The sequence below is a fragment of the Streptomyces sp. CC208A genome, assembly GCF_030010625.1.
Lineage (GTDB): Bacteria > Actinomycetota > Actinomycetes > Streptomycetales > Streptomycetaceae > Streptomyces.
In genome coordinates this window covers 1-57671 of sequence record NZ_JASCXN010000016.1, presented here as the reverse complement: position 1 = coordinate 57671, position 57671 = coordinate 1, and the positions used below count along the sequence as shown (strand labels likewise).

48 protein-coding genes and 3 tRNA genes (1 of these 51 running past the window's edge) are annotated in these 57671 nt (G+C 72.8%); 8 read left to right on the top strand and 43 right to left on the bottom strand.

All coding sequences use genetic code 11. The annotated features are described in order from the left end of the window. The 7 genes from QK442_RS18800 to hrcA all read right to left on the bottom strand — a co-directional run. On the bottom strand, positions 1–797 hold the 5' portion of the coding sequence (locus QK442_RS18800) for an adenosine deaminase (protein ID WP_282695119.1). It extends 208 nt beyond the left edge of the window; 797 of the gene's 1005 nt are visible here — the first part of the coding sequence; the start codon lies at positions 795–797; its stop codon lies beyond the left edge, outside the window. A 2-nt stretch (positions 798–799) separates the two neighbouring features. Further along, positions 800–1705: a ribonuclease Z gene (locus tag QK442_RS18795; protein WP_282695118.1), complete on the bottom strand. Its 906-nt coding sequence runs from the start codon at positions 1703–1705 to the stop codon at positions 800–802. A 3-nt stretch (positions 1706–1708) separates the two neighbouring features. After that, the gene (locus QK442_RS18790; RefSeq protein WP_282695117.1) at positions 1709–2068 is read right to left on the bottom strand and encodes a histidine triad nucleotide-binding protein; all 360 of its coding nucleotides are present in this window, start codon (positions 2066–2068) and stop codon (positions 1709–1711) included. Positions 2069–2283: 215 nt separating this feature from the next. After that, positions 2284–3027: a 16S rRNA (uracil(1498)-N(3))-methyltransferase gene (locus QK442_RS18785; protein ID WP_282695116.1), complete on the bottom strand. Its 744-nt coding sequence runs from the start codon at positions 3025–3027 to the stop codon at positions 2284–2286. Beyond that, positions 3024–4103: a nitronate monooxygenase gene (locus QK442_RS18780; protein ID WP_282695115.1), complete on the bottom strand. Its 1080-nt coding sequence runs from the start codon at positions 4101–4103 to the stop codon at positions 3024–3026. Before QK442_RS18780 ends, QK442_RS18785 begins: the two co-directional genes overlap by 4 nt. A 218-nt stretch (positions 4104–4321) precedes the next feature. Then, entirely contained in the window at positions 4322–5461 is a 1140-nt protein-coding gene (dnaJ, locus tag QK442_RS18775) for a molecular chaperone DnaJ (RefSeq protein WP_282695114.1), read from the bottom strand. Next, on the bottom strand, positions 5462–6481 hold the full coding sequence (hrcA, locus tag QK442_RS18770; protein WP_282695113.1) for a heat-inducible transcriptional repressor HrcA: 1020 nt from the start codon (positions 6479–6481) through the stop codon (positions 5462–5464). Between the two features lie 138 nt (positions 6482–6619). On the opposite strand from hrcA, the gene QK442_RS18765 reads away from it, so the two are divergent. Next, complete coding sequence (locus QK442_RS18765; RefSeq protein ID WP_282695112.1) at positions 6620–7357, top strand: MBL fold metallo-hydrolase; 738 nt, start codon at positions 6620–6622, stop codon at positions 7355–7357. A gap of 10 nt (positions 7358–7367) precedes the next feature. Further along, positions 7368–8174, top strand: coding sequence for a DUF3097 domain-containing protein (locus tag QK442_RS18760; RefSeq protein ID WP_282695111.1), 807 nt, complete (start codon positions 7368–7370; stop codon positions 8172–8174). 186 nt (positions 8175–8360) lie between these two features. On the opposite strand, the gene hemW is transcribed toward QK442_RS18760, so the two are convergent. The 3 genes from hemW to lepA form a co-directional block, all read right to left on the bottom strand. Continuing rightward, complete coding sequence (hemW, locus tag QK442_RS18755) at positions 8361–9602, bottom strand: radical SAM family heme chaperone HemW (protein WP_282695110.1); 1242 nt, start codon at positions 9600–9602, stop codon at positions 8361–8363. A 67-nt stretch (positions 9603–9669) separates the two neighbouring features. After that, positions 9670–11547 carry a long-chain fatty acid--CoA ligase gene (locus tag QK442_RS18750; RefSeq protein ID WP_282695109.1) on the bottom strand — a complete coding sequence of 626 codons (1878 nt, stop codon included), beginning with the start codon at positions 11545–11547 and terminating at the stop codon, positions 9670–9672. A 288-nt stretch (positions 11548–11835) separates the two neighbouring features. Then, complete coding sequence (lepA, locus tag QK442_RS18745; RefSeq protein ID WP_282695108.1) at positions 11836–13704, bottom strand: translation elongation factor 4; 1869 nt, start codon at positions 13702–13704, stop codon at positions 11836–11838. Between the two features lie 208 nt (positions 13705–13912). Between lepA and rpsT the strand changes: the two genes are divergently transcribed. Next, a complete protein-coding gene (rpsT, locus tag QK442_RS18740; protein WP_123452213.1) occupies positions 13913–14179 on the top strand; it encodes a 30S ribosomal protein S20 in 267 nt (88 codons plus the stop codon). Between the two features lie 409 nt (positions 14180–14588). Here the strand turns inward: rpsT and holA are convergent, their stop codons facing one another. After that, positions 14589–15584: a DNA polymerase III subunit delta gene (gene holA, locus QK442_RS18735; RefSeq protein ID WP_282695107.1), complete on the bottom strand. Its 996-nt coding sequence runs from the start codon at positions 15582–15584 to the stop codon at positions 14589–14591. Positions 15585–15644: 60 nt separating this feature from the next. Between holA and QK442_RS18730 the strand changes: the two genes are divergently transcribed. Next, positions 15645–15887 carry a hypothetical protein gene (locus QK442_RS18730; protein ID WP_282695106.1) on the top strand — a complete coding sequence of 81 codons (243 nt, stop codon included), beginning with the start codon at positions 15645–15647 and terminating at the stop codon, positions 15885–15887. Between the two features lie 16 nt (positions 15888–15903). Here QK442_RS18730 and QK442_RS18725 read toward each other — a convergent pair whose 3' ends face one another. The 9 genes from QK442_RS18725 to QK442_RS18685 all read right to left on the bottom strand — a co-directional run bounded on the left by QK442_RS18725 (position 15904) and on the right by QK442_RS18685 (position 26720). Then, positions 15904–17169, bottom strand: a complete 1266-nt coding sequence (locus tag QK442_RS18725) for an MFS transporter (protein ID WP_282695105.1) — start codon at positions 17167–17169, stop codon at positions 15904–15906. A 4-nt stretch (positions 17170–17173) separates the two neighbouring features. Then, entirely contained in the window at positions 17174–17791 is a 618-nt protein-coding gene (locus tag QK442_RS18720; protein WP_282695104.1) for a helix-turn-helix domain-containing protein, read from the bottom strand. Positions 17792–17911: 120 nt separating this feature from the next. Next, the gene (locus tag QK442_RS18715; RefSeq protein ID WP_282695103.1) at positions 17912–20407 is read right to left on the bottom strand and encodes a ComEC/Rec2 family competence protein; all 2496 of its coding nucleotides are present in this window, start codon (positions 20405–20407) and stop codon (positions 17912–17914) included. Then, positions 20404–21393, bottom strand: a complete 990-nt coding sequence (locus QK442_RS18710) for a ComEA family DNA-binding protein (RefSeq protein ID WP_282695102.1) — start codon at positions 21391–21393, stop codon at positions 20404–20406. The genes QK442_RS18715 and QK442_RS18710 overlap by 4 nt, the downstream gene beginning before the upstream one ends. A gap of 121 nt (positions 21394–21514) precedes the next feature. Further along, complete coding sequence (locus QK442_RS18705; protein WP_282695101.1) at positions 21515–22360, bottom strand: DegV family protein; 846 nt, start codon at positions 22358–22360, stop codon at positions 21515–21517. Between the two features lie 78 nt (positions 22361–22438). Continuing rightward, positions 22439–23185 (bottom strand): hypothetical protein, encoded by a 747-nt coding sequence (locus QK442_RS18700; protein ID WP_282695100.1) that lies wholly within the window; start codon positions 23183–23185, stop codon positions 22439–22441. A 134-nt stretch (positions 23186–23319) separates the two neighbouring features. Further along, the gene (leuS, locus tag QK442_RS18695) at positions 23320–26187 is read right to left on the bottom strand and encodes a leucine--tRNA ligase (protein WP_282695099.1); all 2868 of its coding nucleotides are present in this window, start codon (positions 26185–26187) and stop codon (positions 23320–23322) included. 318 nt (positions 26188–26505) lie between these two features. Then, a tRNA-Ala gene (locus QK442_RS18690) sits at positions 26506–26578 on the bottom strand. Positions 26579–26647: 69 nt separating this feature from the next. Further along, positions 26648–26720 (bottom strand) — tRNA-Ala (locus QK442_RS18685). Positions 26721–26850: 130 nt separating this feature from the next. Between QK442_RS18685 and QK442_RS18680 the strand changes: the two genes are divergently transcribed. Further along, entirely contained in the window at positions 26851–28158 is a 1308-nt protein-coding gene (locus tag QK442_RS18680; RefSeq protein ID WP_282695098.1) for a glycosyltransferase 87 family protein, read from the top strand. On the opposite strand, the gene QK442_RS18675 is transcribed toward QK442_RS18680, so the two are convergent. The 8 genes from QK442_RS18675 to QK442_RS18640 all read right to left on the bottom strand — a co-directional run bounded on the left by QK442_RS18675 (position 28137) and on the right by QK442_RS18640 (position 32703). After that, the gene (locus QK442_RS18675; RefSeq protein WP_030494108.1) at positions 28137–28370 is read right to left on the bottom strand and encodes a hypothetical protein; all 234 of its coding nucleotides are present in this window, start codon (positions 28368–28370) and stop codon (positions 28137–28139) included. The two genes, QK442_RS18680 and QK442_RS18675, sit on opposite strands and share 22 nt — an antisense overlap. A gap of 128 nt (positions 28371–28498) precedes the next feature. After that, positions 28499–28571 (bottom strand) — tRNA-Ala (locus QK442_RS18670). Between the two features lie 96 nt (positions 28572–28667). After that, entirely contained in the window at positions 28668–29321 is a 654-nt protein-coding gene (locus tag QK442_RS18665) for a histidine phosphatase family protein (RefSeq protein WP_282695192.1), read from the bottom strand. Beyond that, positions 29318–29755 (bottom strand): ribosome silencing factor, encoded by a 438-nt coding sequence (gene rsfS / locus QK442_RS18660; protein ID WP_282695097.1) that lies wholly within the window; start codon positions 29753–29755, stop codon positions 29318–29320. Before rsfS ends, QK442_RS18665 begins: the two co-directional genes overlap by 4 nt. Before the next feature lie 68 nt (positions 29756–29823). Beyond that, positions 29824–31518: an LCP family protein gene (locus tag QK442_RS18655; protein WP_282695096.1), complete on the bottom strand. Its 1695-nt coding sequence runs from the start codon at positions 31516–31518 to the stop codon at positions 29824–29826. Positions 31519–31537: 19 nt separating this feature from the next. Then, positions 31538–32158 (bottom strand): nicotinate-nucleotide adenylyltransferase, encoded by a 621-nt coding sequence (gene nadD, locus QK442_RS18650; RefSeq protein WP_282695095.1) that lies wholly within the window; start codon positions 32156–32158, stop codon positions 31538–31540. A gap of 64 nt (positions 32159–32222) precedes the next feature. Next, positions 32223–32387, bottom strand: coding sequence for a hypothetical protein (locus QK442_RS18645; RefSeq protein WP_282695094.1), 165 nt, complete (start codon positions 32385–32387; stop codon positions 32223–32225). Between the two features lie 85 nt (positions 32388–32472). Then, a complete protein-coding gene (locus QK442_RS18640; protein ID WP_282695196.1) occupies positions 32473–32703 on the bottom strand; it encodes a hypothetical protein in 231 nt (76 codons plus the stop codon). A 130-nt stretch (positions 32704–32833) separates the two neighbouring features. On the opposite strand from QK442_RS18640, the gene QK442_RS18635 reads away from it, so the two are divergent. Further along, positions 32834–33952, top strand: coding sequence for a M48 family metallopeptidase (locus QK442_RS18635; protein WP_282695093.1), 1119 nt, complete (start codon positions 32834–32836; stop codon positions 33950–33952). A gap of 42 nt (positions 33953–33994) precedes the next feature. Here the strand turns inward: QK442_RS18635 and QK442_RS18630 are convergent, their stop codons facing one another. From QK442_RS18630 to galE, 7 genes are all read right to left on the bottom strand, one after another. Beyond that, positions 33995–35074, bottom strand: coding sequence for a hypothetical protein (locus QK442_RS18630; protein WP_282695092.1), 1080 nt, complete (start codon positions 35072–35074; stop codon positions 33995–33997). Positions 35075–35189: 115 nt separating this feature from the next. Next, complete coding sequence (locus tag QK442_RS18625; protein WP_282695091.1) at positions 35190–35786, bottom strand: hypothetical protein; 597 nt, start codon at positions 35784–35786, stop codon at positions 35190–35192. 98 nt (positions 35787–35884) lie between these two features. Next, positions 35885–37168, bottom strand: coding sequence for a glutamate-5-semialdehyde dehydrogenase (locus QK442_RS18620; RefSeq protein WP_282695090.1), 1284 nt, complete (start codon positions 37166–37168; stop codon positions 35885–35887). A gap of 139 nt (positions 37169–37307) precedes the next feature. Then, complete coding sequence (locus QK442_RS18615) at positions 37308–37814, bottom strand: hypothetical protein (protein WP_282695089.1); 507 nt, start codon at positions 37812–37814, stop codon at positions 37308–37310. A 196-nt stretch (positions 37815–38010) separates the two neighbouring features. Next, positions 38011–39267 (bottom strand): glutamate 5-kinase, encoded by a 1257-nt coding sequence (gene proB, locus QK442_RS18610; RefSeq protein ID WP_282695088.1) that lies wholly within the window; start codon positions 39265–39267, stop codon positions 38011–38013. A 62-nt stretch (positions 39268–39329) separates the two neighbouring features. Then, positions 39330–39788: a GtrA family protein gene (locus QK442_RS18605; protein ID WP_282695087.1), complete on the bottom strand. Its 459-nt coding sequence runs from the start codon at positions 39786–39788 to the stop codon at positions 39330–39332. Between the two features lie 116 nt (positions 39789–39904). Beyond that, positions 39905–40891, bottom strand: coding sequence for a UDP-glucose 4-epimerase GalE (galE, locus tag QK442_RS18600; protein ID WP_282695086.1), 987 nt, complete (start codon positions 40889–40891; stop codon positions 39905–39907). Positions 40892–41101: 210 nt separating this feature from the next. Here galE and QK442_RS18595 point away from each other — a divergent pair, with 210 nt between their 5' ends. Continuing rightward, positions 41102–42931: a stealth family protein gene (locus QK442_RS18595; RefSeq protein WP_282695085.1), complete on the top strand. Its 1830-nt coding sequence runs from the start codon at positions 41102–41104 to the stop codon at positions 42929–42931. A gap of 100 nt (positions 42932–43031) precedes the next feature. Here the strand turns inward: QK442_RS18595 and QK442_RS18590 are convergent, their stop codons facing one another. The 8 genes from QK442_RS18590 to QK442_RS18555 all read right to left on the bottom strand — a co-directional run bounded on the left by QK442_RS18590 (position 43032) and on the right by QK442_RS18555 (position 55316). Continuing rightward, the gene (locus tag QK442_RS18590; protein ID WP_282695084.1) at positions 43032–45851 is read right to left on the bottom strand and encodes a stealth conserved region 3 domain-containing protein; all 2820 of its coding nucleotides are present in this window, start codon (positions 45849–45851) and stop codon (positions 43032–43034) included. Beyond that, complete coding sequence (locus QK442_RS18585) at positions 45848–46876, bottom strand: hypothetical protein (RefSeq protein WP_282695083.1); 1029 nt, start codon at positions 46874–46876, stop codon at positions 45848–45850. The genes QK442_RS18590 and QK442_RS18585 overlap by 4 nt, the downstream gene beginning before the upstream one ends. 516 nt (positions 46877–47392) lie before the next feature. Then, positions 47393–48832 (bottom strand): GTPase ObgE, encoded by a 1440-nt coding sequence (gene obgE, locus QK442_RS18580; RefSeq protein ID WP_282695082.1) that lies wholly within the window; start codon positions 48830–48832, stop codon positions 47393–47395. Between the two features lie 111 nt (positions 48833–48943). Beyond that, on the bottom strand, positions 48944–49198 hold the full coding sequence (gene rpmA / locus QK442_RS18575; protein WP_030494090.1) for a 50S ribosomal protein L27: 255 nt from the start codon (positions 49196–49198) through the stop codon (positions 48944–48946). 14 nt (positions 49199–49212) lie between these two features. After that, positions 49213–49533, bottom strand: coding sequence for a 50S ribosomal protein L21 (gene rplU / locus QK442_RS18570; RefSeq protein WP_128979761.1), 321 nt, complete (start codon positions 49531–49533; stop codon positions 49213–49215). A gap of 262 nt (positions 49534–49795) precedes the next feature. Then, positions 49796–53461: an Rne/Rng family ribonuclease gene (locus QK442_RS18565; RefSeq protein WP_282695081.1), complete on the bottom strand. Its 3666-nt coding sequence runs from the start codon at positions 53459–53461 to the stop codon at positions 49796–49798. 229 nt (positions 53462–53690) lie between these two features. Beyond that, positions 53691–54506 carry a TIGR03936 family radical SAM-associated protein gene (locus QK442_RS18560; RefSeq protein ID WP_282695080.1) on the bottom strand — a complete coding sequence of 272 codons (816 nt, stop codon included), beginning with the start codon at positions 54504–54506 and terminating at the stop codon, positions 53691–53693. Between the two features lie 255 nt (positions 54507–54761). Then, positions 54762–55316, bottom strand: coding sequence for a hypothetical protein (locus QK442_RS18555; protein ID WP_282695079.1), 555 nt, complete (start codon positions 55314–55316; stop codon positions 54762–54764). A gap of 277 nt (positions 55317–55593) precedes the next feature. Here QK442_RS18555 and QK442_RS18550 point away from each other — a divergent pair, with 277 nt between their 5' ends. Next, positions 55594–57630 carry a glycosyltransferase family 4 protein gene (locus tag QK442_RS18550; RefSeq protein WP_282695078.1) on the top strand — a complete coding sequence of 679 codons (2037 nt, stop codon included), beginning with the start codon at positions 55594–55596 and terminating at the stop codon, positions 57628–57630. Positions 57631–57671: the final 41 nt, after the last annotated feature.

Below are 57671 nucleotides of genomic sequence, written 5' to 3'. Positions count from 1 at the left end.
GCGTCCAGCATGGCGCGCAGGGGATGGTCGGCGAGGGTGTCGACCACCCGGAGCCGGACGTTGGACAGCGGGCAGAGCGTGAGCGGGATCCGCTCGCGGGCGAGGCGCTCGACGAGTTCCGGGTCCTCCATGCAGCGCAGGCCGTGGTCGACCCGCTCCACGCCGAGGACGTCGAGGGCCTCGCGGACGTAGGCGGCGGGTCCTTCCTCGCCCGCGTGCGCGACCCGGCGCAGGCCGAGCCTGGCGGCCTCCGCGTACACGGCGCGGAACTTCGCCGGCGGGTTCCCCGCCTCGGCCGAGTCGAGGCCGACGCCGGTGATCCGGTCGAGGTACGGCTCCGCGGCCTCCAGGGTGGCGAGCGCCGACTCGGCGGACTCGTCGCGCAGGAAGCACATGATGAGCCGGGTGGAGATCCCGTACCGCTCCTCGGCCCGGTCGAGGGAGGCGGTGAGGCCCTCCATGACGGTGCCGAACGGGATGCCGCGGCCGGTGTGGGCCTGCGGGTCGAAGAAGATCTCGGCGTGCCGGACGCCCTGGGCGGCGGCCCGTTCCAGGTAGGCGTCGGCGAGCGCGGTGAAGTCCTCCGGGGTCCGCAGGACCTTCATCAGGGAGTAGTAGAGGTCCAGGAAGGACTGGAGGTCGTCGAAGTCGTAGGCGCGGCGCAGTTCTTCGGTGTCCGCGTAGGGCAGGGTGACGCCGTTGCGGGCGGCGAGGGCGAAGGCCAACTCGGGTTCGAGGGTGCCTTCGATGTGGAGGTGGAGTTCGGCCTTGGGCACGGGCGCCTTGGGTGCGGGCATGTTCACGTTCGTTTCGGTACGGGGATCCTCATGAGGTCCTGCGCGATGCTCAGTTCGCCCTCGAAACCGGCGGCCCTGGCCTGCCGTTCAAACTCCTCCGGGTCGGAGTAGCGCTGGGAGAAGTGGGTGAGGACGAGGTGGCGGACGCCGGCGTCGCGGGCGACGGCGGCGGCCTGACCGGCGGTCAGATGGCCGTGGTCCTCGGCGAGCCGGACGTCCGCGTCGAGGAAGGTCGACTCGATGACCAGCAGGTCGACGCCCTCGGCGAGGGCGTGCACCCCGTCGCAGAGCCGGGTGTCCATGACGAAGGCGAAGCGCTGGCCGCGCCGCACCTCGCTGACCTGCTCCAGGGTGACTCCGCCGAGGCTGCCCTCGCGCTGGAGGCGGCCCACGTCGGGGCCCTTGATGCCGTGCGCGGCGAGCCGTTCGGGCAGCAGCCGGCGCCCGTCGGGCTCGGTCAGCCGGTAGCCGAAGGACTCGACGGGGTGGGAGAGCCGGCGGGCCTCCAGGGTGAAGGCGTCGGTGACGGCGAGGACGCCGTCCCGCGCCACCGGCACCTCGGCCAGCTTCACGGACTCGCGGTAGGCGGTGGCGTACCGCAGCCGCTCGAAGTAGTGCCGGCCGCTCTCCGGGTAGTGGGCGGTGACGGGGTGCGGGACCTGGTCGAGGTTGATCCGCTGGATCACCCCGGCCAGGCCGAGCGAGTGGTCGCCGTGGAAGTGCGTGACGCAGATCCGGTTCAGGTCGTGGGCGGCGACGCCGGCCCGCAGCATCTGCCGCTGGGTGCCCTCTCCGGGGTCGAAGAGGATGCCGTGGCCGTCCCAGCGCAGCAGGTAGCCGTTGTGGTTGCGGTGGCGGGTCGGGACCTGGCTCGCGGTGCCGAGGACGACCAGTTCGCGGACGGACACGGGTTATCCCGGGGGCCAGTTGAGGCCGCGGCCGCCCAGCACGTGCGCGTGCGCGTGGAAGACGGTCTGGCCGGCGCCGGTGCCGGTGTTGAGGACGATCCGGTAGCCGCTGCCGTCGACCTTCTCCTGTGCGGCGATCTCGCCGGCCTCGCGCAGCACGTCGGCGGCGACGGTCGGCGCGGCGGCGGCGAGCGAGGCCGCGTCCGGGTAGTGGAGGCGCGGGATGACGAGGACGTGGGTGGGCGCCTGCGGGTTGATGTCGCGGAAGGCCAGCGTGGTCTCGGTCTCGCGGACGATCGTCGCCGGCACCTCCCCCGCCACGATCTTGCAGAACAGGCAGTCGCTCTGCGGCTCTCCGGCCATGGCCTGGGGCCTCCTCGCCCTCGGGTGGTCAGTACCTCCGCATGCTATCCGGCGGTGCCGTCGGTCCCTGGGCATCCGCCGGTCGAGGGCGGAGCGGTCCACCCGGTACGCGATGACGACGGCCCGGAGGAGCGGTGTCCCGGGGGGACTCGTCAGCCATGGGGCCGGCCCGGGAAAGACCGGTCCGGGTAGGACAGCGGGTTCCCCGGCGGGATTCAGCTCCAGCGGCCGGTGCGGCCGAGGACGAGGGCGGTGGCCGCCGTGCCCGCCGTGGAGGTGCGCAGGACGCTGCGGCCGAGCCGGTACGGCTTCGCTCCGGCCGCCTCGAAGGCGGCCAGCTCGTCCGGGGAGACCCCGCCCTCGGGGCCGACGACCAGCACGACCGAGCCCTTCTCGGGGAGTTCGGCGGTGGCGAGGGCGCCGCTGGGGTGGTCGCGGTCCTCGTGCAGCACGGCCGCGAAGTCGGCGGTGGCGAGGAGCTGGGCGACCTGCTTGGTGGTCCTGAGGTCGTCGACCTCGGGGAAGCGGGTGCGGCGGGACTGCTTGCCGGCCTCGCGGGCGGTGGAGCGCCACTTGGCGAGCGCCTTGAGGCCGCGGTCGCCGCGCCACTGGGTGATGCAGCGGGAGGCCGCCCACGGCACGATCGCGTCGACGCCGGTCTCGGTCATGGTCTCGACGGCGAGTTCGCCGCGGTCGCCCTTGGGCAGGGCCTGGACGACGGTGATCCGGGGCTCCTCCGCCGGGTCCTCGTGGTCCGCCGTCACCTCGACGGTCAGCCGGTCCTTGCCCTCGGTGTCCCGGACCACGCACTCGGCCCAGCGGCCCCGGCCGTCGGTGAGGACGAGCTCCTCGCCGGCCTGGAGCCGCTTCACGGAGACGGCGTGCCGCCCCTCGGGGCCCTCCAGGACGAAGGTGCCGGCGCCGGGGACGGTGTCGACGACGAAGACGGGTGCGGTCATGAGGCGTTCCTGAGGTCGAGTGCGGTGAGAGCGGTGTCGAGTTCGGCGGCGAGCACCCCGACGAGCTCCCCGGCGGGCAGTTCGCGGGCGAGCCGGTGGCCCTGGCCCGCCCACAGGGCCATGCCCTGGGCGTCGCCCGCGGTGGCGGCGGCCTTCCGCAGCGGGGCGGTGAGGTGGTGGATCTCGGGGTAGGCGGCGGGGGCGTACGGGCCGTGCTCGCGCATGAAGCGGTTGACGAGCCCGCGGGCCGGGCGTCCGGAGAAGGCCCGGGTGAGGGCGGTGCGGGTGAAGAGCGGGTCGGTCAGGGCCCGCTTGTGCAGCGGGTGGGCGCCGGACTCGGGGCAGCCGAGGAAGGCGGTGCCGAGCTGGGCGGCGGCGGCCCCGGCGGCGAGGACGGCGGCGATCTGCGCGCCGCGCATGAGGCCGCCGGCGGCGACCAGCGGCAGCGCGGTGGTCTCCCGGACCTGGGCGAGGAGGGCGAGGAGCCCGGTGCCGGGCTGTTCGTCGGCCGGGTCGTCGCGGTACGAGCCCTGGTGGCCGCCCGCCTCGACGCCCTGGACGCACAGCGCGTCGGCCCCGGCCGCCTCGGCCGTACGGGCCTCCTCGGCGGAGGTGACGGTGACGATCGTGTACGTACCGGCGCGGGCGAAGGCCTCGAAGGTCTCGGGCCCCGGGCAGCCGAAGGTGAAGGAGACGACGGGGACGGGGTCCTCCAGGAGGATCGCCAGTTTGGACTCGTACCCGTCGTCGCGGCCCACGTCGGTCTCGCCGAGCGCGGTGTCGTACCAGCCGGCCTCCCCGGCGAGCTGGTGGCGGTAGACCTCGATGGCGGCCGGGTCGGCGCCGGGGCCGGTCCGGGGCATGAAGACGTTGACGCCGAAGGGCCGTCCGGTCAGCCCGCGCACCTGCTTGATCTCCTGGTAGAGGCTGCCGGCCGTCTTGTACCCGGCGGCGAGGAAGCCGAGCGCACCGGCCTCGGCGACGGCGCCGACGAGCGCGGGACAGGAGGCGCCACCCGCCATGGGGGCCTGCACGATCGGGTACCGGAGGAGACCGTTCAGAGCGGTGGTGGACATATGGGCATCGTGTCATGTCCGTTGCCGGGCACGGGAAAGGGGCGGCACTCAGAGTGCCGCCCCTCTCACGCAGGGGTCACCGCGGGATCACTCCGGGATCATGCCTCAGCGCCCGTTGAACGCGTCCTTCAGCCGCGAGAACAGCCCCTGCTGCCCCGGCTGACTGTGCTGACCCGGGGGGCGACCCCCGGACCCCCGGCGGTACGGGCCCCGCGGGCTCAGCGCCCGTTGAACGCGTCCTTCAGCCGCGAGAACAGCCCCTGCTGCCCCGGCTGGAACTGGCCCGTGGGCCGTTCCTCGCCGCGCAGCTTGGCCAGTTCGCGCAGGAGGCGCTCCTGCTCGGGGTCGAGCTTCGTCGGGGTCTGGACCTCGACGTGGACGATCAGGTCGCCGCGCCCGTTGCCCCGCAGGTGCGTGACGCCTCGGCCGTGCAGCGGGATCGACTGGCCGGACTGGGTGCCGGGCCGGATGTCGACCTCCTCCATGCCGTCGAGGGTCTGCAGCGGCACCTTCGTGCCGAGCGCGCCCGCCGTCATCGGGATGGTGACCGTGCAGTGCAGGTCGTCGCCGCGCCGCTGGAAGACCTCGTGCGGGGTCTCCTGGATCTCGACGTACAGGTCGCCGGCGGGGCCGCCGCCGGGGCCGACCTCGCCCTCGCCCGCGAGCTGGATCCGGGTGCCGTTGTCGACACCGGCCGGGATCTTCACCGTCAGCGTGCGGCGGGAGCGGACCCGGCCGTCGCCCGCGCACTCGGGGCACGGGGTCGGGACGACGGTGCCGAAGCCCTGGCACTGGGGGCAGGGCCGGGAGGTCATGACCTGGCCGAGGAACGACCGGGTGACCTGCGACACCTCACCGCGGCCGCGGCACATGTCGCAGGTCTGCGCGGAGGTGCCGGGGGCGGCACCCTCACCCGAACAGGTGGTGCAGACGACGGCCGTGTCGACCTGGATGTCCTTGGTGGTGCCGAAGGCCGCCTCGTTGAGGTCGATCTCCAGGCGGATCATGGCGTCCTGGCCGCGGCGGGTCCGCGAGCGCGGTCCGCGCTGCGAGGCCGTGCCGAAGAAGGCGTCCATGATGTCCGAGAAGTTGCCGAAGCCACCGGCCCCGAAGCCGCCGCCCGCGCCCGCGCCGCCCGCGGCGGAGAGGGGGTCGCCGCCGAGGTCGTAGACCTGCTTCTTCTGCGGGTCCGACAGGACCTCGTAGGCGGCGTTGATCTCCTTGAACCGCTCCTGCGTCTTCGGGTCCGGGTTGACGTCCGGGTGAAGCTCGCGGGCGAGGCGGCGGAAGGCCTTCTTGATCTCGTCCTGGGAAGCGTCGCGGCGCACGCCGAGGACGGCGTAGTAGTCCGTGGCCACTTACGACTCCGCCAGGATCTGTCCGACGTAACGTGCCACTGCGCGTACCGCTCCCATCGTTCCGGGGTAGTCCATGCGGGTCGGTCCGACCACGCCGAGTTTGGCGACTGCCTCGCCGCCCGAACCGTAACCGACCGAGACGACGGACGTGGAGTTCAGCCCTTCGTAGGCGTTCTCGTGCCCGATGCGTACGGTCATGCCCGATTCCTTGACCTCGCCGAGGAGTTTGAGGAGCACGACCTGCTCCTCAAGGGCCTCCAGGACGGGTCTGATCGTCAGGGGGAAGTCGTGTCCGAAGCGGGTGAGATTGGCGGTGCCGCCGATCATCAGCCGCTCCTCGTGCTCCTCGACGAGCGTCTCCAGGAGGGTCGCGAGCACGGTCGAGACCGTGGCGCGCTCCTCGGCCTCCTCGAAGGACTCGGGGAGGTCCTGCACCAGCTGCGGCACGTCGGCGAAGCGACGGCCGCCGACCCGGCTGTTGAGCCGGGCCCGCAGGTCGGCGAGGGAGGTGTCGCCGAAGGGCGCGGGGCAGTCGATCACCCGCTGCTCGACCCGCCCGGTGTCCGTGATGAGGACGAGCATCAGCCGGGCCGGGGCCAGCGACAGCAGCTCGACGTGACGGATGGAGGAGCGGGTCAGCGACGGGTACTGGACGACGGCGACCTGCCGGGTCAGCTGCGCGAGCAGCCGTACCGTACGGCCCACGACGTCGTCGAGGTCCACGGCGCCGTCGAGGAAGTTGTGGATGGCGCGCCGCTCGGGGGTCGACAGCGGCTTGACGCCGGCCAGCCGGTCCACGAAGAGGCGGTAGCCCTTGTCGGTGGGGATCCGGCCGGCGCTGGTGTGGGGCTGGGCGATGTACCCCTCCTCCTCCAGGACCGCCATGTCGTTGCGGACCGTGGCGGGTGAGACGCCGAGCTTGTGGCGCTCGGTGAGCGCCTTGGAGCCGACCGGCTCCTCCGTCCCGACGTAGTCCTGGACGATGGCGCGCAGCACCTCGAGTCTGCGTTCGCTCAGCACGCGCACACCTCCCGTTTCCACCGTTCCGGTTGCTCCGCTTTTGGCACTCGCCCTGTCCGAGTGCCAGGAAACCCCCGGCCAGTGTACGGCGGGGCCCGTCGCTCCTGGCAAGGAGGCGGACCCGCTAGCGTCGGACCCATGAACATCGACGAGGCGGTCTGGGCGGCGCAGGGGTGGGAACGGCTCGCGGACGGAGTGGGCAGGCGGCGGCTCCCCGGCTGGGACGCCACCACCGGCCTTGTCGTGGGAGAACGGGCCGTTCTGCTGTACGACACGGGCGCCTCGCTCGCCGAGGGAGCCGGGATCCGGGCCCAGGTGGAGGCGATCACCGGCGGCCGGCGCGTGACGCACATCGCACTCGGCCATCCCCATTTCGACCACGTCCTCGGCACGGCGGCCTTCGCCGGCGCGGAGGTCTTCGGCGCGGTCGGCACCGAGGAGCTGCTGGCCTCCGCCAGGACCCGCGAGGAGCTGTACACGGACGCGGTACGCCAGGGGCTCGAGGAGCGGGTCGCGGCGGAGGCGGCGGAGGCGCTGGTGGCGCCCCGCCACACCGTCACCGGCGAGCGGACCCTCGACCTGGGCGGCCGGCAGGTCCTCCTCGCCAACGTGGGCCCGGCCCACACCGGCCACGACCTGGTCCTCCTGGTGCCGGGCGACCGGGAGGTCGTCTTCTGCGGCGACCTGGTCGAGGAGTCCGGCGAACCCCAGGCGGGACCGGACGCGATCGGCTCCCGCTGGCCCGACGCCCTCGACCGTCTGCTCGCCCTCGGCGGCGAGGACGCCCTGTACGTGCCCGGCCACGGCGCGGTCGTCGACGCGGCGTTCGTCCGACGCCAGCGCGAGGAACTGGCACGCCGCTTCCAGGTGTCGTAGCGTCCCCGGAATGCGCAGTTACGACCCCGATCTGACGCCCCCCTGGAAGCGCCCGGCCGCCGTCCCCGAGGTCCCGGCCGAGGCCGACCTGGTCGTGGAGGAGGTCGCGACGGGCTTCTGCGGGGCGGTGATCCGCTGCGAGGCGGGCACGGTGACCCTTGAGGACCGCTTCGGGAAGCACCGGGTCTTCCCGCTGGAGCCGCGCGGCTTCCTCCTGGAGGGCAGGGTCGTCACCCTGGTGCGCCCCGCCTCCGGCGGCCCGGCGCGCCCCACCCGTACGGCCTCCGGCTCGATCGCCGTACCCGGCGCACGCGCGCGCGTGGCGCGGGCGGGCCGCATCTACGTGGAGGGCCGCCACGACGCCGAGCTCGTCGAACGGGTCTGGGGCGACGACCTGCGCATCGAGGGCGTGGTGGTGGAGTACCTGGAGGGCGTCGACGACCTCCCCGCGATCGTCGCGGAGTTCGCCCCGGCCCCGGACGCCCGCCTGGGCGTCCTGGTCGACCACCTGGTCCCCGGTTCGAAAGAGTCCCGCATCGCCGCCCAGGTCACCTCCCCCGATGTCCTGGTGGTCGGCCACCCCTACATCGACATCTGGCAAGCGGTGAAGCCCGCCACCCTGGGCATCCGAGCCTGGCCGGAGGTCCCCCGGGGTCAGGACTGGAAGACAGGTGTCTGCCAGGCCTTGGGCTGGCCCTCCGACAACACGGGCGCCGTCTGGCAGGCCATCCTGAAACGCGTCACGTCCTACAAGGACCTGGAACCGGAGCTGCTGGGCGCGGTGGAGCACCTCATCGACCACGTGACGGTCGGGTAGTTCCGTTGTGGGCATACGTTCCTCCCCCAAGGACTTCGTCCAGGGGGTCGGACGAAGTCCTTGGGGGAGGGTGGGCACAACGGAACGGCGCCCTCTGGCGCGCCCGGGCTTCCGCGCCTGAACCCGCACCCCGAGGCCGCGCCCAGGCTCCCGCGCCTGAACCCGCACCCGACGCACGGCGCCCGCTCAGTCCACCAGGTCCCGCACCACCGCATCGGCCAGCAGCCGCCCCCGCAGCGTCAGCACGGCCCGCCCCGCGGCGTACGCCCCTTCCTCAAGCAGCCCCTCGTCACGCGCCCGCCGCGACGCCGCAAGCCCCTCCGGCCGGAGCAGCTCCAGCGGGCACCCCTCCCGCAGCCGCAGCTCCAGCAGGATCCGCTCGACCCGCCGGTCCTCGTCCGCCAGCACCTCGCGCCCGGCCCCCGGCGACCTCCCCGCACCCAGCGCCGCCGCGTACGCCCCCGGGTGCTTGACGTTCCACCACCGCACCCCGCCCACGTGCGAGTGGGCTCCGGGGCCGGCGCCCCACCAGTCGGCGCCGCGCCAGTACAGCTCGTTGTGGAGGCACCGCCCGGCCTCGGAGGTGGCCCAGTTGGACACCTCGTACCAGGAGAAGCCGGCCTCCTCGAAGGCCGCGTCGGCGATCAGGTACCGGTCCGCGTGCACGTCGTCGTCGGTCATCGGCACCTCGCCGCGCCGGATGCGCCGCGCCAGCTGCGTACCCTCCTCGACGATCAGGGCGTACGCGCTGACGTGGTCGGGCCCGGCGCCGATGGCCGCCTCCAGGGAGGCCCGCCAGTCGTCGTCGGACTCGCCGGGCGTGCCGTAGATCAGGTCGAGGTTGACGTGCTCGAACCCGGCGGCCCGCGCCTCCGCGACGCACTCCTCCGGCCGCCCGGGGGTGTGGGTGCGGTCGAGGATCTTCAGGACGTGCGGCCGGGCGCTCTGCATGCCGAAGGAGATCCGGTTGAAGCCGCCGGCCCGCAGCTCCTCCAGATAGGCGGGGCCGACGGACTCCGGATTGGCCTCCGTCGTCACCTCGGCGTCGTCCGCGAGCCCGAACTCGTCCCGGATCGCGGCCAGCATCCGTACGAGATCGCCGGCGGCGAGGAGCGTCGGCGTGCCGCCGCCCACGAACACGGTCCGCACCGGCCGGGGGTCGTCCCCGAGCACCTTCCGGGCGAGCCGGATCTCCTCGACGACCTGCCCCGCGTAGTTGTCCCGCGAGGCGAGGACTCCCCCGGCCCCCCGCAGCTCGCTCGCGGTGTACGTGTTGAAGTCGCAGTAGCCGCACCGCGTGGCGCAGTACGGCACGTGCAGATAGAACCCGAGCGGCCGCTCCCCGGCCCCTTCCAGGGCGTGCGCGGGCAGCGCCCCGTCCTCGGGCATGGGCTCACCATCGGGCAGTACGGAAGGCATGGGGTCCATTGTCCCGTACTGCCCGGGTGTCCCGTACTGCCCGGGTGGGCGTCCGCCTCTCGATCAGGCGTCGCGATCAGGCCTCGCGGGAGCCCTCGTACATCTCCTCGATGAGCTCCTTGTAGGTGCGCTCGACGACCGGGCGCTTCAGCTTCAGGGAGGGGGTGAGCTCGCCGTGCTCGATGTCGAGGTCGCGGGGCAGGAGGCGGAACTTCTTGATGGTCTGCCAGCGCTGGAGGCCCTCGTTGAGGCGGTCCACGTAGCCCTGGACCATCCTCTCGGTCTGCGGGGCGGCGACGACCTCGGCGTAGGACCTGCCCGCGAGGTCGTGCTCGGCGGCCCAGCCCAGGATGGCGGCCTCGTCGAGGGCGATGAGGGCGGTGCAGTAGTTCCGGTCCGCGCCGTGGACGAGGATGTTGGAGACGAACGGGCAGACGGCCTTGAACTGGCCCTCGACCTCGGCGGGGGCGATGTACTTGCCGCCGGAGGTCTTGATGAGGTCCTTCTTGCGGTCGGTGATCCGCAGGTAGCCGTCGGCGGAGAGCTCGCCGATGTCGCCGGTGTGGAACCAGCCGTCGGCCTCCAGGACCTCGGCGGTCTTGTCGGGCAGGCCGTGGTATCCCTCCATGATGCCGGGGCCGCGGAGCAGGACCTCGCCGTCGTCGGCGATGCGGACCTCGGTGCCGGGGAGCGGCTTGCCGACGGTGCCGGTGCGGTAGGCCTCGCCGGGGTTGACGAAGGAGGCGGCGGAGGACTCGGTGAGGCCGTACCCCTCCAGGATGTGGATGCCCGCGCCGGAGAAGAAGTAGCCGATCTCGGGGGCGAGGGCGGCGGAGCCGGAGACGCAGGCGCGCAGCCGGCCGCCGAAGGCCTCGCGGATCTTGGCGTAGACGAGGGCGTCGGCGACCTTGTGCTTCGCCGTGAGGCCGAAGGGCGCGGAGGCGGTGCCGGTGCGCCGGAAGTTGTCCTGGGTGACCTTGGCGTACTCGCGGGCGACGCCGGCGGCCCACTGGAAGATCTTGTACTTGGCGGCGCCGCCGGCCCGGGCCTTGCTCGCGACCCCGTTGTAGACCTTCTCGAAGATGCGGGGGACGGCTGCCATGTAGGTCGGCCGGACCACCGGCAGGTTCTCGACGATCTTGTCGACGCGGCCGTCGACGGCGGTGACGTGGCCGACCTCGATCTGGCCGGAGGTGAGGACCTTGCCGAAGACGTGGGCGAGCGGCAGCCACAGGTAGGCCACGTCGTCCTGGACGAGCAGGCCGGTGGCGGCGATGGCCTTGGCCATGTACGACCAGTTGTCGTGGGGGAGGCGGACGCCCTTGGGGCGGCCGGTGGTACCGGAGGTGTAGATGAGGGTGGCGAGCTGGTCGGCGGTGATCGCGGCGACCCGCTCCCTGACCGCCTCGGGGTGCTTCTCCAGGTACGAGGCTCCGCGCTTCTCCAGGTCGGCGAGGGTGACCACCCACTCGTCGGAGGTGTCGGCGCCCTCGGGGTCGATGATCACGACGTGGCGGAGGTCCGGCAGCTCGGCGCGGCGCTCGACGGCCTTGGCGAGCTGGGCGGCGTTCTCGGCGATGAGCACCGTCGACCCGGAGTCCGAGAGGATGAAGGCGGACTCCTCGGCGTTGGTCTGCGGATAGACGGTGGTGGTGGCGGCGCCGGCGCACATGACGCCGAGGTCGGCGAGGATCCACTCGACGCGGGTGGCGGAGGCGAGGGCGACGCACTCCTCCGGCTGGACGCCGAGGTCGATCAGGCCGGCGGCGATGGCGTAGACCCGCTGTGCGGCCTGGGCCCAGCTGAGCGACTTCCAGTCGTCCGGCCCCGTGCCGGAGGCGGCGGGCACCGGATGACGGTACGCCTCGGCGTCCGGGGTGCGCTCGACTCGTTCGAGGAAGAGCGCCGCGACGGAGGGCGGCCGGTTCTCGATCTGGGTCTGGGTGTCGCTCACGTCGTCCTCCGGGCGGCGGCGGTGCCTGTTGGGATGCGGGGGTCGGTGCAACTACGGATGCGTTCTGCGTACGCGTCTTGACGGATGTCTCTTGCGTCCTGACGGATGTCTCTTGATGTCTCTTACGGACGCGTCTTACGGATGCTCTTGCGTATGCGTGACTAACTCGCGAGTAACCTTCGGGGGGCTTCAGGTTAGAGCTCCGGCGTCCGGTGCGTAAGGCCCTGTGGATAACGAACGGGTCCGCGCGCCGATGGCACGCGGACCCGTTCACGTCGGCCGATCCGGTTACTTCTTGGTCTTGCCGCCGGACTCGTCGCTGGAGAGGACGGCGATGAAGGCCTCCTGCGGGACCTCCACCGAGCCGACCATCTTCATGCGCTTCTTGCCTTCCTTCTGCTTCTCGAGCAGCTTCCGCTTACGGGAGATGTCACCGCCGTAGCACTTGGCGAGGACGTCCTTGCGGATGGCGCGGATGGTCTCGCGGGCGATGACCCGGGAGCCGATGGCGGCCTGGACGGGCACCTCGAAGGCCTGCCGCGGGATGAGCTCGCGCAGCTTGGCGACGAGCCGCACGCCGTAGGCGTACGCGGCGTCCTTGTGGGTGATCGCCGAGAAGGCGTCGACCTTGTCGCCGTGGAGCAGGATGTCCACCTTGACGAGTGAGCTGCTCTGCTCGCCGGTGGGCTCGTAGTCGAGCGAGGCGTAGCCGCGGGTCTTGGACTTCAGCTGGTCGAAGAAGTCGAAGACGATCTCGGCGAGCGGCAGGGTGTAGCGGATCTCGACGCGGTCCTCGGAGAGGTAGTCCATGCCGAGGAGGGTGCCGCGCCGGTTCTGGCACAGCTCCATGATCGAGCCGATGAACTCGGTGGGGGCGAGGATCGTGGCGCGCACGACCGGCTCGTACACCTCGCTGATCTTGCCCTCGGGGAACTCGCTCGGGTTGGTGACCGTGTGCTCGCTGCCGTCCTCCATGACCACGCGGTAGACCACGTTGGGGGCGGTGGCGATGAGGTCGAGGCCGAACTCGCGCTCCAGGCGCTCGCGGATCACGTCGAGGTGGAGCAGGCCGAGGAAGCCGACGCGGAAGCCGAAGCCGAGGGCGGCGGAGGTCTCGGGCTCGTAGACGAGGGCGGCGTCGTTGAGCTGGAGCTTGTCGAGGGCGTCGCGCAGCTCCGGGTAGTCGGAGCCGTCGAGCGGGTACAGACCGGAGAAGACCATCGGCTTCGGGTCCTTGTAGCCGCCGAGCGGTTCGGTGGCGCCCTTGGACTGGCTGGTGATCGTGTCACCGACCTTGGACTGGCGGACGTCCTTCACGCCGGTGATGAGGTAGCCCACCTCGCCGACGCCGAGGCCGTCGGCCGGCAGCATCTCGGGCGAGTTGGTGCCGATCTCCAGGAGCTCGTGGGTGGCGCCGGTCGACATCATCCTGATGCGCTCGCGCTTGTTGAGCTGGCCGTCGACCACACGGACGTAGGTGACGACGCCGCGGTACGAGTCGTAGACGGAGTCGAAGATCATCGCGCGGGCGGGAGCGTCGGCGTTGCCGACGGGGGCCGGGATGTCCCGGACGACCCGGTCGAGCAGCGCCTCGACGCCCAGGCCGGTCTTGGCGGAGACCTTGAGGACGTCCTCCGGCTGGCAGCCGATGAGGTTCGCGAGCTCCTCGGCGAACTTCTCCGGCTGGGCGGCCGGCAGGTCGATCTTGTTGAGGACCGGGACGATGGTGAGGTCGTTCTCCATCGCCAGGTAGAGGTTGGCGAGGGTCTGCGCCTCGATGCCCTGCGCGGCGTCGACCAGCAGGATCGTGCCCTCGCAGGCGGCCAGCGACCGCGAGACCTCGTAGGTGAAGTCGACGTGCCCAGGCGTGTCGATCATGTTCAGGATGTGCGTACGGCCCTGGTCCGGCCCCTCCGTGGGGGCCCAGGGCAGCCGGACCGCCTGGGACTTGATCGTGATGCCGCGCTCACGCTCGATGTCCATCCGGTCGAGGTACTGGGCGCGCATCTGCCGCTGGTCGACCACACCGGTCAGCTGGAGCATCCGGTCGGCGAGCGTGGACTTGCCGTGGTCGATGTGCGCGATGATGCAGAAGTTGCGGATCAGAGCCGGGTCGGTACGGCTCGGCTCGGGCACGTGGGTAGGAGTCGCGGGCACGCAGGGTTCTCGTCTCGGGCGGTGTTTCGGAACGGATACGTAGACCCCATCGTCCCATGCCCGGCGCCGGACGTCCGGTTCGGGCGGCTCCGGTCCCCGTTTGGGCGGCCGCGCGGGCGCCTGATACCGTGGACAGCTGTGTCTCGTGTGCCCTCTCAGCTGCGCGGCACAGACCTGAAGAAACATCGAACCTGTAAAGGCTCTTTCAGTGGCGAACATCAAGTCCCAGATCAAGCGGAACAAGACCAACGAGAAGGCGCGCCTGCGCAACAAGGCCGTCAAGTCGTCGCTCAAGACCGCGATCCGCAAGGCCCGTGAGGCTGTCGCCGCCGGCGACCTCGAGAAGGCCACCGTGGCCGCTCGCGCCGCCTCGCGTCAGCTCGACAAGGCCGTCTCGAAGGGTGTCATCCACAAGAACGCCGCCGCCAACAAGAAGTCGGCGCTGGCGCTCAAGGTCGCCTCCCTCCAGGGCTGAGTCCGGATCTCCTGATCTCAGGCTGTACCCCGGCCGTACGGGACCCAGCGGACCCTCTCTACCGCTCCCGCCCGGCCCCCCGGCCCGTACGCGAGACGCGTTCGCCACGCGTGTACGGGACCACAGAGCAGTGACCAGAAGGCCCCGGCCGCTCCTTCCCCAGGAGCGCCCGGGGCCTTCTGCGCGCCCTCGCCTTGGGCTTCAGGGGTCTGGGGCTTCAGGGCCTGGGGTGTGTGGCCCCGGGAAGGGGTGGGGCGGGGCCTTCAAGACGGCAACCGGCGACAAACCGCACCGACCCACGAACCGCACGCGCGAACCGCACGCGCGAACCGCACTCGTGACCGGCACCGAAGCAGGCGGCGGACGGCGGGCGGACGCCGAGGCAGACGGCGGACGGGCGCGGGACGGCTCAGTACTCGTTCCGCCGGGACCGCGCCGCGCGCGCCACCGCGACGACCGCCTTCTCCAGGGCGTACTCGGGATCGTCCCCGCCGCCCTTCACCCCCGCGTCCGCCTCCGCGACGGCCCGCAGCGCCACGGCCACCCCGTCCGGGGTCCAGCTCCGCATCTGCTGCCGGACGCGGTCGATCTTCCACGGTGGCATGCCGAGTTCGCGCGCCAGGTCGGCGGGGCGGCCGCCGCGCGCGGTGAGCAGCTTGCCGATGGCCCGTACGCCCTGGGCGAGGGCGCTGGTGACGAGGACGGGCGCGACGCCGGTGGACAGCGACCAGCGCAGCGCCTCCAGCGCCTCCGCCGTCCGCCCCTCGACGGCCCGGTCGGCCACGTTGAAGGAGGAGGCCTCGGCGCGGCCGGTGTAGTACCGGCCGACGACCGCCTCGTCGATCGTCCCGTCGACGTCCGCCGTCAGCTGGGTCACCGCGGAGGCCAGCTCCCGCAGGTCGCTGCCGATGGCGTCGACGAGGGCCTGGCACGCCTCGGGCGTGGCGGACCGGCCGAGGGCCCGGAACTCCTGCCTGACGAAGGTCAGCCGCTCCGCGGGCTTGGTGGTCTTGGGGCAGGCCACCTCCCGCGCCCCCGCCTTCCGCGCCGCGTCGAGGAGCGCCTTGCCCTTGGCCCCTCCGGCGTGGAGGAGGACGAGCGTGATGTCCTCCACGGGCGCGGCGAGGTAACCCTTGACGTCCTTGACGCTCTCCGCCGAGAGGTCCTGCGCGTTGCGCACGATCAGCACCTTGCGCTCGGCGAAGAGCGAGGGGCTGGTGAGCTCGGCGAGGGCGCCGGGCTGGAGCTGGTCGGAGGTGAGGTCCCGTACGTCCGTGTCGGCGTCGGCGGCCCGCGCGGCCGCCACCACCTCACGGACGGCTCGGTCGAGGAGGAGGTCCTCCTGGCCCACGGCGAGCGTGACGGGGCCGAGGAGGTCGTCGCTGGAAGTCTTTCTGGTGGCCATCGCGCTCCAGCATCCCACGCCCCACCGACAGCACCTCCCGGCCCGGGCGAGAATGGCGGGGTGAGTGAACGACACGTACTGGTGCTCCCCGACCGCGACGCCGCCGAGGAGGTGGCCGAGGAGCTGACCGGCCGCTTCGGGGTGGCCGAGGAGCCGCAGCTGGTCCGGGACGCGCTGGCCGGCGAGGACGACGCCGAGGACGCGCAGTGGCTGGTGGTGGTCGAGGACCCGGAGGGCCTGCTCGACCCGGCGGCCCTTGACGGCTTCGCCGCCGAGTACGAGGGCTGGCTGGAGGCGCCTTAGCCGCTCGGCGGCTCGTTCACCCCACGGGGACGGTCGGTTCCCTTTCCTGGGTGGGCAGTTCACGCATGCGCGGGAGGGGCGAGGGCAGGAGCCACAGGACCGCGAAGACGGCGCCCACGGTCGCGACCCACAGGGTGGGCCGGAGGCCGATCACCGTGCCCAGCACGCCGCCGGCGAGGGCGCCGAGGGGGCGGAAGCCGTGGTTGAGGGTGCGGTACGCCCCCATGACCCGGGCCCGCAGGGCGTCGGGTATGAGCGCCAGCTGGAAGGACCCCGCGGCCACGTCGACGATCATCACACCGACGCAGGACAGGAACTCGGCGGCGAACAGGACGACCACCACGAGCGGCAGCGGCCCGTGCGCGGCGGGTATGAGAACCAGCGGCAGGGTGAAGCCGAGGAAGCCCGCGACGATGGAGCCGCCGATGCCGAGGCGACGGACGACCGCTCCGCTGCACAGCGCGCCGAGCAGGCCCCCGACGGCTCCGGTGCCGAGCACCAGGCCGAGCAGGCCCGCACTGAGGCCGAGGTCCTTGGTCACGTAGAGCACGAAGAGGGTGTGGAACATGTAGTTGAAGAACTGCACGGTGCCGGAGGCGGCGAAGAGCGCCCGCATCGACGGCTCCCGCACCATCCAGCGCATCCCTTCCGTGAAGTGCCCCTTGGCCACGGGCGCCGGGGCGGGCTCGTCCGCCGGTACCTTCGCCAGGTAGCCGGCCGACACCAGGTAGGTGAGGGCGTCCGCGAGCAGCGCCACGGGGGCGGTGAGCACCTGCACCAGTACGCCGCCGATGCCGGGCCCGGCCAGCCATGCCGTCGAACGGCTTCCGTTCACCAGCGAGTTGGCCTGTACGTAGCGCTCGGTGGGGACGAGGGCCGCGAAGAGAGTGGAGTTGCAGGCCTCGAAGAGCACCGACAGGGCGCCCACCGCGAGGGCGACGGCGTAGAGCTGGCCGAGCTTCAGCAGGTCGAAGGCGTACGCGACGGGCAGGGTGATCAGCAGTGCCGCCCGCCCCAGATCCGTGGCGATCATGATCTGCCGGCGGTTCGCCCGCCGGTCGACCCAGGCTCCGAAGGGCAGGTTGAGCAGCAGGGCGGGGAGGAGCTCCAGGGTCTTGAGCCAGCCCATCTGGGCCGCGTCGGCGCCGAGCACGAGCACGGCGGTGAGCGGCAGGGCCATGAGGGAGATCTGGTCGCCGACGAGCGAGACCGTCTGCCCCGTCCAGTAGCGGCGGAACGTCCGCTCGCGCAGCAGCGCCGGAACCCGCGCGGTGAGGTCCACCCTGTCACTCCTTGTCGTCGTCGGTGTCCGGGTCCAGGTAGGCGATCTTCAGGAAGCTGACGGGCTGCGCGCCGGGCGGCCGGAGCGCGGGGTCGTCCTCCCGGTCCGCATAGGCCCGGAGCAGTTCGTCGATCCGCTGCCCGAGGGCGGTGAGCTCCTCGGGTGTGATGTAGACGAGGGCGTCCCCGAAGAGCTCGGCCTCCCGCCACTCCTTCGACACGCCCGCCCGGTTCTCCAGGGCGTGGGCGAACCGCCCGAAGTACCGTTCGGCGACGGCCACGTTGAGTTCGTCGGCCGCCTGGGCGACCGAGGCGTCGTCGCTGTAGCCGGGCCACTCGGTGTACCGGGCGGTGGCCCGCCAGGGCTTCTCCCTGCCGCGCCCGCCCGGCGCCTCCTCCACAAGCCCGTACTTGGCGAGTATCCGCAGGTGGTACGAGCAGCTGGCCACCGACTCTCCGGTCAGCTCGGCGGCCCGGGTGGCGGTGAAGGGCCCGTGCCGGCGCAGCAGCCCGACCAGGGTCATCCGCAGGGGATGGGCGTAGGCCCGCAGGGCCCGGGGATCGGTCAGCCTGACGCTGTGGGACTGCTCGCCCTCGGGCGGGGGTGCACTGTTCTCCGGCATGATCTAAAGCCATCCATAGAAAGACTCCTTTACAAGCATTTCTTTATAAGCGTTTCTTTACAAGCACCTCCTCGCCCAGCCCGCCCGGCCCTGGGCCTCCGCCAGACCCGAACCTCCGGGTCACCGCCCTCTCGCCACGGCCACCAGCTCCCTCCCCGCGCCCGCCACCGCGATCGCCCCGTCCCGGTCGGTCCGCAGCACCCTGGCGCCGCCCGCCCGCAGCGCCGCCAGCGTCCGGGGCGAAGGGTGGCCGTAGGTGTTGCGCCCCGTGGACACCAGCGCCAGCCGGGGCCGTACCGCGGCGGTCAGGCCGGGGTCCTGGTGCGGGGAGCCGTGGTGCGCCACCTTCAGCACGTCCACCGGTCCCAGCTCCGGATGCGCCCGCAGCAGGGCCCGCTGCGCCGGAGGCTCCAGATCGCCGAGCAGCAGGACGCTCACCCCGCCCGGCCCGCGGACAAGCAGCGTGACGCTGGCGTCGTTCGCCCCGCCGACCGGCGGCCCCGGACCGCCCGGCGGCCACAGCACCCGCCACTCCAGCGCCCCGGCCCGCCGCCGCTCCCCCGACTCCGCCCGGACCACCGGCACCCCCGCCTCCCCCGCCACCCGTCGGACGAACTCCGCCTGCCCGGAAGGTTCTTCGAGCCCCGTGGTCTGGATCGCCCCAACGGCCCGCCCTCTCAACACCCCCGGCAGACCGGCCACATGGTCGGCGTGAAAGTGGGTCAGCACCAGCAACGGCACCCGTGTCACGCCCAGTTCGCGCAGACAGCGGTCCACCGCCGCCGGGTCAGGACCGGCGTCCACCACCACCCCTTCCTCCCCGCCCGCCGCGAGCACCGTCGCGTCCCCTTGCCCCACCTGGCACATCGCGAACACCCAGCCGGGCGGCGGCCAGCCGGTGACCCAGCGCACCAGCGGCACCGGCCGCACCACCACGAGCACCAGCAGCACGGCCACGCCGACCACCGGCCAGGTCCGGTGCCGCAGCCGCCGCGCCCCGGCCACCGCCACGACCGTGACGAGCGCCAGCGCCGCCCCTCCCCACCAGCCGCCGGGCCACGCCAGCTCCGCCCCCGGCAGCGCCGCACCCGCCCGGGCCACCCCGGCGATCCAGCCGGCCGGCCAGCCCGCCACCCACGCGAGCCCCGCCGCACCCGCCGCCCACACCGGTGCCACGGCGAGCGCCGCGAAGCCGAACACCGTCGCCGGCGCCACCGCCAGCTCCGCGAAGAGGTTCGCCGGAATCGCCACCAGACTCATCCGGCCCGCGAAGACCACCACGACCGGCGCGGTCACCGCCTGGGCCGCCAGCGCGGCGGCCAGCGCCTCCGCGAGCCGGCCCGGCACCCCGCGCCGCCGCAGCGCCTCGCTCCACCCCGGCGCCACCACCAGCAGCGCCCCGGTGGCCAGGACCGACAGCAGGAACCCGTAACTCCGCGCCAGCCAGGGGTCGTACAGCACCAGGACCAACACCGCCGCGGCCAGCGCCGGGAGCAGCGACCTCCTGCGGCCGGTCGCGACGGCCAGCAGCACGACAAGCCCGCAGGCCGCCGCCCGCAGCACGCTCGGATCGGGCCGGCACACGACCACGAAGGCCAGCGTGAGCCCCGCGCCCGCCAGCGCGGTCCCGCGCAGCGAGAGCCCGATCCGGGGAGCGAGCCCGCCCCGCTCCACCTGCCGCGCCCGCCCCGGACGCCCGACGAGCAGGAGCAGCACGATCGAGAGGTTGCTTCCTGAGACAGCCAGTAGGTGGGTGAGGTCGGTGGCCTCGAAGGCCTCCCGCAGGTCGGTGCCGATCCGGGACGTGTCCCCCACGACAAGCCCGGGAAGCAGCGCCCGCGCGTCCGGGGCGAGCCCGTCGCTCGCCTCCCGCAGCCCCGCCCGCAGCTCGCCTGCGGCCCGCTGGAGCGCGCTCGGCGCCCCCACCACCCGCGGCGGCCCCGCCCCGGCCCTCAGCACGGCCGCGAACGGATCCCCCGGCGCCATGGGCGGGGCGAAGCGGGCGGTGACCCGCAACCGTGTGGACGGCAGCAGCCGCAGCCACGCGTCCCGCCCCTCCCCCGGCGGCACGATCAGCAGCACCGGGGCGCGGGTCCGGTGGGCCGTGCCGTCCGCCCGCTCCACCAGGCTCACCTCGGCCTCCACGACCACCGACACCGGCACCATCGACCGCCCGCTCACCCGCGGCCGGGTGAGCCGGGGATCCGCGGTCACCGTCACCTCCGCCCGGGCCCTGCCGTACTCCTGGGCCAGAACGGGCACCGGCCCCCGCCGCAGGTCCGCCGCGTGCAGCCCCGCCGAAGCGGCCCCCGCAGCGGCGCACAGCAGCACCCCGGCCCAGGCGGTGGCCCGCAGCCGCCACCCCGGCACCTTCACGCCTCCCCCACCCGCACCGGCCCTGCCTCGGGCGCCCTCTCCCGCTCCCGCCGGATCCCGGCCCCCGGTGAGCCGCCGCGCCACCGCCGGTGTCAGCAGCACCACCGCTCCGGCCAGACAGAAGCCCACCCCGGCGACCGTCCACCACCCGGCGACCCCCAGCGCCACGGCGGCCGCCGCCCAGGCGGCCAGGGCAGGCGGCACGAGCCGCAGATCGGCCGTCTCGTCCCGGCTGGTCACGGCCGCACCAACGGCTGGAGGTCGGCGAAGCGCCGCTCGCCGATCCCGTCGACCTCGCGCAGCTCCTCGACCGAGCGGAACCCGCCGTGCGCCGTGCGGTGGTCGACGATCCGCCGGGCGAGCACCGGACCCACCCCCGGCAGCCCGTCGAACTGCTCGACCGTCGCCGTGTTGAGGCTCAGCGGCGCACCGCCCCCGCCCGACCCCACCACGGGCCCCGGTCCGCCGCCGGCGGGCGGCGCGGGCACCCCGACAAGCACCTGCTCACCGTCGAGGAGGACCCGGGCCCGGTTGATCCCCGTCAGATCCGCGCCGGGCCGCACTCCCCCGGCGGCCCGCAGCGCGTCCACGACCCGTGACCCGGCCGGCAGGGTCAGCACCCCCGGCCTGTGGACCTTCCCGCCCACGTCCACGACGACCTTCGCCGGACCACCACCGCTCGGAGCACCACCGCCAAGACCCTCACCCGGCCGTGCCGCAGGAGGCGAGGCCGCCACCGGCTCGGCCCGGACGAGCTCCGGCGCGCCCACCGGCTCCGGCCGCCCCGCCCAGAAGAAACCGCCGGCCGCACAGGCCGCCACCACCAGCACCACGGCGAGCGCCGCCAGCGACCTCGGCTCCAGCCCGCACCGCGTCTGCACCCACAGTGGCAGCCGCTCCCGCACCGCCGCCCGCCACCGCCGCTCCCCCGTAGCGAGGACCACCGGTTCGGCAACGGCCACCGATTCGTCGACCGCCACCGGCTCCGGGGCCGGTGGCGGAAACAGAGCGTCCCCCCGTTCCCGTACCACCCCCGCCTCGCCCCCGGCGACACCCGGTGGCGAGAGAACGCGCCTCACACGGGCCCGCCGGCGGGCCCGTCCCGGCGGCGCACCCCGCCGGGACCTCGTGGCACCGGGCCTCGTCGAGGCAGAACGCGTCGAGGAAGAGGCAGAAGAAGCAGAAGGCGCGGAAGGAACGGAAGAAACAGTCGTCCGAAGATCCATGCCTGCGACGGTAGGGTCCGCCGCGGGCCCGTGCGGTCGCCCGCCGACTTCTGTGGAGAGCGACCCGCCGGTGGACAACTCCCTCACCCACAAGGGTGAAAGACCCTGTCTCGGCCCCGCCTCAGCGCGGAGAGACGACCACCGCGAGCAGCCCCGGCCCGGTGTGCGCGCCGATGACCGCGCCGACCTCGCTGACGTGCAGCTCCGCGATGCCGGGCACCCGCTCCCGCAGGCGTTCGGCCAGCGCCTCGGCCCGTTCCGGCGCGGAGAGGTGGTGGACGGCGATGTCGACGGGGCCGGAGCCGGCCCGCTCGACGGCGAGCTCCTCGAGGCGGGCGATCGCCTTCGACGCGGTCCGCACCTTCTCGCGCAGTTCGATGCGGCCGCCTTCGAGTTCGAGCAGCGGTTTCACCGCGAGCGCGGAGCCGAGCAGGGCCTGCGCGGTCCCGATCCGCCCGCCTCGGCGCAGGTGCTCCAAGGTGTCGACGTAGAAGTAGGCGGAGGTGTCCCCGGCCCGCTTCTCGGCCGCCGCGACCGCTTCCTCCAGCGAGCCGCCGGCCTCCACGACCTCCGCCGCCGCGAGGGCGCAGAAGCCGAGGGCCATGCCGATCATGCGGGTGTCCACGACCCGTACGGGGACCGGGGCGTCCTTCGCCGCGAGCAGGGCGGCGTCGTAGGTGCCGGAGACCTCGGCGGAGAGGTGGAGGGAGACGATCCCGCGCGCGCCCGCCTCGGCGGCCTCCCGGTAGGCGGCGGCGAAGACCTCGGGGCTGGGCCGGGAGGTGGTGACGGACCGGTGCTTCTGCAGGGCCTCGGTGAGCGCTCTGGCCGAGATCTCGGTGCCCTCCAGGAGGGCGCGGTCGCCGATGACGACGGTCAGCGGGACCGCGGTGATGGCGTGCCGCTCCATCGTCTGGGGTGGCAGGTAGGCCGTTGAATCGGTGACGATCGCGACATGCCGGGACATGAGCGGGAGGTTACCCGCCACGGCCGCCGCTCGGCAGCCCGGCCCCGGTCACGCCCCGTCCGGCGGCCCCGCGGGCGGTCAGCCGGCGGACTCCGGCCGGGCCTTCTTCTCCCACGGGTACGCGGTCGTCCGGGGGTCCGGCGCGGTGATCGCCTGCGGCTCCTCGCCGAGCCGGGGCTCCGACCCGGCGCCCGACTCGTACCAGGCCGGCTGCGACGGACCGGTCCCGGCCGGATCGGCCGCGGCCGCACCCCGGCCGGAGGGCGTACCCCGGTCCGAGGCCGTCCAGTGGCGCAGCGCGCCCGTCTCGACGTCGATCTGGGCGCTCAGCGTCTCCAGGTCGTCCTCGGCGAACCGCCGGGCCCGGTCGTGGGCGGCCTGCCGCAGCGCGTCGGCCGAGCCGGTGATCCGCTCGGTCCGCTCGGTGAGCGCGGGCAGCTGCCCGGCCACGTACGCCTTGTCCGGCTCCCGCTCCAGGCGCTTGAGGTCCTCGTCCAGCTCGCGGCCGTGGGCGCTGAGCCGGGCGAAGAGGTCGAGCGACTCCCGCAGCGAGGCGTCCTCCACGGCCCCCGCCCGGAGCGCCTCCTGCGTGGCGCGCATCGAGTTGCGCAGCGAGAGCCGCAGTCTGGCCAGCTCCGCGGCGGTGCCCACCTGTCCGAGGCTCTTGGCCCGCAGCGTGGTGTCCTCGACGGTACGGCGGGCCTGGTCGAGGGTGCGGTCGACGCCGCGCTTGGCGGCCTTGACGACCTTCACGGTGGCGTAGACCCCGAGCGCCACGAACGAGAGGAAGAGCAGCGCCAGGATCGTGACAATCGCGGCTTCCATGTGCGTCGCTCCTCAGGCTCCGTCGGCGTCCCACGTCTGTGGTTCTTCCACGGTAAACGGAACGGGCAGGCCGGTGGTTCCAACGGAACCCCCAACCTGCCCGTAGGGGAAACCCCCTAGGCCCGTGGCGGCGCTCAGGCCACGATGTTCACCAGCTTCGGCGCGCGCACGATCACCTTGCGGATCTCGGCGCCGCCGAGGGCCGTGACGACGTGCGGGTCGGCCAGGGCCAGCGCCTCCAGGTCGGCGTCGGAGATCGACGGGGAGACCTCCAGGCGGGCCTTGACCTTGCCCTTGATCTGCACGACGCAGGTGACCGTCTCGTCCACCACGTACGCCGGGTCGGCGACCGGGAAGTCCTGGTGGACGACGGAGTCGGTGTGGCCGAGCCGGTGCCACAGCTCCTCCGCGATGTGCGGGGCGAGCGGGGCGACCAGCAGCACCAGCTGCTCGGCGACCTGGCGGGAGACCGCGCCGCCGGCCTTGGTCAGATGGTTGTTCAGCTCGGTGATCTTGGCGATGGCCGTGTTGAAGCGCATGCCGGCCATGTCCTGGGTGACGCCGTCGATCGCCTTGTGCAGGGCGCGCAGCGTGACCTCGTCGGGCGTGGTGTCGACGACGGTGACCTCGCCGGTCGACTCGTCGACGATGTTGCGCCACAGCCGCTGGAGCAGCCGGTACTGGCCGACGACGGCGCGGGTGTCCCACGGGCGGGAGACGTCCAGCGGGCCCATCGCCATCTCGTACAGGCGCAGGGTGTCGGCGCCGAACTCGGCGCAGATCTCGTCCGGCGTGACGGCGTTCTTCAGGGACTTGCCCATCTTGCCGAGGACGCGGCTGACCTTCTCGCCCTCGTACCAGAACGCGCCGTCGCGCTCCTCGACCTCGGCGGCCGGCACCGCGATGCCGCGGGCGTCGCGGTAGACGAAGGCCTGGATCATGCCCTGGTTGTAGAGCTTGTGGAAGGGCTCGGCCGAGGAGACGTGACCCAGGTCGAAGAGGATCTTGGACCAGAAGCGGGCGTACAGCAGGTGGAGCACGGCGTGCTCGGCGCCGCCGACGTACAGGTCCACACCGCCGGTGGGCATGCCCTCACGCGGACCCATCCAGTACTGCTCGACGGCCGGGTCGACGAGCTTCTCGTCGTTGCGCGGGTCCAGGTAGCGCAGCTCGTACCAGCAGGAACCGGCCCAGTTGGGCATGGTGTTGGTCTCGCGGCGGTACTTCTTCGGCCCGTCGCCCAGGTCGAGGGTGACGTTGACCCACTCCTCGTTGCGGGAGAGCGGGGTCTCGGGCTGGGTGTCGGCGTCGTCCGGGTCGAAGGTCCGCGGGGAGTAGTCCTCGACCTCGGGCAGCTCCAGCGGGAGCATCGACTCGGGCAGCGGGTGGGCGACGCCGTCCTCGTCGTAGACGATCGGGAAGGGCTCGCCCCAGTACCGCTGGCGGCTGAACAGCCAGTCGCGCAGGCGGAAGTTGACAGTGCCCTCACCGATGCCCCGGTCGGCCAGCCAGGCGGTGATCTTCGCCTTGGCGTCGACGACGCCCAGGCCGTTCAGGGAGATCTCGTCGTTGGCGGAGTCGATCAGCTTCGCCTCGTACGAGGAGAAGGCGTCGTCCCAGGTCGACGGGTCGGTGCCGCGGTCGTCGCTCGGCTCGACGACGCAGCGCATCGGCAGCTCGAAGGCGCGCGCGAAGGCGAAGTCGCGGGAGTCGTGGGCGGGGACGGCCATGATGGCGCCGGTGCCGTATCCCATGAGGACGTAGTCGGCGATGAAGACGGGCACCTGCGCACCGCTGACCGGGTTGGTCGCGTACGCGCCGGTGAAGACACCGGTCTTCTCCTTGGCGTCGGCCTGCCGCTCGACGTCGGACTTGGAGGCGGCCTGCTTGCGGTAGGCGTCGACGGCCTCGCCGGGGGTGGCGTGCCCGCCGGTCCACACCGCGTGGGTGCCCTCGGGCCAGGCGGCCGGGACGATCTTCTCGACCAGCTCGTGCTCCGGCGCCAGGACCATGTAGGTCGCGCCGAACAGGGTGTCCTGGCGGGTGGTGAAGACCGTGATGGCGCCGGTGTCGCCGACCTGGAAGTCGACGCGGGCGCCCTCGGAGCGGCCGATCCAGTTGCGCTGCTGGAGCTTGATGGCCTCGGGCCAGTCCAGGCCGTCCAGGTCGTCGAGCAGGCGGTCCGCGTAGGCGGTGATGCGCATGTTCCACTGGCGCAGCTTGGCCTTGAAGACAGGGAAGTTGCCGCGCTCGGAACGGCCGTCGGCGGTGACCTCCTCGTTGGCGAGGACGGTGCCCAGGCCGGGGCACCAGTTGACCGGCGCGTCGGAGGCGTACGCCAGGCGGTACTCGCCCAGGACGGCGTCGCGCTCGGTGGTGGACAGCTCGGCCCACGCGCGCGCGTGGCCGGGGATCTCACGGGTGCCGTTCTCGAACTGCTCGACCAGCTCGGCGATCGGACGGGCCTTCGCGGCCTCGGTGTCGTACCAGGAGTTGTAGATCTGCAGGAAGATCCACTGGGTCCACTTGTAGTAGTCCGGGTCGATCGTGGCGAAGGACCGGCGCTTGTCGTGGCCCAGGCCCAGCCGGCGCAGCTGGGCCTTCATGTTCTCCATGTTGGCCTCGGTGGACACGCGCGGGTGCGTGCCGGTCTGTACCGCGTACTGCTCGGCGGGCAGGCCGAAGGCGTCGAAGCCGAGAGTGTGCAGCACGTTGTACCCGGACATGCGCGCGTGGCGGGCGAAGACGTCCGTCGCGATGTAGCCGAGCGGGTGGCCGACGTGGAGGCCCGCACCGGAGGGGTACGGGAACATGTCCATGACGAACTTCTTGGGGCGGGCGGCGACCTCGGGGTCGCCCGCCAGGTCGCCGGAGGGGTTCGGCGCCTCATAGGTGCCCTCGGCGTCCCAGGCGTCCTGCCAGCGTGCCTCGATGTCGGCGGCCATGGCCGCCGTGTAGCGATGCGGGGCCGCCGTCTCGGCGGCCGTGTTGATCTCGGTCATGGTCCTAGAAGCTCCATCGATCGTCTCTGCCCACTGCCACGAACTGCCACGAAATGAAAAATCCCCTCGCACAGGAGGGGACGCCGCGCCGACTCCGACGGGATGTCTTCCGCCCGTCGGGACTGATCAGCGCGGCTCGATAAGCAGGAGGCGTACGGCACGCATGGCGCCAGGGTACCGCAGGGCCCACACGGGCCGCATCGACGTTCCACGGGCGGCGCGGCCCTCCGGGCGGCTCTCCCGGGCGGCCCTCCCGGAGACGAAGACCCGGACACGAAGAAGCGGGTCATCCGATCCGGACGACCCGCTTCTCTTCTGTGGAGCTAAGGAGAATTGAACTCCTGACCTCTTGCATGCCATGCAAGCGCTCTACCAACTGAGCTATAGCCCCTCGTGCGGCGTTCAGCTTACCGCAGAAGTGCGGCGAGCCACCCGCTACGGATGGCCCGTCTGCCTTCTGTGGAGCTAAGGAGAATTGAACTCCTGACCTCTTGCATGCCATGCAAGCGCTCTACCAACTGAGCTATAGCCCCTCGTGATCGTCCGCCCGGCTCCCTCTCGGGTCTTCCTCGCGGCGACGGACAGAACAGTAACCGGCCGCCGGGCAGATCTCCAAATCCGTTTCTCCGGGGCTGTCGGAGGCGCCGGGTAGGGTCGCCGTCTGTGTCCCCCTTCGCGTCTTCCCCGTCCCGCGCCCGGCCGTGGCCCCTGGTCGCCGCCGCGGCGGCCTGTCTGATCTCGTTCGCGGCCTTCTGGGTGGCGCAGCGCGTCGCCCACGTGAACATGCTCGACGTGATGGTCTACCGGGCCGAGGCCGAGACGCTGCGGGCCGGCGGCGACCTGTACGCGATGCGCGCCACCTCGGCGAACCTGGCGATGACCTATCCGCCGTTCGCCGCCGTGCTGTTCCTGCCGCTGACCCTGGTGGACGTCCCACTGATGCGGACGCTCTCCACGGCCGGGAACCTGCTGCTGGTGGCGGCCCTGGTGCGGCTCTCGCTCCAGCTGGTCCGCCCGGCGCTCGCCGCGCCCGGCCGACGGGCCGACCTGTGGCGTACGACGCTGTGGGTCGCGGCGGTCGTGGTCTGGTGCGAGCCGGTGTGGACGACCCTCCGGTACGGGCAGATCAACCTGCTGGTCGCGGTGGCGGTGCTGTGGGACCTCACCCGCCGCGAGGGCAGCCGCTGGGCCGGCCTCGGCATAGGTCTGGCGACCGCGGTGAAACTCACACCGGGGCTCTTCGTGGTGCTGCTCCTCGCCGCGGGGCTGCTGCTGTGGCGCCGCGACCGGGGGACGAACCAATGGCTGCGCACCGCGCTGACCGCGACCGGGGTCTTCCTCGTCACGACGCTGGCCATGGTGGTGGCGCTGCCCGCGGACTCGAAGACCTTCTGGACGCGGACGCTGTTCGAGACGGGCCGGGTCGGACACGCCGAGGAGACCGCCAACCAGTCCCTCAGTGGGGTCCTCGCCCGACTGATGCACACGGACGCGCCCGGCCTGTGGTGGCTGGCGGCGGCGGTGCTCCTGGGCGGCGCGGCGATGGCGCTCGCGGTGCGGGCCGCGGTGCGCGGCGACAGGGCGGTGGCCGTGGTCGTCACCGCCTTCACGGCGCTGATGGTCTCGCCGATCTCCTGGTCCCACCACTGGGTCTGGTGCGTGCCGCTGCTGATCCTGCTGTACGAGCGGACCACACGCGCGTGGCAGGTGACGGGCGCGGTGGCGCTGGCCTTCGCCTCGTTCGCGCTGTGGTGGGTGCCGCACGACCCGGGCCGTCCCGAACTCGACCAGAACGCGGGGCAGATGCTGCTGTCGGCGGTCTACCCGCTCACGGCGACGGCCGTCTTCGCCGGGTACGCGCTGGCGGTGTGGCGGAGCCGACGACCGGAGAGCCCTCGGGGGCCGGAGGCCGCGGAGGCTCCTCGGCGGACCGTCGTGGTCCGGGAGCCTCAGGCCGTGGCGAAGGAGTAGAACCGCTTGAGGGTGCAGTGCTCGTCGAGGAGCCGGCCGTAGATCGGCTCCCCCTCGAGTTCGCGGTAGGTCTCGATCGGGTCGCCCTTTATGATCAGCGCCCGCGCGCACTCCTCGCACCAGTACTGGTAGTCGGGGTTGACGGGGTCCATGTCCCGCACGATGGGCGTGCCGCTGCCGCACCAGTCGCACTTCCGCCTGTGCGCACCCAAGGCCACCCTCCCGTCCGGATCCTGGTCCCCCTCCGGCCGTCCGATTCTGCCATGGCCGGGCGGCGGCCCAGAAGTGACAAAACGACAGATCCCGCCCCCCCTTGACGGGAGACGGGATCCGGTGATTGTGGAGCTAAGGAGAATTGAACTCCTGACCTCTTGCATGCCATGCAAGCGCTCTACCAACTGAGCTATAGCCCCTCGCGTTCTCCGCGCTCAGCGCTGCGAACAAGAAGAACTTTAGCCGGTGACCTGCCGGAAAGGGAAATCCGGGCCCCTGGGGCCCGGCCCAAAGCGTCAGGTGTCGTCGCCGAGGACCGGCTCGGGCAGCGAGCCGGCGTTGTGCTCCAGGAGGCGCCAGCCGCGCGCGCCCTCGCCGAGGACGGACCAGGAGCAGTTGGAGAGGCCGCCCAGGCCCTCCCAGTGGTGCGGCTCCAGGCCGAGGAGCCTGCCGATGGCGGTACGGATGGTGCCGCCGTGGCTGACCACCACCAGGGTGCCGTCCTGCGGCAGCTTGTCGGCGTGCTCCAGGATCACCGGAGCGGCCCGGTCGGCCACCTCGGTCTCCAGCTCGCCACCGCCCCGGCGCACCGGCTCGCCGCGCTTCCAGGCGGCGTACTGCTCGCCGTACCGCGCGACGATCTCGTCGTGCGTCAGCCCCTGCCACTCCCCCGCGTACGTCTCGCGCAGCGCGGCGTCATGGGCGACGGCGAGGCCGGTGAGCACGGCCAGCTCGGCGGCCGTGGCCGCCGTCCGCTTCAGGTCGGAGGCGACGATCGCGTCGGGGCGGAGGGCGGCGAGCAGCCGGGCGGCACGGCGGGCCTGGTGGACGCCGGCCTCGGTGAGCTCGATGTCGGTCGAGCCCTGGAAGCGGCGCTCCAGGTTCCAGGAGGTCTGGCCGTGGCGCCACAGGACGATACGGCGGCCGGCGCCGCCCTTGGCGGCGCTCAGCTCAGCTCACCGTCCGCTCTGTCGGCACCGGTCAGCGCGGCGTGCTCGGCCGCCTTGCCGCGGGTCTTGACGGCGTCCTCGGGCAGCGGCAGCTCGGGGCAGTCCTTCCACAGCCGCTCCAGGGCGTAGAAGACCCGCTCCTCGCTGTGCTGCACGTGGATGACGATGTCGACGTAGTCGAGGAGGATCCAGCGGGCGTCGCGGTCGCCCTCGCGGCGGACCGGTTTGGCACCGAGCTCCTTCTGGAGCCGCTCCTCGATCTCGTCGACGATCGACTTGACCTGGCGGTCGTTGGGCGCGGAGGCGAGCAGGAAGGCGTCGGTGATCGACAGCACATCGCTGACGTCGTACGCGATGATGTCGTGAGCGAGCCGGTCGGCCGCCGCCTGGGCGGCGGCGTTGACGAGCTCGATGGAGCGATCGGTGGCGGTCACAAGCAGGCTTTCGTCGGCGGTCAGTACTCCTCCAGGGTCTCACGGACCGCCGACGACACCGCAAACGATTACGGGGCGCCCGGGATCTCGTAGTCCCGGCCGAGGACGACGGTGACCGCGGCGCTGCCGGAGGGCTTGCCCTTGGTGACCGCGCCCGCGGGCAGTCCGAGGGTCTTGGCGACCTCGACGGCCGTGGCCTTCTGGGCGTCGTCGCCGTACACGACCTCGGACGACGCCCGGCTGTCGGTCCTGCTGCCACCGGCGAAGGCGTAGCCGCCGTTGACCAGGACGACCCTGGCCGCCTCGACGGCGTCCTCGCCCGTTCCGTCCTTGATCGAGACCCGCGGCACCCCGCTGGAGTCGAGGACGGTGACCTTGCCGCCGAGGATGTCCTTGACGACGCTGTCGCCGGCGCCCTCGGCGAGCGTCCCGTCCTGGCCGACGGGCAGCAGCGCCGTCTTGTAGGCGCCGGTCTTGGCGTGGTCGGCGAGCTTGGCGAGGGAGGCGCCGAGGTCCTTCTCGGGGAGGGACGGGTCGGCGATCTGCTGGAGGTACTCGATGGCGGTCGTGGCGTTCGCGGCGTCGCTGGGCATCTTGCGCAGCACACCGCCCACGACCTGGCCGAAGCGCTGGAGCTGCTTGGCCTCGGCCTCGCCGGGGCCCCGGTGGGTGGCGTAGGCGACGGCGGCGCGGCCGGAGAGGGTCTGCTGCTCGCCCTTGGTGACGAGCGGGTCGGCGCCCTTCTTGCCCTTGGGGTCGGGGACGGTGGTGTCGGTGTCGACCTCGATGCCGCCGAGGTACTCGACGAGGTTCTCCAGGTAGGGGGTGTCCAGCCGCCAGGTTCCGGCGATCTTGGCACCGAGGAGGTTGTCGAGCGCTTCGCGGGTGCCGCTGGAGCCGTCGTCCTCGACGGACTTGCCGAGGGTGGTGGTGGCCCCGTCGGTGTCGGCGACGGCAAGCGCGTTGGGCAGCAGGACGGTGGTGCTCTGCTGGGTGGTGGTGTTGTCCACGAGAAGGGCGGTGGAGGTGCCGCCGCTCCGGGTGTCGTGGAGGTGGAGGACGATCGTGTCGCGCCGCTGCGGGCCGGTGGCGGTGGTCTTCTGCTGCTCTCCGGAGTCGCCGGTGCCGGGGAACAGGCCGGCGGACCAGAGGTAGCCGAGGCCGCCGACGGCGGCGAGGACGAGGACGGCGACGAGGGCGATCACCCGGTTGCGTCCGCGGCGGCGGGCCTCCTCGCGGCGCTCCGAGCGGCTCTCGGTGAACTTGAGCCAGTCGATGACGTCCTCGGAGTCCTCGTCGGGCTCCTCGATGAAGGAGAACTGCTCGGTGCGGTACTCCTTGCCCTCGTCCGCGCCTTTGTCGGCGGCCGGCCGGCGGGGCGCCCTGGGGGCGGCGGGCGGCTCGGGGGCGGGCCGCTGGCCGGGGACGCCGGCGGGGGCGGCGGCGACGGGCGCCGCGGGCTCGGCCGCGGCCTGCCCCTGCTGTCCGCCGCCGTAGGTCTCGTACGGGTCGTAGCCGGCGGGCTGGGCATGGCCCTGCCACCCGGCGTAGGTGTCGTACGAGGGCTGCTGAGGGGTCGGGGGCTGCTGCTGGGCGTAGGGGTCGTAGCCGTACGCCTGCTGCTGACCGGCGTACGGGTCGTACGCGGGTTGCTGCGGGGCCTGGCCCTGCTGCTGGTACACCGGCTGCCCGTACGCGTCGTAGCCGATGATCTGCGGCTGCTGCGGGTAGTACGGGTCGTACGGGTTCTGCTGGTCGTTCACCGGTGCCCCTTCCCCGGACTCACTCGCCGCGGTACAGCCGGCGCTTGTCGATGTAGCGGACCACGCCGTCCGGGACGAGATACCAGACGGGGTCGCCTTCCGCGACCCGTGCGCGGCAGTCGGTGGACGAGATGGCGAGGGCGGGGACCTCGACCAGGGAGACGCCGCCCTTGGGCAGACCGTCGTCGGTGAGGTCGTGGCCCGGCCGGGTGACGCCGATGAAGTGGGCGAGGGAGAAGAGCTCCTCCGCGTCGCGCCAGGTGAGGATCTGCGCGAGCGCGTCGGCCCCGGTGATGAAGAAGAGGTCGGCGTCGCCGTTGAGCGCGCGCAGTTCGCGCAGGGTGTCGATGGTGTAGGTCGCGCCGCCGCGGTCGATGTCGATGCGGCTGACCGAGAACTGCGGGTTGGAGGCCGTGGCGATGACCGTCATGAGGTAGCGGTCCTCGGCGGGCGACACGACCTTGTGGTTCTTCTGCCACGGCTGGCCGGTCGGTACGAACACCACCTCGTCCAGGTGGAACAGGGCGGCGACCTCACTGGCCGCCACCAGGTGTCCGTGGTGGATCGGGTCGAACGTCCCGCCCATCACGCCGAGGCGGCGCTTGCCGCGGCCGCCAGTAGGCACTTCCTGCTCTCCCATGCGTGCAGAGCCTACTGGCACGGCGGCGGACGCCGGCTCAGCGGCCTCCCGGTCGGCGTCCGGCTCAGCGGTCGCGGTTGAAGCGGGTGGTGATCCAGAGCAGCAGCATCAGCGCGAGGAAGGCGCCGACTCCCGTGACATACGGGTTGAGGCTGTCGTGGTTGCCACCGTGCTCGGCGCCCTCGGAAGCAAGCGTGACGAGGTTGGCGGCGGTGCTGTGGAGGCTCATCTTCGGGAGGACCTATCCGATCGGGGGTGGAAGCGGAGACTTCGCGCACATCGTATGCGGGCCGTCCCGGCGGGCTCACGCCGACTCAGGCGTTGGCGTCCCCCGCGCCCTCGGACGTGCCTCGGGCAGGGGTGTCGGCGGGCTGTGCGACGGTCTCGTCGGCGGTCTCGCCGCGGCGGTATCCGCGGAGCAGGAACCAGGCGAGGAGGGCGCCGCCGACCATGGAGATCAGCAGGACGATGCGGAGCGTGTCGCCGAGGCCCTGCTGCGCCGCGGCGATCCCGGTGAGGGCGGCGGTGGCGGCGGTCTCCGGCATGGCGGTCGTGCTCCTCGGTTGTCCACAGGGCCCGAGTTGTCCACAGGCTCCCGGCACACGGTAGCGCCAGCGCCTAGGCTGGGTCGCGTCAGGGGGACGAGCATCGATCTCGTACGAACAGGGGGCGTTCATGACAGAGAACCACCAGGGGAGCGTGCCGAGCAGGCAGCGCAAGCGGTTCCCCGGCATCTCCTCGCGGGCCTACGAGCACCCGGCGGACCGCTCGGCGCTGGTGGCGCTGCGCAAGCTCAGCGGCTTCGACACGGTGTTCAAGACGCTGAGCGGGCTGCTGCCCGAGCGGAGCCTCAGACTGCTCTTCCTCTCCGACTCCGTCCGGGTGAGCGACGTGCAGTTCTCCCACCTCAACGACATGCTGAGGGACGCGTGCCATGTGCTGGACCTGGAGAAGGTCCCGCCGATGTACGTGACGCAGGACCCGGTGCCGAACGCGATGTGCGTGGGCCTGGACGAGCCGATCATCGTGGTCACGACGGGTCTGGTCGAGCTCCTCGACGAGGAGGAGATGCGGGCGGTGATCGGCCACGAGGTCGGTCATGCCCTCTCGGGCCACGCGGTCTACCGGACGATCCTGTTCTTCCTGACGAACGTGGCGCTGAAGGTGGCCTGGATCCCGCTGGGGAACATGGCGGTGATGGCGCTGGTGACGGCGCTGCGCGAGTGGTTCCGCAAGTCGGAGCTGTCCGCCGACCGGGCGGGCCTGCTGGTCGGGCAGGACGTGCGGGCCTCGATGCGGGGCCTGATGAAGATCGCCGGCGGCAACCACCTCCACGAGATGAACGTGGACGCCTTCCTCGCCCAGGCGGACGAGTACGAGAAGGCCGGTGACCTGCGGGACTCGGTCCTGAAGATCCTCAATGTACTGCCGCGCTCGCACCCGTTCACCACCGTGCGGGCGGCGGAGCTGAAGAAGTGGTCGGAGAGCCGCGATTACCAGCGGCTGATGGACGGCCACTACCCGAAGCGCTCGGAGGACAAGGACGCCTCGGTGACGGACTCCTTCCGGGAGTCGGCCGGGCACTACGCGCAGACGGTGAAGGACAGCAAGGATCCGCTGTTCAAGCTCGTCGGGGACATAGCAGGCGGGGCCGGTGACCTCGCGGGCGATCTGGGCGGACGGCTGCGGACGGTGTTCGGCGGCGGCGCGGCGAAGGGGTCGGGCGGGAAGGAGCCGGGCAAGGGCGCCGACGGGGAGACGGGCGAGGACTCCGGCAAGGGGTCGGACGCGTAGTCGGGGCCGCGCCGTCAAGGCCGTGTCGTCAGAACTGCGTCGTCAGGGCTTGGGCTGGGCGGCCGGGTCGAGGGCTCCGCAGAGAGCGGGGGCCGCGGGCCGGTCGGTGGCGTAGGGATCGGTGAGGGCCGGTCCGCTCTTCGCCGGGGCTTCGGCGTCGGCCAGGAGCGGCCTGAGCCCGCCGCCGGTGTCGGCGCCGCAGGCCTGCGGTCCGGCTTCGACGGTACTGGTCAGCAGCTCGGCCCGGTGCATGCGCAGGTCCTCGCGGTCGAAGCGGAGGTGCAGGGTGCGGTGGACCGTGAAGAGCGAGGCCGCGGCGACGGCGCCGGAGCCCTGGGCGGCGGGACGCAGCACGTAGGTGAAGGTGTGGTCGGCGGTGACGTCCAGGGTGTCGGGGGTGCTCTCGGCGAAGCGGAGGGTGCCCTGGACGCGGGGTGCGGGCTCGGCGACGGCGACCTCACGGGGGTCGAAGCGGACCACCCAGGCGGCGACGGCGTGCCGGCCGTCGTCGGCGGGTGATTCGACGCTGCGGTCGAACTGGGCGAGCTGGTCGGGGTCGAGCAGCAGGCGGGCGGGGCGGACGGTCTGTCCCGCGAGGACGTCGGGCTCCAGGGAGGAGGCGACCAGGTAGTCCTTGGCGATGCTGAGGGCGGTGACGACCTGCCCCTCGGAGAAGTGGGTGGTGCGTCCGGCGACGGGGAGGTCGATGCCGGCGGCGCCGGTGCGGTACTCGGCGGCGGGGCTGCGGGCGAGGAGCCTCGCGGGGTCTCCGCCGGGGACGGGGCCCTGCGGGGCGAGCGGGACGACGGTGGTACGCAGCGGCTCGGCGCGCTGGTCGGGCGGGGGCTGGTAGGGGTTGCGCAGGCCGAGGAAGACGGCCGTGCCGAAGGCGAGGAGGATCAGCAGGACCAGCAGGAGGGCCTGGCCGGAGCCACGGCGGCCGACGGGGCCGGGGCGGCTGCGGACGGCGAGGGCGTGCTCGCCCATCCGTTCCTGGGCCGAGTACTCCTGGAGGTGGGCAGCGCGGACGAACGCCTCGTCGAAGACGAGGGACCGGTACTCGTCCTCTCCGCCGGGGACTCCCTCGGGATTCCCCTCAGGCGGGTCGCCACGCCCTGCCATACCTTCAGGGTAGGTCGGCGGGGGCTTCGGTAAACGCCCAGGTACACGACAAGTCCGGAAGTTTTCCGCCACCGGGGTGGTGGTTCCGGTCGGCCGTGCCGCCGTCCGGGTGGCGTCAGGGGGTGCGGGGTGCGGCGGGGGCCTGCGGGGCGGTCGCGGGGGTGCCGGTGAGGACCGGTGGCGGGGGAGCGGCGGCCGGGGAGGCGGCGGGCGGGGCCGGCTGGGGCTGGTCGACGCCGGTGGAGGCCGGGGGGACCTGGTCCTGCCGGTTGGCGGCGGCTCCCCGGTAGACGGCGGTGAAGGCGAGGGCCACCATGCCGAGGCCCATGAGGAGGGCGAGGATCCAGGCGACCGGGCGGTGCCAGCGGGCGCTGCCCCGGTAGGGGCGCAGGGCGCCGCCGTGGCGGCCGTAGGGGCTGGCGTCGTCGCCGATGTCGTCGGGCTCGTAGGTGGGGCCGAGGGGGTCGGGGCCGTCCTCGCAGAGGTCGTCGTCGGCGGAGCCGCGACCGGCGTGGGCACGGGCGGCCTCGGCCTCGGCGCGGGCCTGGGCGGCGGCGAGGAGGCGTTCGACGGCCGTCGGCTCGTGGACGGTGGCGGCCCGGACGAACTCCTCGTCGAAGGCCACGTCCCAGTGGCCCTCGGCGGCGCCTCCGCGCTCGTCGTCGGGCTCCCAGCCGTTCGGGGACGGCCTGCCCCCCACGTCGTCCGGCACGGATTCAGAGTAGACCGGGGAGGGGGGTTTGGGCAGGGAGAGTGCGAAGTCTCCCCGCCCGTACCGACCCGTACCGAAAGGAGGGGTGCGAGGTGGTGTTATCGGATGTGACCGTCGCCGGTGACGATGTACTTGGTGGAGGTGAGCTCCGGAAGGCCCATGGGGCCGCGGGCGTGGAGCTTCTGGGTGGAGATGCCGATCTCGGCTCCGAAGCCGAACTGGCCGCCGTCCGTGAAGCGGGTGGAGGCGTTCACGGCGACCGTGGTGGAGTCGACCAGCTGGGTGAAGCGGCGGGCGGCGGCCTGCGAGGTGGTGACGATGGCCTCGGTGTGGCCGGAGGTCCACCTGCGGATGTGCTCGACGGCCTGGTCGAGGGAGTCGACCACGGCGGCGGCGATGTCGTGGGAGAGGTACTCGGTCTCCCAGTCCTCGGGGGTGGCGGGGACGACGGTGGCCTTGGTGCCCTCGGCACGGGCGAGGACCCGCTCGTCGGCGTGGACGGTGACGCCGGCCTCGGCGAGCGCGTCGAGGGCGCGGGGCAGGAAGGCGTCGGCGACGTCCCGGTGGACGAGGAGGGTCTCGGCGGCGTTGCAGACGCTGACCCGCTGGGCCTTGGAGTTGATCAGGATGTCGACGGCCATGTCGAGGTCGGCCTCGGCGTCGACGTAGACGTGGCAGTTGCCGGTGCCGGTCTCGATGACCGGGACGGTGGACTCCTCGACGACCGTCCGGATGAGGGAGGCGCCGCCGCGGGGGATGAGGACGTCGACGAGGCCGCGGGCGCGCATGAGCTCGCGGACGGAGTCGCGGGACTCGCCGGGGACGAGCTGGATCGCGTCGGCGGGCAGCCCCACACCATCGATGGCGTCGCGCAGGACCTCCACCAGGGCGGTGTTGGAGGCGTAGGCGGAGGAGGAGCCGCGGAGCAGGACGGCGTTGCCGGCCTTGAGGCAGAGGGCGGCGGCGTCGACGGTGACGTTGGGGCGGGCCTCGTAGATGATGCCGACGACGCCGAGGGGGACGCGGACCTGGCGGAGGTCGAGGCCGTTGGGGAGGGTGGAGCCGCGGACGACCTCGCCGACCGGGTCGGGCAGGGCGGCGACGTGGCGGACGTCGGCGGCGATGGCGCGGACCCGCTCGGGGGTGAGGGTGAGCCGGTCGATGATCGACTCGCTGGTGCCGGCCTCGCGGGCCTTGGCGATGTCCTCGGCGTTGGCCTCGACGATCTCCGCGGTGCGGGCCTCCAGGGCGTCCGCGATCGCGAGGAGGGCTTCGTCCTTGGCCGAGCGCGGCAGTGGCGCGATCTGCGCGGCGGCGGCGCGGGCTCGGTGGGCGGCCCGGGTGACCGGGGTCAGGTTGTCGAGGGGCGTGAGCGAGGTCATGTCCGCAGGGTACTGGCACGGACGGGCACACCCGGAACGTGCGACGGGCGCATCCCGCAGTGCGAGACGCGCCCGTGTCGCTGTACGGACAGCCGTACGTACGGCCGTACGGACGGCCGTACGGACCCCGGGGATCGGGTCAGTAGGGGTGGACGCCAACCGGGGCGGCGGGCGGCGGGCCGTAGCCCTCCGCGATCCGCTGGTGGTAGGTCTCCCGGTCGATGACCTCCAGGCCGACGATCTCCCAGGGCGGGAGCTTCGCGGTCTGCCGGTGCTCGCCCCACAGGCGCAGGGCGACGGCGGCCGCGTCGTGCAGGTCGCGGGCCTCCTCCCAGTACCGGATCTCGGCGTGGTCGTTGGCGTAGCGGCTGGTCAGCAGGAAGGGGTGGTCGTGGGCCAGCTGTTCGAGCCCGCGGCGCACCTCCTTCAGCGGTGCCTCGACGCCGGACACGCTGAGGGTGACGTGCCACAGCTTGGACAGGGGGCGCTCCCCCGCGCCGCCGTCCCGTGTGCCCGTCTCGGCTGCTGTGCTCTCGCCTCCCGCGGCCCTGTCCCGTGCCGCGTCGAAGTCGGCTCCGGCCCCGACACTCGTCAGGGCGCGTTCGGCCGTCCCGCGGGGCGGTGCCCCTGGGCGCGCTCGTCTCACCGGCGGCCTCCTGTGTGATGCGTGTGGTGCTGTACCCCGCGTTGCTCGTTACCCCCGAGACAAAGTTGACCAGTCCGAGCCGCCGCATGGGGCGGTTTTGGTAAAGGTCCCTTCCGGATGGCAGGAGTTTCAGCCGTTTCGGCGGCGGTTTCGCATGGGCTTCCGCACCGGACGCGGGTCGTCTCTCGGCCGGGGCTCAGCCGAGGACGACGAGGTCGTCGCGGTGGACGACCTCGCGCTCGTACTCGGGGCCGAGCTCCCTGGCGAGTTCGCGCGTGGAGCGGCCCAGCATCCGGGGGAGCTCCTTGGCGTCGAAGTTGACGAGGCCTCGGGCGACGGGGCGGCCGGTGGCGTCGCGGAGTTCGACGGGGTCGCCGGCGACGAAGTCGCCCTCGACGGCGGTGACACCGGCGGCGAGCAGCGACTTCTTGCCCTCGAGCACGGCCCGTACGGCTCCGTCGTCGAGGCCGAGGTGGCCCTGCGGGGTGGAGGCGTGGGCGAGCCAGAGGAGGCGGTCGGCGGAGCGGCGGCCGGTGCGGTGGAAGTAGGTGCCGGTGTCGCGCCCGGCGAGGGCGTCGGCGGCGCGGCTGGCGGAGGTGAGGACGACGGGGATGCCGGCGGCGGCGGCGATCCGGGCGGCCTCGACCTTGGTGACCATGCCGCCGGTGCCGACGCCGGCCTTGCCCGCGGAGCCGATCTCGACGTGGGCGATGTCCTGCGGGCCGCCGACCTCGGCGATCCGGGAGGTGCCGGGCTTGGCGGGGTCGCCGTCGTAGAGGCCGTCGACGTCGGAGAGGAGGACGAGGAGGTCGGCGCGGACGAGGTGGGCGACGAGGGCGGCGAGCCGGTCGTTGTCGCCGAAGCGGATCTCGTCGGTGGCGACGGTGTCGTTCTCGTTGACGACCGGCAGCGCGCCCATGGCGAGGAGCTGGTCGAGGGTGCGGTAGGCGTTGCGGTAGTGGGCGCGGCGGCTGGTGTCGTCGGTGGTGAGCAGCACTTGGCCGACGCGGACGCCGTAGCGCGCGAAGGAGGCGGTGTAGCGGGCGACGAGGAGGCCCTGGCCGACGCTGGCGGCGGCCTGCTGGCGGGCCAGGTCCTTGGGGCGGCGGGTGAGGCCGAGGGGGGCGAGGCCGGCGGCGATGGCGCCGGAGGAGACCAGCACGATCTCCTTCTCGCCGCCGCTGCGGACCTTGGCGAGGACGTCGACGAGGGCGTCGACCCGGTCGGCGTCGAGGCCGCCGGCGGCGGTGGTGAGGGAGGAGGAGCCGACCTTGACGACGATCCGCCGCGCCTCGGTGACGAACGGGCGGGCCACGGCGGGCGAGAGGGCGCTCTGCGGGGTCACGGAGGACGGGGTCACGGAGGACGGGGTCCCGGTCTGCGGGGTCTCGGCGGGCGGGGTCGCGTCCTGTCGGTTCATGTCCTGCTGCACCGTCGCCATCTCCGTCGCCACCTGGGCCGTCCTCGCTCGCTGTTCCGGCGCCGTGCGCTCCCGGCACGGTCGCGAGGGGCAATCTACGCGAGCCGGGACGGCTGCCGCTCCTCCGTTCCGCTCCCCGGACCGCCGTTCTCCCTCCCTGGACCGCCGTCCGGCCCCCCGGGGGCCCTGCTGACGAGGATCCGGCGGGAGATCAGGTAGGTGAAGGGGATGGCGACGACCGCGGCCACGAGTGGCGCGATCCGGTCGTCCATGCCGGCCCAGGTGACGAGCGCGTACAAGCCGACGCTCTGCACGAGGTAGTTGGTGAGGTTGGTGAGGGGGAAGAGGGCGAACTTCTTCCAGGTGGGGCGGGTGCGGTAGGTGAAGTACGTGTTGAGGAAGAAGGAGCCCACCATGCTGAACAGGAAGGCGAGGGTGTACGCGGCGAAGTACGGCATCCAGGGGTGGAGGAGCAGGTAGCAGCCGAAGAAGGTGCCGGTGTTGATCCCGCCCACCACCCCGAAGCGGATGATCTGGCCGAGCTGGTCTCGCATGGGTCCATCGGATCGCCGGGAGATGAACGGCACGTGCCGCGGGAGCGACGTCCGCACGGCGAACAGCCCCCTCGTACGAGACGCACGAGGGGGCCGTGGCACGGTGCGGAAGGGGCTCAGCCGGCGGTGCCGCGGCGGGCGGTCCAGCCCGCCCAGGCGGAGCCGATCATGTCGCGGACGTCGTACCGCGCCTTCCAGCCCAGCTCGGCGGCGATGCGGTCGGCGGAGGCGACGACGCGGGCCGGGTCGCCGGGGCGGCGCGGGGTGACGACCGGCTCGGTGGTGTGCTCGGTGATCTCGTTGATCAGCTTGACCATCTCGGTGACGGAGACGCCCTCGCCGCGGCCGATGTTGACGGTGAGGTCGCGCGGCTCGCCGGCCTCGGCCCACTCGGCGAGCTTGCGGGCGGCGACGAGGTGCGCGTCCGCGAGGTCCTCCACGTGGATGTAGTCGCGGATGCAGGTGCCGTCCGGGGTGGCGTAGTCGTCACCGAAGATCCGGGGGGCCTCGCCGGCGTCGAGCCGCTCGAAGACCATCGGCACCAGGTTGAAGACGCCGGTGTCGGCGAGCTCGGGGGTGGCCGCGCCTGCCACGTTGAAGTAGCGCAGGCAGGCGGTGGCGATGCCGTGCGCCTGGCCCGCCGCGCGGACCAGCCACTCGCCCGCGAGCTTGGTCTCGCCGTACGGGCTGAGCGGGAGGCAGGGGGTCTCCTCGGTGACGAGGTCGACGTCCGGCATGCCGTACACGGCGGCGGAGGAGGAGAAGAGGAAGTTGCGCACGCCGGCCGCGGCGACCGCCTCCAGGAGGACGGTGAGGCCGATGACGTTCTCGCGGTAGTAGTGCAGCGGCAGTTCGACGGACTCGCCGACCTGCTTCTTCGCCGCGAGGTGGACGACGCCGGTGACGGTGTGCTCGGCGAGCGTCCGGTCGAGCAGTTCGCGGTCCAGGGTGGAACCGACCACGAGGGGCACGCCCTCGGGAACCCGGTGGGCGTATCCGGTCGAAAGGTCGTCGAGGACCACGACCCGCTCCCCCGCCGCCGTCATGGCCCGGACCACGTGCGCGCCGATGTAACCGGCACCGCCGGTGATCAGGTACGTCATGCTCTCCCCACATCCCTCTGTCACTGAGCACTGCGGCCACCACGGTACCTGCTGCCCGTGGCCCCGCCGGAGCACCGGCGCACGGGCGCTCATCTCGCCGCCCCAGGGGGCGCGTGAGCACTGCTCGCGCGCCCTGGGAGCGGTCCGCGGAAGCGGCATACTGATACTGCTCACTCTCCGCAGTTGTATGTGTTCGAGGAGTAAAAAGCAGTGCGAAATCCCGAGTCACCCCGGCTGCTGGGGGTCTACCGCCGAGCCGTTCCCGACCGCGTGCGACGGGCCGTCGTCGCGCAGGTGGACGCCGACGTACGCCGCCGCGTGAAGCTGCGCCTCGCGAGCGGGGCGGCCGCCGCCGAGCGCCTCCGCCGGGGCCGGCTGGCCCGGCGGTACGCGGCGCTCACCGCGGAGCCCGACCGCACGGTGATCAGCGTCGGGCGGGAGCCGAGAGTGGCCCTGGTCGCGGAGGGGATCACGCCGCTGCGGGCCCGCCGGGCCAATCTGGAGGCGGTGCTCGGCACGCTCTCCGCGGCCGGCGTGCCGCACTTCTGCGTCCCCGGGAAGTCGGACACCTCCTCCGCGGTGGCCGTCCGCGAGCAGGACCGGGCCGCCGTGCTCGCAGCCCTCGCCGAGGCCTGCGCGCGGGAGCCCGGCTACGCGTCCGCGGTCGGCGGGAACGGTGCGGCGGACCGCGACTCCCAGCCCGGTTTCGCCGCGGGGACCTGGCACCGGCTGCGTACCGCCTCCGTCCTGCGGCTCGTCTGGTACCGCACCGACCCCACCCACCAGCTCAAGCTGGGGGAACCGTACGGCTGCGACGTGGAGTTCTGGCACGAGGAGGACGGCGAGCTGACCGCGCCCCGCCCCGGCCGGATGGCCATCAGCCTGCCCCGCCAAGGCCGGGTGGTCGACGCCCCGGAGTCCTGCTTCACGGACTTCACGGACTTCACGGACTTCACCGATCTCACCGACCGCGCCGGCCCCGTCAGCCCCACCGGCCCCACCGACTTCGCGGCCGTCCTGCCCCGCCCCCGGACCTCCTCCGTCGGCACCCGCCTGGTGCCCGCCCGCGCCGAGACCGCCGTCGTCCGCACCGACCAGGTCACCTTCCCCATCGACGTCGTCTACACCTGGGTGGACGGCTCGGACCCGGAGTGGCTGCGGCGCCGCGCGGAGTACGCCGGCGAGGCGTACCACGCGGAGGCGGCCAACCCGGCCCGCTACCTCAGCCGTGACGAGCTGCGCTACTCGCTTCGCTCCCTGCACCTCTACGCGCCCTGGGTGCGGAACGTCTTCCTGGTCACCGACGACCAGACGCCGGCCTGGCTGGACACCACCGTCCCCGGCCTCCGCGTCGTCTCGCACAAGGAGATCTTCCGCTCCCCCGAGGTGCTGCCGACCTTCAACTCGCACGCCATCGAGTCCCAGCTGCACCACATCGACGGGCTCGCCGAGCACTTCCTCTACCTCAACGACGACGTGATGCTCAGCCGGGAGGTCACCCCGCGGGACTTCTTCCTCGCCAGCGGGCTCACCAAGTTCTTCCCCTCCCCCGCGCTCGTGCCGCTGGGCGAGCCGAGCGTCGACGACCCTCCGGTGGCCGCCGCCGGCAAGAACAACCGCCGGCTGATCGAGGAGCGGTACGGCTCCGTCCTCGTGCAGAAGATGAAGCACATGCCGCACCCGCTGCGGCGCAGCGTGCTGGAGGAGATCGAGACGGAGTTCGCCGTCGAGTACCGCCGCACCGAGCGGAACCGCTTCCGCAGCGTCGACGACATCTCGATCGCCTCCTCGCTCTACCACTACTACGCCTTCCACACCGGCCGCGCGATCCCGTCGACCGATCTGCCGTACGCGTACCTGGACCTGACCCACCCGTGGACGGAGACCCGGCTCGGCCGGCTCCTCGCCCAGCGCGACCGGGCGGTCTTCTGCGTCAACGACACGGTCTCCACGGAGTGCGACGCGGAGGGGCAGAAGGACCTCATCACCCCGTTCCTCGAAGCGTACTTCCCGGTCCCGAGCCCGTACGAGAAGCGCTAGCCGTACGAGAAGCGCTGGCCCGTACGGGCAGCGCTGCCCGTACGCGAAAAAAGGGGGCGCCCAGCGCATGGGCGCCCCCTCACGCGTACGCCGCGTCCCGTCAGCCCTTCTCGTACGGCGAACGCACCGGGAAGTACGCCTCAAGGAAGGCCCGCAGCACCCGGTCCTGCTCGTCCAGAGGCACCTCGGCCTCCGCGGACTCGCCGATGCAGATGACGTCGCGGTGGCGGGCGGCGAGGAGCCGGCTGAGCGCCACGTGGTGCTTGTAGTCGCCGATGTTGGCGTACGCGGCGGAGAGGGAGCCGGGCGATGCCTTGCCCGTGAGGTAGCCGTAGTGGTGGTGGAGCGAGGAGGTGATCGACAGGTCGGTCCGGCCCCGGAAGGGGGTCGCGGCGGTCCGCGCGGTCTCCTCCGGCCAGCGCTCGGCGATCTCCGCGAGGACGCTGCGGCGCAGCGGGTGCGGGGTGTGGAGGAAGCCGTGGGTGGCGGTCCTGCCGAAGGCCTCCTCCAGGAGGGCCTGGTTGTTCTTGGCGGCGACGAAGTAGCCCTCGGTCTCCTCGGTGACCTCGCCGGGCGGGACGGCGGTCGGGGAGCGGAAGAAGAGCGAGTTGCCGTTCGACTGGAAGAACTTGTTCGGGGCGAGCGGGCGGCCGAAGAACACGTCGTCGTTGATGTAGAGGAAGTGCTCCGACAGGCCCTCGACGCGGTGCAGCTGGGACTCGATGGCGTGCGAGTTGAAACTGGGCAGCCAGTCCGGGTCCGCGAACAGCTCGCGGTGGCTCACCACCTCGATGTCCGGGTGGGCGGTGTCCAGCCAGGGCGGCGTCTGGTCGTCGGTGACGAGGAAGATCCGCCGGATCCAGGGGGCGTGCGCGGCGAGCGAGCGCAGCGAGTAGCGCAGTTCGTCGCGGTTGCGGAAGCGTACGTCGCCGGACTGGGCGTCGTCGGTGGCGAGGCCCTGTTCCCGGCGGGCGGCGTCGCGCTTGGTCCGCCAGACGGGGTCGGTGTCGTCCACCCAGGTGTAGACGGCGTCGACGGGGAAGTCGACGTTCCACATGAGCTTCTTGGTGAAGACCTCCAGGGTCGGGTAGTCCCGGCCGGCGACGGAGATCCGGGCGTCCCCGTCGAGGGAGGGCAGGCGAGGGCCGACGGGGGTGGTGCCGCGGGGGGCGGTGTACCAGCCGGTGTCGCCCTCCTCCTCGGTCCAGAACTCGACGCCGCAGCCGTACACCGGCCCGTACCGCAGGGTCCGGCTGTCGTTGACGAGCGGCTTGAAGATCCGTACGCCGGCGACGTCGGGCGCCGCGGTGAGGGTCTCGGCGAGCCGGGCGCCGGGGGCGGCGGTCCGGGGGGCGACGAGCTCGGCGTAGACGGGGCGGCCGTGGAGCTCGGTGCCGAGGGCGCGCAGCGCGCGTTCCCGGTCGGGGTGCCTGACGGCGAGGCGGTGGCTGACGGTCGTGGGGTCGTGGAGGAGGACGTAGGGGACGCCGTGGCGTTCCAGGGCCTGGGCGGTCAGCTCCAGGTTGATCTCGCCCATGCGCCAGGACGGCACGTCGTCGCGGACCTCGGCGAGCCGGCCGGCCGAACGGACCAGGGACTTGGGGTCCTTGGCCTGGAGGATGACCTCGCGGGCCTTCTGCTCGTCGGTGGAGGGCGACAGCCTGCTGATCGGCGCGGAGACGGCGAAGCTGCGGCTGCCGCCGGCCGCGACCCGGTGGGCGGCGCGGTCGGCGCGGGCGGCGGCGCGGGCGACCGGGTCCTCGGCGGCCAGCGCGGTGAACAGCTCGTCCCAGCGGGCGGTGACGACCTCCGGGGAGAAGCGCTCGCGGGCCCCGGCGCGGGCGGCCGCGCCGTAGGCGGCGCGCAGCTCGTCGTCGCCCATCAGGCGGGAGAGGGCCGCGCCGAGCGAGGCGATGTCGTCGGCGGGCACAAGCAGGCCGTCCACTTCGTGGCGGACGATCTGGGACGGCCCGGTGAGGGTGTCGTACGCGACGACGGGGACGCCCGCGGTGAACGCCTCCAGCATCACCAGGCCGAAGGACTCGACCCGGGAGGGCATCAGGCAGAGCGCGGCCGTGGCCCACTCCTCGGCCATCCGGCGGCTGCGGCCCACGAGTTCGATCCGGTCGTGCGCGCCGAGCCCCTCGACGAGCCGGCGCAGGGCGGCCAGCTGGGGGCCGTCGCCGAAGATCCGCAGCCGCCAGCCGGGGTGCTCGTCGGCGACCTCGGCGAAGGCCTGGACGGCGTGGTCGAGCTGCTTCTCCGGGACCAGGCGGCCGGCCACCACGATGGTCTTCGAGCCGAGGTCGGAGCGGGGCCGGTAGCCGTCGGGCATCGCGTTGGGGATGGTGACGAGGCGGGGGGCGGCGCGGCCGAGCGACTCGGCGAACCAGTCGGTGGTCAGTTCGGCGAGGGAGACCAGGGCGTCGAGCCGGGGGGCGTGGGTGAGGAGCGGTTCGCCGGTGGCGCCGCGCAGTTGGGAGACCCGGTGCTCCTGGTGGACGACGGCCACGCGGGCGGGGGCGAGGGTGACGGCGGCGGCCATCAGGGCGGGGGTGGTGGTCACCAGGACGTCCGCGTCGAGCCCGGAGAGGGCGGCGGTCATCTCGATGTCGGAGAGCCGGTCGAAGGCGGGTTCCCAGGAGGCGTCGATCAGTTCGCTGGGCAGCTTGGCGAGGGCCTCGCACTCGCCCGCGGTGAGCGCGGAGGGGCGCACGGGGCGCGGCGAGCGGCCGGTGCGGTCCACCAGGTAGCGGACGGGCACGTCCTTCGCCTCGGGCAGGAAGGGTTCCGCCTCCGTCCTGAACACGCTGAGGATCTCGACCTCGTGACGCGGCGCCAGCTGGATGGCCTGGGTGTAGGCGGCCATCTCGGTGCCGCCCATGGCATCGCCCCAGGTGAGCAGGATGGTGATCTTCATACGCGTCCCTCCGCGCCGTCGGGGGCGCCTTCGATCCCGACGCAGGAGACGGCGAGCGCCCCGGCCGAGGTGATGTAGGCATGCACTCGGAGGAGCGAGCCGTCTTCCAGGGCGATGATCCGGAACGAGGTGCGGATCACCTGGTCGCGCCGGCGCAGGTCGGTGAGCCGGCGGCCGATCTTGAGGCCGGTGCGGCCCTGCTGGAGCTGGATGTCCCAGCGGTGAGCCCGGCGGCCGGAGACCATGCCGGCGAGCGGCAGGTCGAAGGCGAAGGAGTCGCCGTCCCACTCCAGCGGGGCCTGGACGACGGCGCCGCCGCCGCGCCGGACCGCCTGGGCGGTGTACGCGGCGGGCGGGGCCTGCGGGGCGACGATCCGGCCGCGGACCGTGATCCGGTCCCAGCGGAGGGCGAAGGTGTTGAGTTCGGCCTGGTGGGCGGGGGCGCGGACCTTGAGGACGGCGAAGCCGTCGACGGAGCGCATCAGCCGGAAGTGGGCGCCGCAGGCGGGGTCGGGCGAGACGGGGGCGACGGGCCCGTCGGCGGCGGGGAGGGCCGCGGCGGCGACGCCGGTGCGCAGCTCCTGCCCGTCGGTGCGGGTGAGGACGGTGGTGATGCGCCACAGGCCGGCGGAGAGGGCGGGGCCGGGGCGGCCGGGGCCGTACGGTCCGGTGTCACCTGGTTGTTCCGGCGTGTCCGTGAAACGGAGGGCGGTGGTCGCGGTGAGGAGGAGGGTGCCGTCGCCCTGCGGTTCGAGCTCCAGCGGCAGCCTGAGGGTCCGTCCGCCGCGGGTGAGTTCGAGCCGGGCGGAGGCGAGGTCGGCGGAGGGCGGTGCGAGGACGGCGACGTTGAGGGTGCGGCCGCCGAGGACGGAGAGGTGGAGGGGGCGGAGCGCGGGTCGGGGCGGGATCCCCCCGCCGAACGCCGGTGCGGTGTGCAGCCGTTCGACCCGACGGCGCATCCTCACCGCCACCCGCCGGGCTCGTTTCGCGGCACCCACCGCGTAGGGCAGCAAGGCGTCACTCACGACAATCCCGGCTTCCGTTCTGGGGGTTGACAGTCGGCGCCACATAGTGGCAAGGCCCCCCATCGAAGGCAAATCCTTGCCGAAGCGTCCACCGAGTGACACCCCTCACCCTTTCAGGTGAAATCCACGCACCCGTTCTCGACGCCACCAGGCCGTCACGGCCCGGCTCCCTCCTCTCCGCCCACCGGCCGACCCACACGAGCCCCCGTGAATCTCACCCGATTGTGGGACGGGCCCCGGCACGCCGGAACCCCCGACGGCCAAAGCCGCCGGGGGTTCCGCATCCCAGGTCCCAGACCCCGCGCCCCGCTAGAACGGGTTGAACTCGTCGTACTCCCGCTCCGCCTCGTCGTGCTCCGCCTGCTTGTCGCGGCGGCGCTGGGCGGCCGGGCGGGGGGCGTCGAAGCGGTGGGCAGACCCCCACACCGCCCCCTCGCACCGCTCGGTCCCAGGGGGCCTCACCGGCTTCGGGCGGCTGCGCCGGACTCCGTCCGCCGACCGGGGGCGAAGGCGCCGTCAGAACGGGTTGAACTCGTCGTACTCCCGCTCCGCCTCGTCGTGCTCCGCCTGCTTGTCGCGGCGGCGCTGGGCGGCCGGGCGGGGGGCGTCGAAGCGGTGGTCCTCGCCTCGGCGGCCGAGCATCTCGGCGCCGGCCATGACGGTGGGCTCCCAGTCGAAGACGACCGCGTTCTCGTCGGGGCCGATGGCGACGCCGTCGCCGGCGCGGGCGCCCGCCTTCATCAGTTCGTCCTCGACGCCGAGGCGGTTGAGGCGGTCGGCGAGGTAGCCGACGGCCTCGTCGTTGTTGAAGTCGGTCTGGCGGACCCAGCGCTCCGGCTTCTCGCCGCGCACCCGGTAGACGTCCTCGTGCTCGTCGTACGTGACGGTGAAGCCGGCGTCGTCGACGGCCTTCGGGCGGATGACGATACGGGTCGCCTCCTCCTTCGGCTTCGCGGCGCGGGCCTTCGCGACGATGTCGGCGAGGGCGAAGGAGAGCTCCTTGAGGCCGGTGCGGGCGACCGCGGAGACCTCGAAGACGCGGTAGCCGCGCTCCTCCAGATCCGGGCGGATCATGTCCGCGAGGTCCTGGCCGTCCGGGATGTCGATCTTGTTGAGGACGACGATGCGCGGGCGGTCGTCGAGGCCGCCGTACTGCTTCAGCTCCTCCTCGATGACGTCGAGGTCGGTCACCGGGTCGCGGTCGGACTCCAGCGTCGCCGTGTCCAGGACGTGGACGAGGACCGAGCAGCGCTCGACGTGGCGCAGGAACTCCAGGCCGAGGCCGCGGCCCTGGCTGGCGCCGGGGATGAGGCCGGGGACGTCGGCGATGGTGTAGACGGTCGAGCCGGCCGTGACCACGCCGAGGTTCGGGACCAGCGTCGTGAAGGGGTAGTCCGCGATCTTCGGCTTGGCGGCCGAGAGGACGGAGATCAGCGAGGACTTGCCGGCGCTGGGGTAGCCGACGAGCGCCACGTCGGCGACGGTCTTCAGCTCCAGGACGATGTCCTGGAGGTCGCCGGGCTCGCCGAGCAGCGCGAAGCCGGGGGCCTTGCGGCGGGCGGAGGCCAGCGCCGCGTTGCCGAGGCCGCCGCGGCCGCCCTGGGCGGCGACGTACGTGGTGCCCTGGCCGACCAGGTCGGCGAGCACGTTCCCCTTCTTGTCGAGGACGACGGTGCCGTCGGGCACGGTCAGGACGAGGTCCTGGCCGTCCTTGCCTGCGCGGTTGCCGCCCTCGCCGGGCTTGCCGTTGGTGGCCTTGCGGTGCGGCGAGTGGTGGTATTCGAGCAGGGTGGTCACGGACTGGTCGACGGTCAGGATGACGTCGCCGCCCCTGCCGCCGTTGCCGCCGTCGGGGCCGCCGAGCGGCTTGAACTTCTCGCGATGGACGGAGGCGCAGCCGTGGCCCCCGTTACCCGCGGCGACGTGCAGCTCGACGCGGTCCACGAAGGTGGTCATGGTTCTGTGCCTCCAGCAGTCAGCTTGGTACGGATTGTCTATCTAGTAACACGCGAAAGGCGGACCCGCTTCCCTGCCGGGAAGTGAGGTCCGCCTCCGCAAAGCGTCCGATCAGGCGACCGGGACGATGTTCACGACCTTGCGGCCACGGAAGGTGCCGAACTGCACCGAACCGGCCTGCAGGGCGAACAGCGTGTCGTCGCCACCGCGACCGACACCCGAGCCCGGGTGGAAGTGGGTGCCGCGCTGGCGGACCAGGATCTCACCCGCGTTGACGACCTGACCGCCGAAGCGCTTCACGCCGAGCCGCTGGGCGTTGGAATCGCGACCGTTCCGGGTGGACGATGCGCCCTTCTTGTGTGCCATTGCTCAGTCCCTCTTTACTTCGCGGCCGTCGGGATGGACGTGACCTTGATCGCCGTGTACTGCTGACGGTGACCCTGGCGACGGCGGTAGCCGGTCTTGTTCTTGTAGCGCAGGATGTCGATCTTGGCGCCCTTGGTGTGGTCCACGACCTCGGCCTGGACCTTGATGCCCGCCAGGACCCACGGGTCGCTGGTCACGGCGTCGCCGTCGACGACGAGCAGGGTCGAGAGCTCGACCGTGTCGCCGATCTTGGCGGTGGAAATCTTGTCAACCTCAACGATGTCGCCGACAGCAACCTTGTGCTGGCGACCACCGCTGCGCACGATGGCGTACACGCGGATCTCTCTCTCACTCGGTAACGGGACCTCTGACGCCAGCCGCCCACGCGCGGGGCCCGGGGGCCCGCGGCGATCCGGATCGGACGAGCGGCCTCTCCCGGCGAGCGGGAGGGGGGTGCTCAGAGGCGCGGCGCGTCGCAGACACGCCGACGGTCTAGGTTACGGGCGGCTGCCACAGAGGGTCAAATTCGCCCGTGCGGGTGCGGACCGCCCCGGCGAGGCCCCTCGGAAGGGGTTTCGCCGGGGCGGTCCCGCCGGCTCAGTCCTGGGCCGGGGCGGCGGTCTTCTCGGCCGCCTTCTTGGCCGTGGCCTTCTTGGCGGTCGTCTTCTTCGCCGCCGTCTTCTTGGCCGCCGTCTTCTTGGTGGCGGCCTTCTTGGCGGTGGCCTTCTTCGCCGTCTTCCGGGCGGCCTTCTTGGCCGCCGGGGCGGCCTCGGTCTCCTCGGCGGGCTCCGCCACGGCCTCGGGCTCCGTGACCGGGGCGGCCGTGACCACCACGATCTCGGCGGCCTCGGCACCGGCGGGGGCACCGGCCGGGGCGGTGGCCTTGCGGACCACCCGGCGGCGGGCACGCGGCGCGGCGGCCACGGGGGCCTCCTCGACGGCGGGCTCGACGACCGGCTCGGGCGCGGCCTCCACGACCGGCTCCGGCTCCGGCACCGGTACGACCTCCGGCTCCGCGACCGCGACGACAGGCTCGGCGGCCTCGGCTGCGGCCTCGCCGGTCGAGACGACCGGCGAGGTCGCCCGGCGGGTGGCACGGCGGCGGGTACGCGGCGCGGGGGCCGCGGGGGCCTCCACGACGACCGGCTCGGCCACCGGCTCGGGCGCGGCCTCCACGACCGGCTCCGGCGCCGGTACGGGCTCCGGCTCCGCGATCGGCGTCGGGGTCACCGGGGCGGTCATCTTGCGGGTGACGCGACGGCGGCCACGGCCACGGGTCGCGGCGGCCTCGGCCTCGGCGACGCTGCCGTACAGCTCCTCGTCCGGGGCGATCGGCACCGGCACGGCCACCGGGGCGGCCAGCTCGGCCGCGACCTCGGCCTCGGTCTCGACCTCGGCATCCGCCGGGGCCTCGGCCTCGTGCGTCTCGTGGACGTGGTCGTGCGCCTCGCCGCCGCGGCCGCGCTTCTTCGCGCGCTTGCCGCCACCGCCGCCGCCGTGGGTGGCCGGCTGCTCCATGTGGACGATGACACCGCGGCCGTTGCAGTGGACGCAGGTCTCGGAGAAGGACTCCAGGAGGCCCTGGCCGACCCGCTTGCGGGTCATCTGCACCAGGCCGAGCGAGGTGACCTCGGCCACCTGGTGCTTGGTCCGGTCGCGGCCCAGGCACTCCAGGAGGCGGCGGAGCACCAGGTCGCGGTTGGACTCCAGGACCATGTCGATGAAGTCGATGACGACGATGCCGCCGAGGTCGCGCAGCCGCAGCTGGCGCACGATCTCCTCGGCCGCCTCCAGGTTGTTCCTGGTGACGGTCTCCTCCAGGTTGCCGCCCTGGCCGGTGAACTTGCCGGTGTTGACGTCGACGACGATCATCGCCTCGGTCTTGTCGATCACCAGCGAACCGCCGGACGGCAGCCAGACCTTCCGGTCGAGCGCCTTCATCAGCTGCTCGTCGATCCGGTAGGTGGCGAAGACGTCGACCTCGCTGGTCCACCGCTGGAGGCGGTCGGCCAGGTCGGGCGCGACGTGCGAGACGTAGCCGTGGATGGTCTCCCAGGCGTCGTCACCGCTCACGATGACCTTGGAGAAGTCCTCGTTGAAGATGTCGCGGACGACCCGGACGGTCATGTCCGGCTCGCCGTACAGCAGGCTCGGCGCGGACGTCGAGATCTGGTTGGCCTTCTTCTGGATGTCGGCCCACTGCGCCTGGAGGCGCTCGACGTCGCGGCGCAGCTCGTCCTCGCTCGCGCCCTCGGCGGCGGTGCGCACGATGACGCCCGCGTCCTCGGGGACGATCTTCTTGAGGATGGTCTTCAGGCGGGCGCGCTCGGTGTCCGGGAGCTTGCGGCTGATGCCGGTCATCGAGCCCTCGGGGACGTACACGAGGTAGCGGCCGGGGAGGGAGACCTGGCTGGTGAGGCGGGCGCCCTTGTGACCGATCGGGTCCTTGGTGACCTGCACCAGGACGGACTGGCCGGACTTGAGGGCGGACTCGATGCGGCGCGGGCCGTTGCCCATGCCGAGCGCCTCGAAGTTGACCTCGCCGGCGTACAGGACGGCGTTGCGGCCCTTGCCGATGTCGACGAAGGCGGCCTCCATCGACGGCAGCACGTTCTGGACCTTGCCCAGGTAGACGTTGCCGACGTACGAGGTGGCCTGCTCCTTGTTGACGTAGTGCTCGACGAGCACGTTGTCTTCCAGGACGCCGATCTGGGTGCGCTCGCCGTTCTGGCGGACGACCATGACGCGCTCGACGGCCTCACGGCGGGCGAGGAACTCGGCCTCGGTGATGATCGGGACGCGGCGGCGGCCCTGCTCGCGGCCCTCGCGGCGGCGCTGCTTCTTGGCCTCCAGGCGGGTGGAGCCCTTGATGGACTGCACCTCGTCGCTCGGCTCGGGCTTCGGGCGCGGCTCGCGGACCTTGACGACCGTGCGGACGCCGTCCTCGTCGGTGGTCTCGCTCTCGGCGGCGTCACCGCTGCGGCGGCGGCGACGGCGCCGGCGGCGGGAGCTGCTGGAGCCTGCGAGACCGGACTCGTCCGTCTCCTCCTCGGCCTCCTCGGCCTCTTCCGCTTCCTCGTCCTCGTCGGTCTCGGCCCGGAAGCCCTCGGTCTCCTCGGACTCCTCCGCCTCGACCGACTCGCCGCGACGGCGGCGACGGCCACCGCGGCGGCGGCGACGGGACGGGCGGTCCTCGTACTCCTCCGCCTCCTCGGCCTCGGCCTCCGTCTCCTCGACCTCGTCGGCGACGTGCTCGACCTCGGGCTCGTCGGCGACGGTGGCCGGGACGGGCTCGACGGCGACGGGCTCGCCGCGGCGGCGCCGGCGACGGCGCGAACCGGTCTCGGCGCGCTCGGGCGTCTCCACGGCCTCGGCCGTCTCGACGACGGTCTCCTCCGTCTCCTCCTCCTCGGCCTCGGCGGCGACCGCGGCGGCGAAGGCGGCGGTCTCCGGCGTCTGGAACATGGGCTCGGCGAAGACCGGGGCCTGGAAGACGGCGACGGCGGGGCGCTCGACGCGGCGGCGGCGCGGGGCCTCCTCGGCGGCGGGCGGCTCGGTGAACTGCGGGGTGCTGACGGCGCGGCGGCGGCCGCGGCCACGGGTGGCGGCGGTCTCGGCGGCGGCGACCTCGGCGCCGTGGGAGGCGATCTCCTCGATGGTGTCCTCGGGCAGCGCCTCGCCGGAGGTCGGGGCGGCGAGCTCGGCCGCCACGTCCGGGGTGACCTCGGGGGCGGCGGCCCGGCGGGTCGCACGACGGCGGGTACGGGCCGCCGGGGCAGCCTCCGGCTCGGCGGCCGGAGTCTCGGCGGCCGGGGCAGCCTCGGTGACGGCCTCGGCGGGCTCCTCGACCGGGGCCGGGGAGGTGACCGGGGCGCTGACGCGGCGGGTGGCCCGACGACGCGGACGCGCCGGGGCGGCCTCCGGCTCGGCGGCCGGGGCCTCGGCGGCCGGCTCGGTCTCGGTGACGGCCTCGGCGGGCTCCTCGACCGGGGCCGGGGAGGCCACGGGCGCGGTCGCCTTACGGGTCGCACGACGGCGGGTACGCGCCGGCGCGGCCTCCGCCTCGGCGGCCTTCACGGCCTCGGGCTCCGCGGCGGCCGGGGCGGCCTCGATGATCTCCGCGGCCTCGGTGGCCTCGGCGGTCTCGCCGGTGGCCGTCACCGGCGGGCCGGCGGGCCGGGAAGCGGCGCGGCGCCTGCGGCGCGGCGGCAGCTTGTCACCGGGGGCGTTGTCGTTGTTGTTCTCGATGGTCTCGTCGAGCATGCGGGGTTCTCCCGTCACGCTCCCGGGCGCCGCGTCGGGTTCCGGTGGCGGCACGGACGCGCGTCGTGCGCGGTGCCGCCGTCCGGGGCGCGGGCGCCGCACGGGAGCTGAATGTCTGGCTCGCCGGTTCCGTACGCCCGATGCGTACGGCCTGGCGAAAGTCTCCTGTGTCAGTGCGCGGCCCGACCCAGGTGGCTCCCGAGTGCCAGGGCTGCGCTCGACGGCGTCCCTACGCGGGGCCTGCCTCCGGCGCCGTCGCCGGGGCGGTCGCGGCGGCCGTGGGTGGAGCGGCCGTGACTGCCTCGCGGTCGGGCGCGAGCGGGTCGGTCACCGTGCCGGACTCCTCGTCGAAGAGCCCCTGCGCCAGCCTGGTCACCGCTGCGGGGACCGGCGGCGCCAGGTCGGCCACAGCTCGGAGACCGGACAGAACGTCGTCGGGTCGCACGGCAGGTGTCACGTGCCGAACAACCAGCCGCAGTATCGCACAGGCATCCCCGGCGGTCCTATCACCCTGAGGATCGCCCTGGGGATCACCCTCGGGGTCGCCCTGGGGTCGGTCCGCCACGAGGTCGACGACGGCGGCGCGGGTGTCGAAGGTGCGGATGCCGCTCTTGGTCTTGCGCTGGACCTCCACGGTCTCGGCCGCGAGGAAGGTCTCGACGGCCTTGCGGGCCTCGTCGACGGAGACGCCGTCGAGCCGGAGCTCCCACACGGAGGCGGTGAGCCGGTCGGCGAGGCCTGAGGTGCGGGCCTCCACGGCGTCGGTGATGTCGAGTCCGGCCGGAAGCGACTCGTCGAGCAGGACCCGCAGGGTCTCGGGGTCGCGGCGCTCGGTGAGGGCGATCTCCAGGAACTCGGCCTCGGAGCCCGTACCCGTGGGGGCGGCGTTGGCGTACGACACCTTGGGGTGCGGGGTGAAGCCGGCCGAGTACGCCATGGGCACCTCGGCGCGGCGCAGGGCGCGCTCGAAGGCGCGCTGGAAGTCACGGTGGCTGGTGAACCGGAGGCGGCCTCGCTTGGTGTAGCGCAGTCGGATGCGCTGCACCGCGGGTGCGGGCGGCGGGCCTTCGGGCTGTCGCTTGCCCAGTGGTTCTTCTCCTCGGTGCGGGGCGGGCGCGGGTGGCGCTCCGCCCGGAAGCTCTTGGGGCGTCCCGTGGGCTCCTGCCCGGATCACCCCCGCCGGGGGCGGGGAGATCTCGGGGGCGGGCGCCGCGCCGGGGACGTTCGTTGTACTACCCAGAGTACGCGCCCGGGCCACCTCGGGTTCCCCGGCGGGCCGCCCGCACCCCACCCGGGCAGGTCAGCGGGGACCGCCGAAGAGCGCGGCCCGCACCTCACGGGCGGCGGCGCGCACGGCACGCCCGGCGGCGGCGAGGGGCTCCCACACCCAGGCGCGCAGCCAGTGGCCGACGGGGGTGAGGACCACCCGGTACGCCCAGACGAGAGGGCGGCCGATCGTGTGCCACAGCACCCGGCGGACCATCCGGCCGACGGCCCGCGAGACCTGCCCGGCGATCCGCCAGGCCCAGGCGAGGGCCGCGCCGACGAAGCGGCGGACGGGGCCGAGCACGTACCGCCAGAGCCAGGTGAGCGGGGTGACGAGGAGCAGGTCGACGGCCCACCAGAGGGCTTTGCCGACGGGGAGGAGCAGCCATTCCCACAGCCATCGCAAGGGGACGAGGAGGAGGTGGTGGAGCAGCCATCCCAACGCGCGGCCGACCGGGGCGAGGATCCAGCGCCAGAGCTGCCGGAGGCAGAAAGCGAGGGCCTCCCAGACCAGCCGGACGGGCAGGACCACGACGAGGGCGACGGCGCGCGCCGCCCCCGTCAGACAGCCCGGGTTTTCCGTGTTCATGCCCAGGACGACGCGCCGGGGCCGTGGAGGGTTTCCGCTTCCCCCGGAGGGTTTCCGCTTCACTCCGTCAGAACCCGACAGAAAGCCGGGCGAAAGCCGGACGTCATCCGGCGTCCACCGCCCCGAAGCCGTCCGGAACCGACCCGAGCGGACGCATCCGCCCCGCTTCCGGGCCACGGACCCGTAACCTAAGGTGCGTCACCTCGTGCTCGACGCACGTCACGCACGCCCCCGGCCACCCGGGGGTCCCCCATTTCCGCAGACATCGAGGCTCGGCGTGAAAATATCCTTCATCCTGGTAGACCGCTGCCACATCGGCGGTGTTGTCAGCGCGATCCACAACCTGGCCGGCGCGCTCGCGGACAACCACGAGGTCGAGCTGGTAGCGCTCCGCCGCAGCCTCGACCAGCCGTTCTTCCCGCTCGACCCGCGGGTGAAGACGGTCGCCCTGACCGACAGGCGGAAGCACTCGCACACCTCCGACCTCGACGACCCGTTGAACGAGGTCTTCCCGCACATCTACCCGAACGAGCCGACGGACAAGAAGCCGTGGATCAGCCGCCTCGCGGAGAAGCGGCTGATGGAGTACCTGGCGACGACCGACGCCGACGTGGTGGTCAGCACCAACCCCAAGATCACGATCATGCTGGCGTACGCCGAGGGCGACTATCTCAAGCTCGCGACGGAGCACTCGCGCCCCGCGCAGTACGGACCGCACATCCGTGACGCCCTCTTCCGGGACGCGTACCCGAAGATGGACGCGATCACCGCGCCGACGCCGGACGAGCTGGAGACCATCGCCCGCCACGTCCCCGGCGTGAGCCACATGCTCGCCCCGCTGCCCAACTGCATCCCGGCCCACGAGGGCCAGATGTCCACGGGCGAGAACAAGATCGTCGTCGCCGCCGGTCTGCTCAAGCCGCACAAGGGCTTCGCCGATCTCATCGAGGCCTTCTCCACCGTGGCACCGCGCCACCCGGACTGGAGCCTGCGGATCTACGGCTCCGGCCCCGAGCGCGCCAACCTGCGCAGGAAGATCAACGAGACCGGCAGCAACAACCAGGTCTTCCTGATGGGCCCGGCCACCCCGGTCACCCCGGAGTTCGCCAAGGCGTCCATCTTCGTGCTGCCCTCCCGCCTGGAGGCGTTCGGCAACGTCACCGTCGAGGCGATGGCGGCCGGCCTCCCGGCGATCTGTTACGACGCCCCGCACGGCCCCCGCAACATCATCACGCAGGGCGAGGACGGCTACGTCGTCCCCGTCGGCGACAAGGAAGCGCTCGCCGAGCACATCGAGAAGCTGATCTCCGACGACGACCTGCGCCGGAAGATGGCCGCGGCCGCCGTGGCCAACGTGGTCCGCTTCCAGGAGGCCGCCACCGCCGAGCGCTTCGAGAAGATCGTCGAGGACATGCGCGCCCGCCGGGCCGTCCCGCGCGAGGCCACCGCCGTGGTCACCCCACAGGGCGACGTCCGGGTCCGCGTCGACGGCCTGGCCGCCGGCAGCGACGCCGAGCTGGTCTGCAAGGACACCCGCAAGAAGGCCGAGGACGTCGTCCTGCCCTTCGTCGGCGGCGAGGTGCTGGTCCCCACGCTCGGCAAGCTCGTCGAGGGCGACTGGCAGCTCACCATCCGCGCCGCCGGCGCCGAGCTGCCGCTGCGCTCGGCCGGCTGCGACACCCTGCACATCCTGTCGCTGAAGCACCCGCGCACCGAGGGCCCCGCCCTGTCGCTGCTGCTGCCGTACGCGCACACGGACGGCACCCTGCGCGTCCAGAGCCGCGTGCGCGCCCAGCACGTCGAGGTCGCGGCCATCGAGGCCGGCGCCACCTCGATCGTCGTGGACGCCGCTGCCTGGGGCGTCGAGCTCGGCACCGGCAGCGTCGTCGAGGCCGTCCACCGCAAGGAGACCGACAAGAACTTCACCTTCCCGGCGAAGCCCGGCGCCGACGGCCGCTTCACGGCGACCCTGGACAACGCCGCCGCGGCCCGCCTCCATGAAAGCGGTACCGAGGACGTCTGGGACCTGTGGCTGCTGCCCGACCAGAAGTCCGCGCGGATCCGCATCTGCAAGCTCGCCACGGACGTGCTCGTCCCGATGGACGTCTTCGCCTACCCGTACCCGGTCGTGAAGTCCTCCGGCGCGCCGGCCGCGGCCGCGGAGACCAAGCCGAAGACCGGCGGCTGGCGCGGCCGCCTCGGCGGCGCCGCCTCCACGGTCGTGTCCACCGCCACCGGCGGCGCGAACCACGAGCTGCGCCCGTACTTCGCCAGCAACGGCCAGCTGTCGCTGAAGATCATCGACAAAAAGTAGCGCGGAACGGCGAAAGGGCCCCGGCCCGCAGGGAGACCTCT

What these genes read in the sequence shown, in the direction of transcription:
- QK442_RS18790 (WP_282695117.1), bottom strand. Translation starts at nt 2,068, where the DNA reads ATGGCCGGAGAGCCGCAGAGCGACTGCCTGTTCTGCAAGATCGTGGCG.
- QK442_RS18785 (WP_282695116.1), bottom strand. Translation starts at nt 3,027, where the DNA reads ATGACCGCACCCGTCTTCGTCGTCGACACCGTCCCCGGCGCCGGCACC.
- QK442_RS18780 (WP_282695115.1), bottom strand. Translation starts at nt 4,103, where the DNA reads ATGTCCACCACCGCTCTGAACGGTCTCCTCCGGTACCCGATCGTGCAG.
- QK442_RS18765 (WP_282695112.1), top strand. Translation starts at nt 6,620, where the DNA reads ATGAACATCGACGAGGCGGTCTGGGCGGCGCAGGGGTGGGAACGGCTC.
- QK442_RS18760 (WP_282695111.1), top strand. Translation starts at nt 7,368, where the DNA reads ATGCGCAGTTACGACCCCGATCTGACGCCCCCCTGGAAGCGCCCGGCC.
- hemW (WP_282695110.1), bottom strand. Translation starts at nt 9,602, where the DNA reads ATGGACCCCATGCCTTCCGTACTGCCCGATGGTGAGCCCATGCCCGAG.
- holA (WP_282695107.1), bottom strand. Translation starts at nt 15,584, where the DNA reads ATGGCCACCAGAAAGACTTCCAGCGACGACCTCCTCGGCCCCGTCACG.
- QK442_RS18720 (WP_282695104.1), bottom strand. Translation starts at nt 17,791, where the DNA reads ATGCCGGAGAACAGTGCACCCCCGCCCGAGGGCGAGCAGTCCCACAGC.
- QK442_RS18710 (WP_282695102.1), bottom strand. Translation starts at nt 21,393, where the DNA reads ATGGATCTTCGGACGACTGTTTCTTCCGTTCCTTCCGCGCCTTCTGCT.
- QK442_RS18705 (WP_282695101.1), bottom strand. Translation starts at nt 22,360, where the DNA reads ATGTCCCGGCATGTCGCGATCGTCACCGATTCAACGGCCTACCTGCCA.
- QK442_RS18700 (WP_282695100.1), bottom strand. Translation starts at nt 23,185, where the DNA reads ATGGAAGCCGCGATTGTCACGATCCTGGCGCTGCTCTTCCTCTCGTTC.
- leuS (WP_282695099.1), bottom strand. Translation starts at nt 26,187, where the DNA reads ATGACCGAGATCAACACGGCCGCCGAGACGGCGGCCCCGCATCGCTAC.
- nadD (WP_282695095.1), bottom strand. Translation starts at nt 32,158, where the DNA reads ATGGGAGAGCAGGAAGTGCCTACTGGCGGCCGCGGCAAGCGCCGCCTC.
- QK442_RS18645 (WP_282695094.1), bottom strand. Translation starts at nt 32,387, where the DNA reads ATGAGCCTCCACAGCACCGCCGCCAACCTCGTCACGCTTGCTTCCGAG.
- QK442_RS18640 (WP_282695196.1), bottom strand. Translation starts at nt 32,703, where the DNA reads ATGCCGGAGACCGCCGCCACCGCCGCCCTCACCGGGATCGCCGCGGCG.
- QK442_RS18635 (WP_282695093.1), top strand. Translation starts at nt 32,834, where the DNA reads ATGACAGAGAACCACCAGGGGAGCGTGCCGAGCAGGCAGCGCAAGCGG.
- QK442_RS18630 (WP_282695092.1), bottom strand. Translation starts at nt 35,074, where the DNA reads ATGGCAGGGCGTGGCGACCCGCCTGAGGGGAATCCCGAGGGAGTCCCC.
- QK442_RS18620 (WP_282695090.1), bottom strand. Translation starts at nt 37,168, where the DNA reads ATGACCTCGCTCACGCCCCTCGACAACCTGACCCCGGTCACCCGGGCC.
- QK442_RS18605 (WP_282695087.1), bottom strand. Translation starts at nt 39,788, where the DNA reads ATGCGAGACCAGCTCGGCCAGATCATCCGCTTCGGGGTGGTGGGCGGG.
- galE (WP_282695086.1), bottom strand. Translation starts at nt 40,891, where the DNA reads ATGACGTACCTGATCACCGGCGGTGCCGGTTACATCGGCGCGCACGTG.
- QK442_RS18590 (WP_282695084.1), bottom strand. Translation starts at nt 45,851, where the DNA reads ATGAAGATCACCATCCTGCTCACCTGGGGCGATGCCATGGGCGGCACC.
- obgE (WP_282695082.1), bottom strand. Translation starts at nt 48,832, where the DNA reads ATGACCACCTTCGTGGACCGCGTCGAGCTGCACGTCGCCGCGGGTAAC.
- rpmA (WP_030494090.1), bottom strand. Translation starts at nt 49,198, where the DNA reads ATGGCACACAAGAAGGGCGCATCGTCCACCCGGAACGGTCGCGATTCC.
- QK442_RS18565 (WP_282695081.1), bottom strand. Translation starts at nt 53,461, where the DNA reads ATGCTCGACGAGACCATCGAGAACAACAACGACAACGCCCCCGGTGAC.
- QK442_RS18555 (WP_282695079.1), bottom strand. Translation starts at nt 55,316, where the DNA reads ATGAACACGGAAAACCCGGGCTGTCTGACGGGGGCGGCGCGCGCCGTC.